Source organism: Ligilactobacillus ruminis ATCC 27782 (genome assembly GCF_000224985.1).
Lineage (GTDB): Bacteria > Bacillota > Bacilli > Lactobacillales > Lactobacillaceae > Ligilactobacillus > Ligilactobacillus ruminis.
Genome location: NC_015975.1, coordinates 403,533 through 461,203, shown reverse-complemented (window position 1 = coordinate 461,203; position 57,671 = coordinate 403,533). Strand labels below are relative to the sequence as shown.

46 protein-coding genes, 4 tRNA genes, 4 rRNA genes and 1 other annotated feature (1 of these 55 only partly in view) are annotated in these 57,671 nt (G+C 44.7%); of the genes, 7 read left to right on the top strand and 47 right to left on the bottom strand.

Annotated features, from left to right (window positions below; all coding sequences use genetic code 11):
- Positions 1–204 precede the first annotated feature (204 nt).
- The 32 genes from LRC_RS02275 to LRC_RS02115 form a co-directional block, all read right to left on the bottom strand.
- The gene (locus tag LRC_RS02275; RefSeq protein ID WP_014072979.1) at positions 205–1,638 is read right to left on the bottom strand and encodes a glutamate synthase subunit beta; all 1,434 of its coding nucleotides are present in this window, start codon (positions 1,636–1,638) and stop codon (positions 205–207) included.
- Between the two features lie 17 nt (positions 1,639–1,655).
- Positions 1,656–6,110 carry a glutamate synthase large subunit gene (gene gltB / locus LRC_RS02270; protein ID WP_014072978.1) on the bottom strand — a complete coding sequence of 1,485 codons (4,455 nt, stop codon included), beginning with the start codon at positions 6,108–6,110 and terminating at the stop codon, positions 1,656–1,658.
- 839 nt (positions 6,111–6,949) lie between these two features.
- Positions 6,950–7,066 (bottom strand): 5S ribosomal RNA (rrf, locus tag LRC_RS02265).
- A 38-nt stretch (positions 7,067–7,104) separates the two neighbouring features.
- Positions 7,105–7,176: transfer RNA gene (locus LRC_RS02260), tRNA-Gly, on the bottom strand.
- Positions 7,177–7,181: 5 nt separating this feature from the next.
- Positions 7,182–7,298: ribosomal RNA gene (rrf, locus tag LRC_RS02255) — 5S ribosomal RNA — on the bottom strand.
- Between the two features lie 74 nt (positions 7,299–7,372).
- A 23S ribosomal RNA gene (locus tag LRC_RS02250) occupies positions 7,373–10,285 on the bottom strand.
- Between the two features lie 166 nt (positions 10,286–10,451).
- Positions 10,452–10,524: transfer RNA gene (locus LRC_RS02245), tRNA-Ala, on the bottom strand.
- Between the two features lie 75 nt (positions 10,525–10,599).
- Positions 10,600–12,162: ribosomal RNA gene (locus LRC_RS02240) — 16S ribosomal RNA — on the bottom strand.
- Together the 16S, 23S and 5S rRNA genes with 2 tRNA genes alongside form the textbook arrangement of a ribosomal RNA operon.
- Positions 12,163–12,668: 506 nt before the next feature.
- Complete coding sequence (tyrS, locus tag LRC_RS02235) at positions 12,669–13,925, bottom strand: tyrosine--tRNA ligase (protein WP_014072977.1); 1,257 nt, start codon at positions 13,923–13,925, stop codon at positions 12,669–12,671.
- A 302-nt stretch (positions 13,926–14,227) separates the two neighbouring features.
- A complete protein-coding gene (locus LRC_RS02230; protein WP_041819831.1) occupies positions 14,228–14,689 on the bottom strand; it encodes a Fur family transcriptional regulator in 462 nt (153 codons plus the stop codon).
- 87 nt (positions 14,690–14,776) lie between these two features.
- Positions 14,777–15,367 carry a metal-dependent hydrolase gene (locus LRC_RS02225; RefSeq protein ID WP_014072975.1) on the bottom strand — a complete coding sequence of 197 codons (591 nt, stop codon included), beginning with the start codon at positions 15,365–15,367 and terminating at the stop codon, positions 14,777–14,779.
- Positions 15,368–15,395: 28 nt separating this feature from the next.
- Positions 15,396–18,500 carry an AAA family ATPase gene (locus tag LRC_RS02220; protein ID WP_014072974.1) on the bottom strand — a complete coding sequence of 1,035 codons (3,105 nt, stop codon included), beginning with the start codon at positions 18,498–18,500 and terminating at the stop codon, positions 15,396–15,398.
- Positions 18,497–19,624 (bottom strand): exonuclease SbcCD subunit D, encoded by a 1,128-nt coding sequence (locus LRC_RS02215; RefSeq protein WP_014072973.1) that lies wholly within the window; start codon positions 19,622–19,624, stop codon positions 18,497–18,499. Before LRC_RS02215 ends, LRC_RS02220 begins: the two co-directional genes overlap by 4 nt.
- A 145-nt stretch (positions 19,625–19,769) precedes the next feature.
- Positions 19,770–20,942 carry an acetate/propionate family kinase gene (locus tag LRC_RS02210; protein WP_014072972.1) on the bottom strand — a complete coding sequence of 391 codons (1,173 nt, stop codon included), beginning with the start codon at positions 20,940–20,942 and terminating at the stop codon, positions 19,770–19,772.
- Between the two features lie 69 nt (positions 20,943–21,011).
- Positions 21,012–23,585 carry a bifunctional lysylphosphatidylglycerol flippase/synthetase MprF gene (gene mprF, locus LRC_RS02205; protein WP_014072971.1) on the bottom strand — a complete coding sequence of 858 codons (2,574 nt, stop codon included), beginning with the start codon at positions 23,583–23,585 and terminating at the stop codon, positions 21,012–21,014.
- Positions 23,586–23,947: 362 nt separating this feature from the next.
- Entirely contained in the window at positions 23,948–24,313 is a 366-nt protein-coding gene (rplL, locus tag LRC_RS02195) for a 50S ribosomal protein L7/L12 (protein ID WP_003693210.1), read from the bottom strand.
- Between the two features lie 61 nt (positions 24,314–24,374).
- Positions 24,375–24,878: a 50S ribosomal protein L10 gene (rplJ, locus tag LRC_RS02190; RefSeq protein ID WP_041819828.1), complete on the bottom strand. Its 504-nt coding sequence runs from the start codon at positions 24,876–24,878 to the stop codon at positions 24,375–24,377.
- A 31-nt stretch (positions 24,879–24,909) separates the two neighbouring features.
- Positions 24,910–25,026, bottom strand: a sequence feature (ribosomal protein L10 leader region).
- A 69-nt stretch (positions 25,027–25,095) separates the two neighbouring features.
- Positions 25,096–25,788, bottom strand: a complete 693-nt coding sequence (rplA, locus tag LRC_RS02185) for a 50S ribosomal protein L1 (RefSeq protein WP_014072969.1) — start codon at positions 25,786–25,788, stop codon at positions 25,096–25,098.
- 110 nt (positions 25,789–25,898) lie between these two features.
- Positions 25,899–26,324, bottom strand: a complete 426-nt coding sequence (rplK, locus tag LRC_RS02180) for a 50S ribosomal protein L11 (protein WP_003693203.1) — start codon at positions 26,322–26,324, stop codon at positions 25,899–25,901.
- Positions 26,325–26,499: 175 nt separating this feature from the next.
- Complete coding sequence (locus LRC_RS02175) at positions 26,500–27,582, bottom strand: iron-containing alcohol dehydrogenase family protein (RefSeq protein ID WP_014072968.1); 1,083 nt, start codon at positions 27,580–27,582, stop codon at positions 26,500–26,502.
- A gap of 484 nt (positions 27,583–28,066) precedes the next feature.
- On the bottom strand, positions 28,067–29,476 hold the full coding sequence (locus LRC_RS02170) for a C69 family dipeptidase (protein ID WP_014072967.1): 1,410 nt from the start codon (positions 29,474–29,476) through the stop codon (positions 28,067–28,069).
- 94 nt (positions 29,477–29,570) lie between these two features.
- Positions 29,571–30,119: a transcription termination/antitermination protein NusG gene (nusG, locus tag LRC_RS02165; protein WP_014072966.1), complete on the bottom strand. Its 549-nt coding sequence runs from the start codon at positions 30,117–30,119 to the stop codon at positions 29,571–29,573.
- Between the two features lie 115 nt (positions 30,120–30,234).
- Positions 30,235–30,402, bottom strand: a complete 168-nt coding sequence (gene secE / locus LRC_RS02160) for a preprotein translocase subunit SecE (RefSeq protein ID WP_003696888.1) — start codon at positions 30,400–30,402, stop codon at positions 30,235–30,237.
- A gap of 17 nt (positions 30,403–30,419) precedes the next feature.
- Positions 30,420–30,569 (bottom strand): 50S ribosomal protein L33, encoded by a 150-nt coding sequence (gene rpmG, locus LRC_RS02155; protein ID WP_014072965.1) that lies wholly within the window; start codon positions 30,567–30,569, stop codon positions 30,420–30,422.
- Positions 30,570–30,623: 54 nt separating this feature from the next.
- Positions 30,624–31,154, bottom strand: a complete 531-nt coding sequence (locus LRC_RS02150) for an NYN domain-containing protein (RefSeq protein WP_014072964.1) — start codon at positions 31,152–31,154, stop codon at positions 30,624–30,626.
- Between the two features lie 2 nt (positions 31,155–31,156).
- Positions 31,157–31,903: a 23S rRNA (guanosine(2251)-2'-O)-methyltransferase RlmB gene (rlmB, locus tag LRC_RS02145; protein WP_014072963.1), complete on the bottom strand. Its 747-nt coding sequence runs from the start codon at positions 31,901–31,903 to the stop codon at positions 31,157–31,159.
- Between the two features lie 2 nt (positions 31,904–31,905).
- Entirely contained in the window at positions 31,906–32,298 is a 393-nt protein-coding gene (locus tag LRC_RS02140; protein WP_014072962.1) for a Mini-ribonuclease 3, read from the bottom strand.
- 3 nt (positions 32,299–32,301) lie between these two features.
- Positions 32,302–33,714 (bottom strand): cysteine--tRNA ligase, encoded by a 1,413-nt coding sequence (gene cysS, locus LRC_RS02135; protein ID WP_014072961.1) that lies wholly within the window; start codon positions 33,712–33,714, stop codon positions 32,302–32,304.
- A 122-nt stretch (positions 33,715–33,836) separates the two neighbouring features.
- Positions 33,837–35,327: a glutamate--tRNA ligase gene (gene gltX, locus LRC_RS02130; RefSeq protein ID WP_014072960.1), complete on the bottom strand. Its 1,491-nt coding sequence runs from the start codon at positions 35,325–35,327 to the stop codon at positions 33,837–33,839.
- Positions 35,328–35,431: 104 nt separating this feature from the next.
- The gene (locus LRC_RS02125; RefSeq protein WP_041819827.1) at positions 35,432–36,541 is read right to left on the bottom strand and encodes a PIN/TRAM domain-containing protein; all 1,110 of its coding nucleotides are present in this window, start codon (positions 36,539–36,541) and stop codon (positions 35,432–35,434) included.
- Between the two features lie 21 nt (positions 36,542–36,562).
- Positions 36,563–37,936, bottom strand: coding sequence for a DNA repair protein RadA (gene radA, locus LRC_RS02120; RefSeq protein WP_014072958.1), 1,374 nt, complete (start codon positions 37,934–37,936; stop codon positions 36,563–36,565).
- Between the two features lie 77 nt (positions 37,937–38,013).
- Positions 38,014–38,550 (bottom strand): dCTP deaminase/dUTPase family protein, encoded by a 537-nt coding sequence (locus LRC_RS02115; protein WP_014072957.1) that lies wholly within the window; start codon positions 38,548–38,550, stop codon positions 38,014–38,016.
- 206 nt (positions 38,551–38,756) lie between these two features.
- Between LRC_RS02115 and LRC_RS02110 the strand changes: the two genes are divergently transcribed.
- The 3 genes from LRC_RS02110 (at position 38,757) to LRC_RS02100 (ending at position 41,156) form a co-directional block, all read left to right on the top strand.
- Positions 38,757–39,038: a GNAT family N-acetyltransferase gene (locus LRC_RS02110; protein WP_014072956.1), complete on the top strand. Its 282-nt coding sequence runs from the start codon at positions 38,757–38,759 to the stop codon at positions 39,036–39,038.
- Positions 39,039–39,053: 15 nt separating this feature from the next.
- Complete coding sequence (gene rpiA, locus LRC_RS02105) at positions 39,054–39,737, top strand: ribose-5-phosphate isomerase RpiA (RefSeq protein ID WP_014072955.1); 684 nt, start codon at positions 39,054–39,056, stop codon at positions 39,735–39,737.
- Positions 39,738–39,818: 81 nt separating this feature from the next.
- On the top strand, positions 39,819–41,156 hold the full coding sequence (locus LRC_RS02100; protein WP_041819823.1) for a C1 family peptidase: 1,338 nt from the start codon (positions 39,819–39,821) through the stop codon (positions 41,154–41,156).
- A 59-nt stretch (positions 41,157–41,215) separates the two neighbouring features.
- Here LRC_RS02100 and LRC_RS02095 read toward each other — a convergent pair whose 3' ends face one another.
- The 5 genes from LRC_RS02095 to LRC_RS02075 all read right to left on the bottom strand — a co-directional run bounded on the left by LRC_RS02095 (position 41,216) and on the right by LRC_RS02075 (position 46,702).
- Positions 41,216–41,887: a 2,3-bisphosphoglycerate-dependent phosphoglycerate mutase gene (locus LRC_RS02095; protein WP_014072953.1), complete on the bottom strand. Its 672-nt coding sequence runs from the start codon at positions 41,885–41,887 to the stop codon at positions 41,216–41,218.
- A 99-nt stretch (positions 41,888–41,986) separates the two neighbouring features.
- On the bottom strand, positions 41,987–42,964 hold the full coding sequence (locus LRC_RS02090; protein WP_014072952.1) for a methyl-accepting chemotaxis protein: 978 nt from the start codon (positions 42,962–42,964) through the stop codon (positions 41,987–41,989).
- Between the two features lie 19 nt (positions 42,965–42,983).
- Positions 42,984–44,012: an FIST signal transduction protein gene (locus LRC_RS02085; RefSeq protein ID WP_014072951.1), complete on the bottom strand. Its 1,029-nt coding sequence runs from the start codon at positions 44,010–44,012 to the stop codon at positions 42,984–42,986.
- Positions 44,013–44,222: 210 nt separating this feature from the next.
- A complete protein-coding gene (locus tag LRC_RS02080) occupies positions 44,223–45,341 on the bottom strand; it encodes a C40 family peptidase (RefSeq protein ID WP_014072950.1) in 1,119 nt (372 codons plus the stop codon).
- A gap of 416 nt (positions 45,342–45,757) precedes the next feature.
- Positions 45,758–46,702 (bottom strand): AEC family transporter, encoded by a 945-nt coding sequence (locus tag LRC_RS02075; protein ID WP_014072949.1) that lies wholly within the window; start codon positions 46,700–46,702, stop codon positions 45,758–45,760.
- A 215-nt stretch (positions 46,703–46,917) separates the two neighbouring features.
- Here LRC_RS02075 and LRC_RS02070 point away from each other — a divergent pair, with 215 nt between their 5' ends.
- Positions 46,918–47,958 (top strand): LCP family glycopolymer transferase, encoded by a 1,041-nt coding sequence (locus LRC_RS02070; protein WP_014072948.1) that lies wholly within the window; start codon positions 46,918–46,920, stop codon positions 47,956–47,958.
- Positions 47,959–47,987: 29 nt separating this feature from the next.
- The gene (locus LRC_RS11500; RefSeq protein WP_014072947.1) at positions 47,988–48,251 is read left to right on the top strand and encodes a hypothetical protein; all 264 of its coding nucleotides are present in this window, start codon (positions 47,988–47,990) and stop codon (positions 48,249–48,251) included.
- 39 nt (positions 48,252–48,290) lie between these two features.
- On the opposite strand, the gene LRC_RS02060 is transcribed toward LRC_RS11500, so the two are convergent.
- The 7 genes from LRC_RS02060 to nadE all read right to left on the bottom strand — a co-directional run bounded on the left by LRC_RS02060 (position 48,291) and on the right by nadE (position 53,737).
- Entirely contained in the window at positions 48,291–49,259 is a 969-nt protein-coding gene (locus tag LRC_RS02060) for a beta-ketoacyl-ACP synthase III (RefSeq protein ID WP_014072946.1), read from the bottom strand.
- A 138-nt stretch (positions 49,260–49,397) separates the two neighbouring features.
- Positions 49,398–49,482 (bottom strand) — tRNA-Leu (locus tag LRC_RS02055).
- A 119-nt stretch (positions 49,483–49,601) separates the two neighbouring features.
- A tRNA-Leu gene (locus LRC_RS02050) sits at positions 49,602–49,686 on the bottom strand.
- A gap of 59 nt (positions 49,687–49,745) precedes the next feature.
- A complete protein-coding gene (locus LRC_RS02045) occupies positions 49,746–50,213 on the bottom strand; it encodes a SprT family protein (RefSeq protein WP_014072945.1) in 468 nt (155 codons plus the stop codon).
- On the bottom strand, positions 50,206–52,383 hold the full coding sequence (locus LRC_RS02040; protein ID WP_014072944.1) for a Tex family protein: 2,178 nt from the start codon (positions 52,381–52,383) through the stop codon (positions 50,206–50,208). The genes LRC_RS02045 and LRC_RS02040 overlap by 8 nt, the downstream gene beginning before the upstream one ends.
- 90 nt (positions 52,384–52,473) lie before the next feature.
- Positions 52,474–52,848, bottom strand: coding sequence for a hypothetical protein (locus LRC_RS02035; RefSeq protein ID WP_420805674.1), 375 nt, complete (start codon positions 52,846–52,848; stop codon positions 52,474–52,476).
- 61 nt (positions 52,849–52,909) lie between these two features.
- Positions 52,910–53,737, bottom strand: a complete 828-nt coding sequence (nadE, locus tag LRC_RS02030; protein WP_014072942.1) for an ammonia-dependent NAD(+) synthetase — start codon at positions 53,735–53,737, stop codon at positions 52,910–52,912.
- Between the two features lie 151 nt (positions 53,738–53,888).
- Here nadE and LRC_RS02025 point away from each other — a divergent pair, with 151 nt between their 5' ends.
- Complete coding sequence (locus tag LRC_RS02025; RefSeq protein ID WP_014072941.1) at positions 53,889–54,623, top strand: WecB/TagA/CpsF family glycosyltransferase; 735 nt, start codon at positions 53,889–53,891, stop codon at positions 54,621–54,623.
- 91 nt (positions 54,624–54,714) lie between these two features.
- On the top strand, positions 54,715–55,065 hold the full coding sequence (locus tag LRC_RS11645; protein WP_041819819.1) for a hypothetical protein: 351 nt from the start codon (positions 54,715–54,717) through the stop codon (positions 55,063–55,065).
- Positions 55,066–55,378: 313 nt separating this feature from the next.
- On the opposite strand, the gene LRC_RS02015 is transcribed toward LRC_RS11645, so the two are convergent.
- The 3 genes from LRC_RS02015 to proC all read right to left on the bottom strand — a co-directional run.
- Complete coding sequence (locus LRC_RS02015; protein ID WP_014072940.1) at positions 55,379–56,077, bottom strand: GntR family transcriptional regulator; 699 nt, start codon at positions 56,075–56,077, stop codon at positions 55,379–55,381.
- A gap of 25 nt (positions 56,078–56,102) precedes the next feature.
- Complete coding sequence (gene nagA / locus LRC_RS02010; protein WP_014072939.1) at positions 56,103–57,239, bottom strand: N-acetylglucosamine-6-phosphate deacetylase; 1,137 nt, start codon at positions 57,237–57,239, stop codon at positions 56,103–56,105.
- A 76-nt stretch (positions 57,240–57,315) separates the two neighbouring features.
- Positions 57,316–57,671: the 3' end of a pyrroline-5-carboxylate reductase gene (gene proC / locus LRC_RS02005; protein ID WP_003696840.1), read on the bottom strand. 442 nt of this gene lie beyond the right edge of the window; the window shows 356 of its 798 coding nt (coding positions 443–798); its start codon lies beyond the right edge, outside the window; it ends in the stop codon at positions 57,316–57,318.

The following is a 57,671-nucleotide window of genomic DNA, read 5'->3' as shown; positions in this document are numbered from 1 at the left end:
CTGCATCGAATAATGCTAAAGGAGTCTTGAAGAAATTTAAGGCTCTTTTTGTTTGCTGAAAAATTCAGAGTTGATTGAGCCTTTTAATTTTTGATTTCACTTTGCATCACATCCCAAAATTTTCGTAACAAAAAAGCAATCAGGACCAAACCTCTTAAGTCCTGATTGCCAAATGATGTTAATGTCTTATGCCGAACATGTCGCTTATTCGGCATGGGCAGCCGCTTTGCAAGCCTCATTGACTTTTTCAGCTGCTATGCGCCCTTCGTGGATGCCCCAAATTACAAGGCTCGGTCCACGGCGAGCATCGCCTGCGACGTAAACTTTTTCGTCATTTGTCGTATAATCGTCGTTAACCTCAGTTACGCCGAATTCATCCAAGAATTGCTTTTGTGCTCCCGTAAAGCCCATTGCCAAAAGCACAAGATCAACCGGATGCTTTTCTTCAGTTCCCGGAACGGGCTTGAAGAGTTGCGCATGACATGTCGTCACGCTTGAAACGTGCCCATCGACACCTCCAAACCCAACTGCCGTGGTTTCATACTGAGTCAAGACGCCTTCAAATAATTCGTTGGCTTCTTCTTGACCGTATCCCGTCTTGGCAACGCGTGGCCATTGAGGCCACGGATTATCAGCCGGACGTTTTGAAGGCGGACGCCGAGTAATTTCAAGCTGCTTGACATCTGCCGCACCTTGTCTGATGGCCGTTGCAATGCAGTCGTTGCCCGTATCTCCACCGCCGATGACCATGACTTTTTTGCCTTCAAGTTCTTTGCTTGCCTTGGTCCCGTTTTTCAGAACGCTCTTTGTCGCATCGGTCAAATAGTCGACTGCAAGACGGACGCCTTCCAATTCGCGTCCAGGAACGTTCAAATCACGCGCTTGACGGGCACCAATCGCAAGAACGATTCGTTGATACTTGCGTTTCAATTCGTCTCCGGAAACGTCGATACCGACCTCGGTGTTCAAAACGAATTTTACTCCGACTTCTTCCATGATTTTGACACGACGAGCAACGATTTCTTTAGGCAATTTCATATTCGGGATGCCATACATCGTCAATCCTCCCGGATGATCGTCGCGCTCATAAACGGTCACGTCATAGCCAAGCTGATTCAATCGCCATGCGCAGGCCAATCCTGCCGGACCGCTTCCGACGACTGCAACCTTGATTCCGTTGCGATGCAAAGGAATCCCACTTTCCTTGACCCAACCGTTCGCATAAGCCGTTTCAATGATATAGCGTTCGTTGTTTCTGATTGTAATGCCCTTGCCGTTCAAAGCCTCATTGCAAGCAACTTCGCAAGGCGCAGGACAAACGAGTCCGGTAAATTCCGGGAGCGGATTTGTCAAAGTCAATCTTTCAAAAGCATGCTTGTCTTCTTCACGATAGATCAGATCGTTCCACTCAGGAATCAGATTATCATTCGGGCAGCCGCTGACTGCGCGCCCACCGGAATAAAATTGGCCAGCATGACAGTGAGGAACACCGCAATTCATACAACGTGCTGCTTGTTTTCTGCGTTCTTCGACTGAAAGAACGTTTTCCATTTCTTCAAAATCTTTGATACGTTCAGCAACCGGTCGAATCGGATTGTTGACACGCGGATATTTCATAAAACCAAATGGATCTGCCATAATTCAATTCTCCTTTTCTACCTGGATGCCGTAATAATATCGAAAGCCTTTTGTTCAAGTTGATCCTTAGGCGTGCCCTTCTTGGCGCATTCTGCCATGATCTCATTGATATGACGATATTCCTTAGGATAGACCTTGACAAAGTTTTCTTGTTCTTTCTTCCAGTTGTTCAACAGGCTCTTGGCCTTTTCGGAACCGGTAAACTTCACATGTTTTTCCAAAATTTCCTTTAAGACGGAATCATTGCCTTTTTCATTAAGCTTGAACAACTCAATCATATCCATGTTGCAGTTTTCCTCAAGCTTCTTTTCCGGATCGTAAACATAGGCAACCCCGCCGGACATTCCAGCACCAAAGTTGCAGCCGGTTGAGCCAAGAACGACTGCAATGCCACCGGTCATGTATTCGCAGCCATGGTCACCGATGCCTTCGGCAACAACCGTTGCACCGGAATTGCGAACGCAGAAACGTTCACCGGTTCGTCCGTTGAAGTATGCTTCACCACCAGTAGCTCCAAAGCAGGCAACGTTTCCGACAATCGGAGCGTTGCTGTAAATCTTCTTCGCCTTGGCGGGAGCCTGAACGATTAAACGTCCGCCGCTCAATCCCTTGCCGACATAGTCATTTGCTTCACCGATGAGTTTAAGCTCCAAGCCTTGCGGCATGAACGCACCGAAACTTTGACCGGCAACGCCTGTATATTCAAATTTAAGATGCCCGGCAGGAAGACCATTGTTACCGAAACGCTTGGCGATCCAGCCACCGATTCTCGTCCCGGCAGCACGATGAATATTGTTGATTGAAGACTTGAGAACAACCGCCTTCTTTTCTTGAATTGCGCTTTCCGCAAAGGCATTGAGGTCTGGCCACTCTGATTTTGGAGCAAACGGATCTTTTGATTTGCGTGAAATTCCGATCGACGTTCCGAGCAAGCGATCGAAATCAAGCGATTTTGCCTTGCCCTTGGCAACAAAACGCGGTTTCAAATGTTCCGTATGTCCAACAAGTTCATCGACCGTGCGATATCCAAGTTCAGCCATTTCTTCGCGAAGATCTTCGGCCAGGAAACGCATGCAATTTTTGATATCTTCCGGCTTGCCATTAAAGAATTTGCGCAAACGGGGATCTTGCGTAGCAACACCGGTAGGACAAGTATTTTTGCTGCAGACGCGCATCATGATGCAGCCGATTGAAACCAACACAAGCGAACCAAAACTGAATTCTTCGGCACCGAGCATGATTGCAACGGCAATGTCGCGACCCGTCATAAGCTTGCCATCAGTTTCAATCGTCGTACGCTGACGCAGATTGTTCAACGCAAGCGTCTGATGAGCTTCTGAAATTCCCATTTCCCATGGAAGTCCAGCATCGCGCACGGAAATTCGAGGAGCGGCACCCGTGCCGCCGTCGTACCCTGAAATAACGACTTTGTCCGCACCGCATTTGACAACGCCCGTCGCAATCGTACCAACGCCTGTGCTTGATACAAGCTTGACAGAAACGGCAGCACTAGGATTGATCTGTTTCAAATCATAAATAAGTTGCTTCAAATCTTCAATTGAATAAATATCATGATGAGGCGGAGGAGAAATCAACCGAACGCCGGGAACCGATCCACGAACCTCAGCAACCCAAGGGAAGTTTTTAGCACCAGGAAGCTGTCCGCCTTCACCAGGCTTGGCGCCTTGAGCAACTTTGATCTGTATTTCCTCAGCACTCATCAAATATTCAGCATTAACGCCAAAACGTGCTGATGCGACCTGCTTGATGCGACTGTTGATGTCGCGTCCGTCAGGCTGTTTCTTGAAACGATAACGATTTTCGCCGCCTTCACCGCAGTTGCTCTTTGCGCCGAGTTCGTTCATCGCTTGAGCGATGCATTCATGTGCTTCTTTCGAGAGCGCACCGAAACTCATGGCCCCAGCCTTGAAACGCTTGACGATTTGGCTGACTGGTTCAACTTCGCTCAAAGGAACGGGATCTCGATCTGATTCGATATTCCACATCGATCTGAGGGTGGAAGGATGCGCCAATTCCTCATCGTGCATCAATTTTGCGTATTCTTTGTAAAGCTTGTAGTCGCCCGTCTTGACCGCTTGTTGGAATTTATACATCGTCATCGGATTGAACATGTGATGTTCGCCTTCAAAACGATACTTGAAACTGCCATCAGTCGGAAGAGCATCATTTGCCTTTTCGCCAAATGCAGCTTTGTAGCGTTCAAGATACTCCTCTTCAATTTGATCAAGAGTCAACCCGCCGATACGTGAAACCGTACCGGTAAAGTATTCGTCAACGACTTCTTTTGAAATGCCGACAGCTTCGAACAATTGGGCACCCTGATAGCCAACAATCGTCGAAATACCCATACGGCTCATAATTTTAATGATTCCTTTTTCAGCAGCCGAACGATAAGCTTCTTTCTTGTCGGAGAGGTCATAATAATCAAGCGTTGCGTATACGCCGTAAGGATGAATCGCAGAAGCCCCATATCCCAACAACGTTGCATAATGATGCACTTCGCATGCTTCGCAAGTATCAGCAACAATTGACACCAAACCGCGTTTGCCTTTTCGAACAAGGTAATTATTCAAGCCTGAAACCGCTAGAAGAACCGGAATAACCAAATCATCACGCGTTGCACCGCGATCCGTGACAATCAAAACGTTGCATCCGGCATCAACTCTGCTTTCGGCATCACGAAACAAATCTTCAAGAGCCTGTTGCAGTCTGTGCGGGCGTTCGACATTGCTGTAGCATAATGAGACCTCTCCAGTCTTGAAGCCGCTCTTGCCGTTTAAATGACGCAATCTTTCAAATTCTCCGTTAACGAGCATCGGAGAATCAAGCTTGATTTTTTTGGCATTTTCCGGAACATCTTTGCAAATATCTCCGTCAGCACCCAAGTACATTTCAGTACCAATCATCTGTTTTTCACGAATTGCATCGATCGGTGGATTCGTGACTTGCGCAAATTGTTGCTTGAAGTAAGTAAACAATGACTGCGGCTTTTCACTCAAAACAGCCAACGGTGAGTCAAATCCCATTGAAATAACAGGAACTTCGCCATTTTGCGCCATCGGAATGATGGAATCACGAATAATGTCCTCCGTATATCCATGACGACGCCAAAGAGTCTTCAATGCATGCTTGGAAAGGTGTTCAACGATATCTGCTTCTGGCAATTCATTGAGTTTGACCTGCTCGTTTTCGAGCCATTCGCCATAAGGATGCTGAGTTGAATAGTATTCCTTGATTTCTTTGGTGTTGTAAAAACGTCCTTTGGAAGTATCGACCAAGATCATTTCTCCTGGACCCAAGATTCCTTTTTCAATAATATCTTCAGGTGCAACATCGTAAACGCCTGATTCAGAAGCAGTAATCAAAAAGTTCCCTTTTACCAGACTGTATCGAGAAGGACGCAACCCGTTTCGATCCAAAATGGCACCAACTTGCGTGCCATCGGTGAAACAAAGAGCTGCAGGACCGTCCCAAGGAGCAATGAATGACGAATTGTATTCATCGAAGTCTCTTTCTTCCTTTGGAAGATTCATCTTATCGCTCCAGGATTCAGGCATCATCATCAAAAGCGCTTGCGGAATATCACGACCATTGCGATACAAATATTCCATGCAGTTTTCCAATTTGGCAGAATCAGAGTCTTCTTCATTGTAGACTTCAATATTATGACTCTTCATCCAATTTTCGGCACGCTTCAAAGTGTTGATTTCACCGTTGTGCGCAATAAAACGGAAAGGTTGCGCACGACTCCAGCTAGGAAAAGTATTGGTTGAAAAACGAGAATGAGTCAGCGCAATCGCAGAACACATGTCAGGATCATGTAAATCAGGATAGAATTGACCGACTTGATAAGCATGAAGCATTCCCTTGTAGCAAAGAGTCTTGCTTGAAAGGCTGACAATTGCAAATTCATTTGAAGAATATGTCTTTTCAAGGTGACGTCTCAAATGATACAGACGATCTTCAAAAGGACGCCCTACTTCGGTATCGGCCGGACGCTGAATAATGACTTGTTCAAATCCAGGCATGGCCTTTTGCGCGGTAGGTCCGCAATTTTCATAAATGTACGGAACGTTTCGCGTCGCCAAGACTTTAAATCCTGATGCCGTAATTTCTGCCGTGACTGAGCCAAGCATGGCATGTTTTTCTTGTTCTTTTTGCGGCAAGAAAAACATGCCAACAGCATAATCTCCTAGGCTCGGAAGCGTAAACTCTTGTTCTTCAGCATATTTTTGAAAAAACTTGTCAGGCATAGCAAATAAAATACCAGCACCATCTCCAGTATCAGGTTCTGAGCCAGTACCGCCGCGATGATTCATTCGACTAAGCATGACAAGTGCTCGTTCAATGAGTTCATGGCTCGGCTTACCGTCAATCTGGGTAATAAAACCCATGCCGCAAGCATCATGTTCATAGCCATGACAGTACATTGTTTTGCTTTCTTCTGTCATTTCAATCCCCCACCTCGTACAAATTCAAAGAAAAATCTTCTCAAATTAAATCTTTCTAACTTATATCTAATTTAAGCGAATAAGCCCTAAAAATCAAGGCTTTTTCTTTAATCGTTCGCATATGGCCTAATATAAAGCCATTCAAAGTCAATGTAAACGCTTTTAAGCGAACTAAAAAAAGAATCTAATTGAGATTTTCTCTCAATTAGATCACGTTAACCAAACTCACCTTAAATTCTTTAAGTTTTAACAACTAATTTCTTTTATATAAAAAGAAATACGTGAAAATATCATCGGATAATTAAGCAAAATCAATATACAATATTCTTTTAAATGGAAAATATTCATGCTGTTTAACGCTACGCGCCAAGCTGGCAAATATTTATGAATAAGACATATTCAACTGATGTCGCCTGCATTTTGCGCAAAGCCTAAAAAAGTCCCGTTTCTTACTTTAATTAAATGAAATACCAAACGAAAAGGCGGTCTATTTTCGATTGAATTCGTAAAGCGTTGCTTTGATTTTTTGCATGCAAAAAACTATCTTATTTAAAATAACGTTGCACAACCATTTCAGCTAAAATTTTATTCGGATTTACGGCAAATGCTCTATTTTTTTCGATGTGTCCGTAAACGGCAGTAGTTTTGCCAAAAGCATCGCCCGATAAATCAGCGCGCCAAGCTCTCAGTCAAATTTACTGCCAAACTATTTTCGACTATTTCCATCATAGAAGACGACCGTCATATATAAGAAAAAAACCGGATTAGATTTGCAATTGATTACAAATCACCCGGCTTTTTCGATTTGAGGCCTCGTTTTTCCCAACCTCTTGCTTTTCGTATAGCAACGTCTTACCCTCGCAGGGGGCGATCCCCCAACTACTCTCAGCGTTACGAAGCTTGACTTCTGTGTTCGAAATGGGAACAGGTATATCCTTCGCACCATAATCACTATACTATAAATTCTTCATACCATATATCAAGGTACAAAAAAAGCGGAAGACGGGATTCGAACCCGCGACCCCCACCATGGCAAGGTGATGTTCTACCACTGAACTACTTCCGCATAATGCATGGCAACGTCCTACCCTCACAGGGGGCGATCCCCCAACTACTCTCGGCGCTATGGAGCTTGACTTCTGTGTTCGGAATGGGAACAGGTATATCCTCCATGCCATCATCACCACACTATTTTCCTTGAGAAAACCTTGTTCTCTCAAAACTAGACAATATTCACTTCTCTTTTCAAGAACCTGCGTTTTTTGGTTAAGTCCTCGACCGATTAGTAATGGTCCGCTCCATGCGTCGCCGCACTTCCACTTCCATCCTATCTACCTGATCATCTCTCAGGGGTCTTAACTCCATAAAGGAGTGGGAAATCTTATCTCGAGGTGAGTTTCGCACTTAGATGCTTTCAGCGTTTATCTCATCCATACATAGCTACCCAGCGATGCCCTTGGCAGAACAACTGGTACACCAGCGGTATGTCCATCCCGGTCCTCTCGTACTAAGGACAGATCCTCTCAAATTTCCTGCGCCCGCGACGGATAGGGACCGAACTGTCTCACGACGTTCTGAACCCAGCTCGCGTACCGCTTTAATGGGCGAACAGCCCAACCCTTGGGACCGACTACAGCCCCAGGATGCGATGAGCCGACATCGAGGTGCCAAACCTCCCCGTCGATGTGGACTCTTGGGGGAGATAAGCCTGTTATCCCCAGGGTAGCTTTTATCCGTTGAGCGATGGCCCTTCCATGCGGAACCACCGGATCACTAAGCCCGACTTTCATCCCTGCTCGACTTGTAAGTCTCGCAGTCAAGCTCCCTTATGCCTTTACACTCTGCGAATGATTTCCAACCATTCTGAGGGAACCTTTGGGCGCCTCCGTTACCTTTTACGAGGATACCGCCCCAGTCAAACTGCCCACCTGACACTGTCTCCCGCCGTGATTGCCGGCGTGTGTTAGAGTGTTCATACAACGAGGGTAGTATCCCACCGATGCCTCTGTCGAAACTAGCGTCCCGACTTCTACGGCTCCTACCTATCCTGTACAAGTTGTACAAACACCCAATATCAAGCTACAGTAAAGCTCCATGGGGTCTTTCCGTCCTGTCTCGGGTAACCCGCATCTTCACGGGTATTATAATTTCACCGAGTCTCTCGTTGAGACAGTGCCCAGATCCTTACTCCTTTCGTGTGGGTTGGAACTTACCCGACAAGGAATTTCGCTACCTTAAGACCGGTATAGTAACGACCGCCGTGAACTGGAGCGTCGATTCTGAGCTTCGCTTGCGCTAACCCATCCTCTTAACCTTCCAGCACCGGGCAGGCGTCAGCCCCTATACTTCATCTTACGATTTTGCAGAAACCTGTGTTTTTGATAAACAGTCGCCTGGGCCTATTCACTGCGGCTGATCTTGCGATCAGCACCCCTTCTCCCGAAGTTACGGGGTCATTTTGCCGAGTTCCTTACGAGAGTTCTCTCGCTCACCTTGGTCTTCTCGACCCGACTACCTGTGTCGGTTTGCGGTACGGGCGGCCTGATTCTAACTAGAAGCTTTTCTTGGCAGGGTGACGTCGCTCACTTAGAACGATAAATCGTTCATCCCCGTCACAGCTTGTCCTTGAGCCGGCAAGCATTTGACTCGCCGACAGACTTGCTGCTTGGACGCACATCCGATAGTGCGCATCGTTAGCCTCCTGCGTCCCTCCGTTGCTCAAACAAATCAGACCGGTACGGGAATATCAACCCGTTGACCATCGCCTACGCCTCTCGGCCTCAGCTTAGGTCCCGACTAACCCTGGGAGGACGAGCCTTCCCCAGGAAACCTTAGTCATTCGGCGGACAGGATTCTCACCTGTCTTTCGGTACTCATACCGGCATTCTCACTTCTAAGCGCTCCACCGGTCCTTACGGGCCGGCTTCACCGCCCTGAGAACGCTCTCCTACCATGCATCAAAGCTGCATCCGCGATTTCGGTAATGTGTTTAGCCCCGTTACATTTTCGGCGCAGGATCACTCGACTAGTGAGCTATTACGCACTCTTTAAATGGTGGCTGCTTCTGAGCCAACATCCTAGTTGTCTGTGCAATTCCACATCCTTTTCCACTTAACACATATTTAGGGACCTTAATCGGTGGTCTGGGCTGTTTCCCTTTCGACTACGGATCTTATCACTCGCAGTCTGACTCCCGGATATAAATCAGTGGCATTCGGAGTTTATCTGAATTCAGTAACCCAAGACGGGCCCCTAGTCCAAACAGTGCTCTACCTCCACGATTCTCAACTCCGAGGCTAGCCCTAAAGCTATTTCGGAGAGAACCAGCTATCTCCAAGTTCGATTGGAATTTCACCGCTACCCACACCTCATCCCAGCATTTTTCAACATACACGGGTTCGGTCCTCCAGTGCGTTTTACCGCACCTTCAACCTGGACATGGGTAGGTCACCTGGTTTCGGGTTTACACCAACGTACTCGTTCGCCCTGTTCAGACTCGCTTTCGCTACGGCTCCGGCCTTTCCGCCTTAACCTCGCACGTTAGCATAACTCGCCGGTTCATTCTACAAAAGGCACGCCATCACCCGTTAACGGGCTCTGACTACTTGTAGGCACATGGTTTCAGGTACTCTTTCACTCCCCTCCCGGGGTGCTTTTCACCTTTCCCTCACGGTACTGGTTCACTATCGGTCACTAGGGAGTATTTAGCCTTGGGAGATGGTCCTCCCGGATTCCGACGGAGTTTCACGTGTTCCGCCGTACTCAGGATCCTGGACTGAGGAAACAACGTTTCGTTTACAGGGCTGTTACCTTCTCTGGCTGATCTTCCCATATCATTCGACTACGTTATTTCTTGGTAACTCAGATGTCCAGTCCTACAACCCCAGAGAGCAAGCTCTCTAGTTTGGGCTGTTCCCCGTTCGCTCGCCGCTACTTAGGGAATCGAATTTTCTTTCTCTTCCTGCGGGTACTTAGATGTTTCAGTTCCCCGCGTCTACCTTCAGCTCAACTATGAATTCATTGAGCGATAGCAGGCAAAACCTGCTGGGTTTCCCCATTCGGAAATCTCCGGATCACAGTCTACTTACGACTCCCCGAAGCATATCGCAGTTAGTCACGTCCTTCATCGGCTCCTAGTGCCAAGGCATCCACCATGCGCCCTTAATAACTTAACCTATAAATATTTATCTTGCGATAAACGGTTATGAGTTTTGCGATTAAGAACTAATTTCTTGTTTTAAACTCTTAAAACGCGGTGTTCTCGGTTATAAAAATTACAAAGAAATAAAATATTATCTAGTTTTCAAAGAACAAGTTTTGTCGGTATCAAGTTGCCGACAATGGAGCTTAACGGGATCGAACCGTTGACCTCCTGCGTGCAAAGCAGGCGCTCTCCCAGCTGAGCTAAAGCCCCATAATAATGGATGTAAATCCCTCAAAACTAAACAAAGCTTCGAATCATGTGCAGATTCCGTAATTTATTCCTTAGAAAGGAGGTGATCCAGCCGCAGGTTCTCCTACGGCTACCTTGTTACGACTTCACCCCAATCATCTGTCCCACCTTAGGCGGCTGGCTCCAAAAGGTTACCCCACCGACTTTGGGTGTTACAAACTCTCATGGTGTGACGGGCGGTGTGTACAAGGCCCGGGAACGTATTCACCGCGACATGCTGATTCGCGATTACTAGCGATTCCGACTTCATGCAGGCGAGTCGCAGCCTGCAATCCGAACTGAGAACGGCTTTAAGAGATTAGCTTGCCCTCACGAGTTAGCGACTCGTTGTACCGTCCATTGTAGCACGTGTGTAGCCCAGGTCATAAGGGGCATGATGATTTGACGTCATCCCCACCTTCCTCCGGTTTGTCACCGGCAGTCTCGCCAGAGTGCCCAACTTAATGATGGCAACTGACAATAAGGGTAGCGCTCGTTGCGGGACTTAACCCAACATCTCACGACACGAGCTGACGACAACCATGCACCACCTGTCATTCTGTCCCCGAAGGGAACGTTCCATCTCTGGAATTGTCAGAAGATGTCAAGACCTGGTAAGGTTCTTCGCGTTGCTTCGAATTAAACCACATGCTCCACCGCTTGTGCGGGCCCCCGTCAATTCCTTTGAGTTTCAGTCTTGCGACCGTACTCCCCAGGCGGAGTGCTTAATGCGTTAGCTGCAGCACTGAAGGGCGGAAACCCTCCAACACTTAGCACTCATCGTTTACGGCGTGGACTACCAGGGTATCTAATCCTGTTTGCTACCCACGCTTTCGAACCTCAGCGTCAGTTACAGACCAGAGAGCCGCTTTCGCCACTGGTGTTCTTCCATATATCTACGCATTTCACCGCTACACATGGAGTTCCACTCTCCTCTTATGCACTCAAGTCTTCCAGTTTCCAATGCACTACTTCGGTTAAGCCGAAGGCTTTCACATCAGACTTAAAAGACCGCCTGCGTTCCCTTTACGCCCAATAAATCCGGACAACGCTTGCCACCTACGTATTACCGCGGCTGCTGGCACGTAGTTAGCCGTGGCTTTCTGGTCAGATACCGTCAATACGTGAACAGTTACTCTCACGCACGTTCTTCTCTGACAACAGAATTTTACGACCCGAAGGCCTTCTTCATTCACGCGGCGTTGCTCCATCAGACTTTCGTCCATTGTGGAAGATTCCCTACTGCTGCCTCCCGTAGGAGTTTGGGCCGTGTCTCAGTCCCAATGTGGCCGATCAACCTCTCAGTTCGGCTACGTATCATCACCTTGGTAGGCCATTACCCCACCAACAAGTTAATACGCCGCAGGCCCATCCAAAAGTGACAGCAAAAGCCGTCTTTTACATGAACATCATGCGGTGTTCATGGTTATGCGGTATTAGCACCTGTTTCCAAGTGTTATCCCCCTCTTTTGGGCAGGTTGCCTACGTGTTACTCACCCGTTCGCCACTAAGCTTCTTTCGGTGAATGCAAGCATTCGGTGAAAGAAAGCTTCGTTCGACTTGCATGTATTAGGCACGCCGCCAGCGTTCGTCCTGAGCCAGGATCAAACTCTCAATTTATAGTTTGTGACTCAAAATTTACTAGCAAATTGACTTCGCAAATATTGTTGCTCTCGTTTAAAACAAGAAGCCCTGCACATTTGCTTATCGAAACTTTGTTCAGTTTTCAAAGATCTACATTCATCACTTGCCCTCGCAAGCGACTTTATTATTTTATCAAAACTATTTGTTGATGTCAAGAATAATTTTGAAAAACTTTTTTATAACTTGTTAACGACTTGCGCCGTAACAACATAAATTACTATACTCTGATTATCATTAATCGTCAACACCCTTTTTATCTTTTTATTTGCATCCAAATTTTATTTTAAGCCAAAAAACGAATTTAATGTTTTATACATCGTCAATAGTTCGTTTTTGAGATGAGCAACCATTATTTTATGCTTTTACCATTGTTTAAAAATCATCATAATACGAAATAATTTTTTTTGAATTTTTCCCAATTTTTTTGCTGTTTCATTTTTTATTAAAAAAAGAGTCAGGTTAAATCCTGACTCTAAAAAATATTAATCAATTACGCGTCCCAAGAAATAGCGTTTCTTGCCGCGTCGCGCAATTACGAACTTGCCATCAAATTGCTTGCTTGGATCGATCATGAATTCGAGATCTTTGATTCGATCGCCGTTGATGTAAATGGCACCATTCGTCACGTCTTCACGCGCTTGACGCTTTGATTTTTCAATGCCGCTCTCAACAAGCCATTCGACAATGTTTTCCGGCTCCTTGTTAACTGTAACAGTCGGCATGTTTTTAAATCCCTGCTCAATTTCATCCGCAGTCAAATCTTTGACTTCACCGGAGAACAAAGCCTTGGAAATATGCTCAGCCTGATGAACTGCTTCTTTTCCATGAACGAATTCAGTAACTTCTTCAGCAAGACGACGCTGTGCTTCTCGCTTTTCTGGTTCCGTTTTAACTTTTTTGGCAAGTTCTTCGATTTCTTCTTTGCCAAGGAACGTGAAGTATTTGAGATACTTGACAACATCACGATCATCTTGATTGAGCCAGAACTGATAAAATTCATAGGGCGTCGTCTTTTCAGGATCAAGCCAAACCGCACCGCCGGCAGATTTTCCGAATTTGGTTCCGTCAGCTTTCAGCATCAGCGGAATCGTTAATGCGAATGCCTGCGTATCAGACCCTTCCATCTTGTGAATCAAATCGATCCCGGCTGTGATGTTGCCCCATTGATCGGCACCGCCGATTTGAAGCTGAACGTCATTTTCCAACAGCAAATGATGAAAATCAACAGCTTGAAGAATCTGATAGGTAAATTCAGTAAATGAAATTCCGACTTCAAGACGACTTGCAACGACTTCCTTGTTTAACATCGTATTAATATTGAACAACTTGCCATAATCGCGCAAGAAGTCAAGCAGACTGATTTTTGAAAGCCAGTCATAGTTGTTGACAATCGTGATATTGTCCTCGCCAAAAAGCTTTTTCATTTGTGAAGTCAAGGCTTCCTCATTGTGATGAACCTGTTCCATCGTCTGCAATGTCCGTTCCGTTGAACGTCCGGATGGATCGCCAATTGATCCTGTTCCCCCGCCAATCAAGATAAATGCACGGTGACCTGCCAACTGAAACCTTTTGAGCATCATGAAAGGAATCAAATGTCCAACGTGCAGACTATCGCCAGTCGGATCAGTTCCGCAATAAACTCCGACAGACTTTTCATCCAAAAGTTTGCTCAGGTTTTCTTCGTCAGAAACTTGATTAACGGCCCCGCGCCACTTCAATTCATCAATAATATTCGTCATCGAAATTCCTCCTAAAACAAAAATTCCCTGATGCCATCAGACATCAGGGACGAAATTTTTCCGCGTTACCACCCAGATTATCGCCAGATTTTACAAAAATCAGCAATCAACTCTAGTCATCGATATCGAGATGAACCGTTCAAACTCCACAATGTAATTCAACCATCAAGTTTGCCCTGATTTTCAGCACCACCATCAGTTCTCTTTGCCAGTGACTTGACAATCTACTTCGTTGCTTCAACGCCTGTATTTAATTGATTTAAACATCAATAGTCCAATTGTAGCATATCAGCTTTGATTCATCAATTGCGATTGCTTATTTTGTCTTCCTTGCGCTGACACGCAGGGCAAAGGCCCAAAACTTCATACTGACTGCCAAAAACCTTATAGCCGGTATCTAAGGCCGCCGTCTTCTCAAATTGACGATACGCATCATCAAAAACGTCTTCAATTTTGCCGCAATTCACGCAAATCATGTGATAGTGCGGATTGTCAAAATAGTCATATCTCATATGGCCCGTTTTGTCAACCGCAACCTCAATCACAAGTTTCTTTTGCTCAAATAATTGCAAAGTATTGTAGACGGTTGCCAAACTGACGTTAAAATCGTTCTTCTTGAGATACTTATAAATCGTCTCAATCGAAGGATGCACCTTTGATTTCATCAAATAAGCCAAAATAACCTGTCTTTGAGGCGTCGACTTGATTTCATAGTCTTTCAGTTTTTGTGCAGCAGCAACTAGCATCTCAGAATCTCTCACCATGGATTTTCCCCTCTCCAGCTTAGTAAAGTTAAGGCCTTTCTATGTTAATATTATTGCTCAAATGGTTCTAGAAGTCCATAAGAAACTTCATGTTTTAAGACATAAAACGCGTTTAAGAAATTCAATCGAATACTTTAAAAATTCACCCGTTCTGCCCGGAGTCAAACTTTTCAAATTACCGTCATATGCCAGCTTCAATTCCAATAAAACAACGCATCCTGCTGCCAGAAAAACCAAGACCTCGCTCAGCTTTCCAGTACTGTAGTATGCAAACTTGCCACCTGATTTTGCCTTGTGTTTCGTCAGTGGCCAAAGCCAGTTGACCCCGTCTTTTGAAAAGCTGTCCTCTGACAAATGCATCAAATACCCGCATAAAATCCAAAAAGGAACAAAATAGGCAGCTTGAGCGAAATAAAGATTTCTGATCCATACGAAAAATGCATAGACCAATACTGCAAAAAGAAGCGAATGCGTGCCGCCGCGATGTCCCAGCGTCTTATTGGCTACTTTGCTGATAAACTTGTTTCTCTTTCCCATATAGGAGCTGGGGTAATCTATATCCGGCAAAAGAGTCCCCGCGCAAAGGGCCATCGCATTCGGGAAATTTAAGTCTCCGGCACAAGACATCAAAGGAATTCCGACTGCCAATGATACCGCCAGATGCGTCTTATATTGCATTTTTCAAAAAAACCTGCCTTCGCTCTTTTTAGAATTCGGTCTGATATCCAATCGTGCTGATGCCTTCTTTTGAAGTTACCTGAATCTGAGCAGGAATTTGCTCTTTAAATTTGTCAACATGACTGATAATGCCGATCATTCGATTATTGTTTTCCAAAGACTGCAAGGCACTGAGAACTGATTGCAGCCTTTCATCGTCAAGCGTGCCGAACCCTTCGTCGATAAACATTGCTTCAATGCTGATGCCGCCGTTTCTTTCCTGAATGACTTCTCCCAATGCCATGGCAAGCGAAAGAGAGAAAATAAAACTTTCGCCGCCGGAAAGCGTGTGAACTGGACGGTTTACGCCGGCATTGTCGTCATAAACGTCAAGTTCCAGGCCCATATTTTTTAAGTTTGCCTTTGCTGTGTCATCCAAAACCAGATTATATCTGCCGCCCGTCAGCTTATCAAGGTGAACGTTTGCGACTTCAATTACGCTTCTGAAATAATTTGCCAGAACAAAGCGTGAAAAACCTGGAGCAATGCCCTTTTGACCACGGAGAACGTTATACAAAGACTGTTTGCGCTCGGCAAGTTCAAGTTTTTCCTTGCTGTTTTTCCAGACTTTTTCGGCCTTTCGGCGACATTCCTTGTTCTTGTTCAGCAAATTGTCTGATTGCTGCAAAAATTCTTTGGCACGTCTGTGGCGCTCCTGTTCATCTCGTTGAATCTGCTTCATTTCTTCGATGTTTGGCCGAATCTTCCCGTCGATTTTCTTTTGACTTGCAGCATATTCGCCCGAAACCGTTGCTTCTTTTTTCTGAAAGTCGCTGATTTCACGCTCAATCTCGGCAATCCGGTCTTTTTCTGCAAGCAATTCGTAAAGTCTCTCAGCGGAAATCCCCTTCTTCAGGCAAGCCGACTCGATTTCTTTTTCGGAAGCATGAAATAGATTTGACTCATTACCCAGGTTGATATTTTCCTTTTCGATCAGCGACTGCAACGAGGCACGCCTTTTATCAAGATCAGAAACTTCTTTATCGTTGTTTTCCTTGTCGGCATCATATTTTTTAATGAACTCATCCCACTGATTCAGTTGTTCTTGCAGCTCTTTTCTGGTTTTGAACTGTTTTGGCAACTGTTTTTCAAGTTCCGCCAGACCGGCCTTTTTACCTGAAATCGTCGCCTGACATTCGCTGAGTTCTTGTTTCAAGTCGGAAACAAGCTCTTCTCCTCGTTCAATTTCCGTCTGCAAAGTTTTAAGCTTCACTTCGGCTTCAGTTCTTTTTCGTGCCGTTTCTCTGGCTTGTGAGAGTTTTTCTTCGTTATCCGATCTCTTGTTGTCGAGTTTTTTTTCAAGCTCGCTGATTTCAATGGTATCATATCCGAGAGATTGACTGAACTCAGTTATCTTCTCCAAAAAGTCAGCTTGACGTTCGCTGAACTCTTTTGATTTGGCATCTGCCTTGGCTTTTTTCTCTGAAGCATCGGCAACGGCTTCGTCATGTTTTTCTTTTGCTTTTTTTACTTGATTTTCCGTCACGTAAACGGTCTTTTCATCGCCAAATGCAGGGCTCGGATGCTCCAAACTGCCGCAAACCGGGCAAGCATCTCCCGGTTTGAGCAGCTTGGCCAATTCGTTGATCTGCAGCTTGGCCCATTGACTCTGGATGTTCTCATACTCCTGCTCAGCCGTTTTTTGAAGTTCCGATGCTTCAGCAGATTCTTTTTCCAAAACAACCTGCTCATTCTTCAAAACTTGAGCTTTTTGTTGTTGGGCTTTGTAATCCTGAAGTTTTTTTTCATTTTCTTTCAGCTGCTGAATTTCCAGTTCAAGACAGTGCTTTTCGTCGTCCGCTCCGGAATTTTTCTCGATAAACTTGTCCAAAGCGTTCTTAGAGGCAATTTTGCGTTCAAGTTCCGCTTTTTTTTCGGCAAGCTTTTTGGATGATTTGTCTGCCTGAGCTTGCAGGTCAGCAAGTTCGGCATTTTTTTGCTCGGCCTCGTCATATATGCCGACCCTTCCTTGCCACAGATTAAAATCAGCTTGCGCCTTGTCTTTTTGGGGAGCTTTCCGCAAAAGAATTTGCTTGGTTTCCAATGCTTTGCTGAATTTTTCCTTCGTTTCAGAAAATTCGGCATTTTGTTTTTCAATGTCTGCTCGGAGTTCTTCCAAGCGTTTTTGAGACGTCTTTTTTCTGAAAACCATCGTTTCGCATCCAAAAGCCCAGTTCAATTCTGCCAAATAATTCGTCTGCTCGTTGATTTTTGCCTGTTCTCGTTCCAACAGTTCTTTTTTTCGAGAAACTTCCTCAAATTCTTGAAAATCTTGCTCGAGCCGTTCTGCCAACGCCGTCTTCTTCAATGCTTCATTGACTTTTTTTTGCATTTCTTCTTCAGCCTCTTTGGCTTTGGCGCAATTTTCCTCATCGCTTTTTATTTGCAGATCCAATGCATCGAACCAATCTTCAAACGGTTCTGCTTCCGGTTCCGCTTCCGAAAAGATTGCCTGTTTTTGTTCAAATAACAGCTCTTTTTTGGTTTCATCGCTGTCTGATCGGGATTCGTCTGCTTGTTTTTTGATTTCCGAAACCCAATCGTCATAAAAATCGGTTCCAAAAATTTGATTGAGAATCTTCTCTTTTTTATTGCTGTCCGACATCAGAAACTCTTTAAACTTTCCTTGAGGAAGCAGAATAATCTTGCTGAATTGTTCGGCGCTTAAATTGAGAAGGCTTGTTACTTTGACGCCTATTTCATTCGGTCCTTTTAATTCTACAAGATTTCCGTTTTCATCCTGATATCTGAGAATTGCTTTTTTGGTGATTTTGCCATTTTTTTCTTGGCCTGCCGTCTGATAAAATGAACGATTGACGGTATATTCTTTCCCTTGATGCGAAAACGTCAATTCGACTTCCGTTTTTTCCTTGCAATCCTCTACAAAATCGCTGCGCAACAAGAAGACGTTTCGATCCTTGTCGGTTGAACTCCGACCGTAAAGCGCAAAACACATCGCATCAAAAATGGTTGTTTTGCCGCTTCCGGTAGCACCAGTGATCAAGAAAAGCGGAGCTTCGCTGAACTTGGTAAAATCAACTTCCGCATCCTTATAAGGTCCAAAATTTTTCATTTTCAATTTCAAAGGTTTCATTGATTTTCCCCCTTGTTGCGCACGTCCTGAAGCGCCTGTTCCATCATTTTGCATTGTTCTTCGTCAGGATCTTCTCCGACGGTATCTTTGTAAAATGTTTTAAACAGGTCCATTTCAGATAATTTTTCCAAATTTTTAACACCGTTATTTTCGTGATTGACGCGTCCGTTGACACGCTTCAGTTCAATAATTCGCGGATAGTATTTTTTCAGGCGATTCATCACATCGATGATCGGAACGCGATCTTCCAGTTCAACCGCAACGTAATCATCATCAGGAATTTGCCGATAATTTTCTGGTTTGATCAGATTTTCGAAAAGTCCCTTGACGACTCGTACGTCATTCAAAGGTTCCAATGGTTTATAGGCAATTGTTTCAGAATCGGTATCGACAACGTAGACCCCTTTTTGATCTGATGTTTCAGAAACCGAGTATTTTAAAAGCGAACCGCTGTACTTGACCTTTTCTGATTTTGAAGCACGATGCTGATGGAGATGTCCCAACGCAACATAGTCAAAACATTCCAATTCATCTATGCCGACTGCTTCGAGTCCGCCGACTTCACTTGGGGTTTCCGAATCAGATTTCAAGGATCCAACGGCAAAAAAGTGTCCCACAAGCACATGCTTAAAGCCGGCTTTAAATCGTTCCTTCATCAAGGAAACTATCCTTCTGACGCATTGATCGGCAGTTTTAAGCGTTTCATCTCCTAAAAAATTTTTTGCTGCGCTGATTTCAAAATACGGCATCAAAAAAAACTGTACTCCTGACATTTCAATCGGTTCTGCTGCCCGTTCAAGCTTCGTATGCAGATAAAAGGACGTCGCTTCAAACCATTCTGAACCCGTTGAAAGGCGTTCGGCCGAATCATGATTTCCGCTGATGGCCAATAACGGAAAACCATCTTCCAAATTCAGTTTTTTAAGTGCCCCGTTGACCATCCGAACGGAATCTTCGCTTGGCATCCCGCGATCGTAGATATCGCCTGCAATCACGATTGCGTCAACTTTCTCGTCAATGGCTATTTTTTCCAGTTTTCTCAATGCATCGGCCTGTTCTGTGCTCAAGTCGTAGCCATGCAGCTTGCGACCAACGTGCCAGTCCGCAGTGTGTAAAAATTTCATGTCTGAAACGCCCCCTGATCATTCGTTTAATCGATTATAGCACAAGGAATGTACGTTCGCAAAACACTTGTGCGAAATTTTATCTGCATTTTTAAGAAACAAAAAAGCCCCCGCATCAAAAGCGAGGGCATTCTCTTAAATTTTCCTATAATTTTTCCTTGATTGCCTGAACCATCGCCAATTCTTCGTTCGTCGGAACGATCATGACTTTGGCTTTGGAATCTTTCGTCGAAATAAGCCCTTCAGTATTTTTTTCGTTCAAAGCTTCATCCAGACTGATTCCAAGGCAGGCAAGCTCTGAAACGACATCTCTTCTGAGCGAAGGATCGTTTTCTCCAATGCCGCCGGCAAAAACCAGCACGTCTGCTCCGCCCATTTCAACATAATAACTTCCGACGTACTTGACGATGCGGTTGATGAAAATTTCACGTGCCAAAGCACAGCGCGAATCGTCAATATTGGCACGAATGTCGCGCATGTCAGGGGACTTGCCTGAAATTCCGAGAAGACCTGATTCAGAATTGAAAAGCTGCAGGATCTCTTCTGCGGACTTGTCCAGTTTTTTCATTAGAAACGGAACGATTGACGGATCAACGTCGCCGCAGCGAGTTCCCATCGTCACGCCTGTCAACGGCGTAAAGCCCATGGAACTGTCATAGGCCTTGCCGTCTTTGACAGCAGAAATCGAAGATCCGCTGCCCAAGTGAAGCGTAATCAGTTTCAAATCTTCAAGCGGCTTTTCCAAAAGATCGGCACAACGATGCGAAATATAGCCGTGGCTGATGCCGTGTTCGCCATAGCGTCTGATTCCGTATTTTTGCGTAAGTTCATAGGGCAGACTGAAAATGGCATTCATCTCCGGCATGTCCGTGAAAAACGTGCTGTCAAAAACGGCATATTGCGGAGTGTCAGGCATCACCTTCTGCATCAGTTCGATATATTTTGCCTCCATCGGATTGTGCAACGGAGCATGATCGCTCATTTCAATGATTTCTTCAAGCTTTTCGGCATCGATTTTGGTTGCGCCTCTGAATTTCTCACCGCCGGCAACGACGCGATGGCCTACGCAAGCGATTTTTTCAAGGGACGTGATTCCCTTTTCCTGAATCTTTTCGATAATCAGCTCGCAAGCACGTTCATACGTTAAATTGTCATAAGTTTCCTGAAAATTTTGTTCTCCGTATTTGATTTCAAACTTTGAACCAGGCATCAGCATGCGTTCAACAAGCCCTTTGGCAACGACCTTTTCCGTTTCAAGTTCAAACAGTTTCCACTTGACCGAGGAACTGCCGGCATTCATAAGTAAAATATTTGACACGAGTGCACCTCCGTTTTTATTTCTCACTCTCAGTATACATTAAAATTAATCGACTTTCATTCCCAAAAATTAATTAAAGATTCTCGGCTTGACCAAACCCTTGTAATCATGTTTGATGGCCTTCGAGTTGATGACGCTCATCAGCTGAAACATCGTAAATGCAATCTGCGAACGCTTGCGGTAGGCAATAAAGCTCTTCTTCCATATGTCAACGTATTTGTTCTTATAAGCCTTAAGGCCTTGGAAACTGTAGAAATGGTAGCCGTATTCATAGATATAGCGCGCAATCTTTTCCGTAATAAATTCACGATTCAAGTCGGCACAGTCTCTTGTCGGCGCCATCCCAAGATCAACGTAAGCATAGCCCGCTTCTTTGGCATTTTCAAACAAAAACAACGATAAACGCGCCATGGTCTGTGCCGGAGCATCTTTGACATAACGCATCAGATCGCTTGAAACTACCCCGTGCTTGCGCGGCATGATGCTTGAAAAAGCCTTCAGCTTGCCGGAAGAATCCCTCAAAGTCATCAAACTGCCTTGCTCAAGGTAATATTCATCAAAAAAGCCTACGGAAAATCCTTTTTCGTTTCGATTGCTCAGCCACTCATCCGAAACTTTGCGCATTTCGCTTAATAACTCTTCGCTATATGGCGGCTTCAAAAAATCAAGCACATAGCCGTCGTTTGCGAAGCGGTTGATTAAAGCCCGCTGATTGTGATGCTTTTCACCATGCAAATTGAATTTCTCAAGATCGACCAGACCCTTTTCGCCAATCTGCAGGAAATCATAGCCGTATTCATGCAGCAAAAGCGTGAAATCCTGATCTATGTCGTAAAAAACAGGTTCAAAGCCGTACAGATCCGCCGTCTTCAAAAAATCTTCCAAAGCTTCCTTGAAATATTTCGGATTCCCGATCGGCTCCCCAATGCAAAATAGTTTTTCCTGCTTTCTGCGATACATGAAAAAGACCTGATCTTTTCCTTCTGATTTGAAGAAATAAAGCGATTTGTCGCGCAAGTAGACCAGGTGCCCTGCATTTCCGCAACCAAAGCGACTGATGATCTGCTTGATTCTCCGTTCATCAAAGACCTGAGGCACAAACGGCGTCAGGCCTTTCGATAAGTACGTCAGCATGAGCAAAAGAATCAGTGCCGCAATCATCAACCCGATGAACCCGGCAAGCCAGTCTTTTTGAGCAGGAAACAGCAAGTATTCCGGCACATGATGGCGATTGCTGAAGCTTGGCGTATTCAAAATTCCGACCAGCGTGTAAAGTAAGAAAGTCCCCGCAAAAATCGCGATGTCTGCAACCATCTTACCGATGGAATATTGCATCTGCTTGCGATAAAGCTCGTTTTTTGACAGGAAAACCAAAATCATTACGAATCCCAAAAAAATCGCCAGACTAAGCGAGTAACGATTCAAAAGGGTATTGATGACACCGATTGCAAGCACGATCAGCGTCGGCCAGTATGCGCGTTTGCCCTTGGCCGAAATTCCCCTGGCAAGTCCCAGCAGCATAAAGGCAAAGATAATGTCCGAAACCTGACTGATAAACAGGAAACTGTACGAATACAGCTTTCTCAACAGCTCATTGGAATTTGCAAAACGCGGAACGGCAGCTTCAAGCAGCATTAAAATTCCTGAAGCATACAAAAAAATAGTCAAGACGAAATGCGCGACTTTTTGAACTGCCATCTTTGGAATTCCGTTCAATTTTTCGTTAATGTTTGAACCTGTTTCATGAACAAAAAGAATAACCCCGATGACAAAAGGAATTATGTAGTAGAACAACCGGAAAAACATGATCCAGACAACGGCCGTTTCGTTTGAAACGCCAAGCGTTGCCATGCCGTACATCATAAAAACGTCAAACGAGCCCAAGCCGCCGGGAACCATTGACACGATTCCCAAAACCGAACCGGTAATATACATTGCAAGAATCGGCAAAAAATCCGTTTTGATTCCCATCATCAAGCCGATAAACAAGAAAAATCCGCCGGCAAACGTCCACTCGAAAAAAGAGCTGATAATCAGGGCCAGTTCGCGTTTCAACGTCAAGTCGGCAAAAAATTCGGTCTGTTTGAATTTTGTCGCGATGAACAGTACGGGAAAATACACTCCTCCGCCGACAAGCCAGATCCAGTAGCTGCCGAACAGTTTTCCCATGCCGCGACCATAAATCAATGCAAGAGAAATCCAACAATATATGGAAAGTCCTGCCAAAACAAACAGCGCAATTTTCGAAAGCGCGTAGACAATCTGCTTGGCGCTTGCGTTTTTCTTGTAAAAATTGGCGCGCAACGTTGCCCCGATGACGCCGCCGAATCCGGCAACGTTGGTCGTCGTATTGACGATCCAGCCGCTTTTGAAGATATACGGCACACTGTATTTTCCAGGAAGAAATTTCACGACCGTAAAATCATAGGCAATCATCGGAAGAACGGCAATCAAGCCGACAAAAAACATCACCGCAATCGTGAGCATTGACTGATTTTCGAGTCCTTCTTGAACTTTTCCCCAATCAATCTGTTTAAAAATTCGCCCGATTTCGTAAACGACAAATATCAGAACAGAAAAAACAAACAACAGCTTGATAAATTTCAAGCGCTTTTCAACAAAATTTTTGAAACGCTCAATCAATTATGACCCACCTTTCAATTTTCCGAACACATATCCAATTATATTATAATCAATCTTCAAAGAACTTTCTCATAACAAGGTTAAAATAAAGAAAAATTATAAATTTGAACGGAGACGTTTTTTATGGCAACATTTCTTGACATCTTGCTTTTGGCTTTGATCGTTGCGACAATCGGAAATCTGATTTCAAATTTCAAAGGAAAAAAAAACAGGACTTCCAGAGCATGAGCTGCTTCAGAAGCCCTGTTTGTTTTTTCGCATTTCATCCTGCGACTCTGCATTTTTATCGACATTAACGATTTTTGCCGTGCAAAAAAGGAGCCGGGACAAATCCCGACTCCTTTGAAATCAAACAAATTAGACTATTTAAGAGTAACTTGTGCGCCAACTTCTTCAAGTTTAGCTTTGATTTCTTCAGCTTCGTCCTTAGCAACGCCTTCCTTGATAACGGATGGTGCACCGTCAACCAAGCCCTTGGCATCCTTAAGGCCAAGACCCGTAACGTCCTTGACAACTTTGATAACCTTAACCTTGCCGGCACCAGCAGATGTCAATTCAACGTCAAATTCCGTCTTTTCTTCTGCAGCGCCTGCAGCAGCACCTGCAGCTGCAACTGGAGCAGCAGCAGAAACACCGAATTCATCTTCGATAGCTTTTACTAAGTCGTTTAATTCAAGAATGCTAGCTTCTTTCAAGTCAGCAATGATCTTTTCTGTATCTAAGGCCATTTTAAAATCCTCCAATTTAATTGATATGTTATGTTTAAAAACTTATGCGACTAAGCGCTGATTAAGCAGCACTTTCGTCTTTGCTGTCTGCGACTGCCTTGACAGCATATGCGAAGTTGCGAACAGGTGCTTGAAGCACGGAGCAAAGCATGGAAAGCATACCTTCGCGGTTTGGCAACTTGGCAAGAGCGTGGATTTCGTCGAGGGTAACAACTTCCCCGTCGATCATACCACCTTTGATTGTCAATGCTTCATGATCTTCAGCAAACTTGGAGAAGATGCGTGCAGGTGCAGTAGCATCTTCAGAACCGAATGCAACGGCCGTAGGACCTGTGAATGTTTCATCCAAGCCTTCGTAACCAGCCTTGTCTGCAGCACGACGCAAGAACGTATTCTTGATAACGCGCATTTCAACGCCTGCTTCACGCAATTCCTTACGTAATTCAGTTACTTCGTCAACCGTAAGACCACGGTAGTCAACAACAACTACAGAAGTTGCGTTGTTGAATTTTTCAAAGACTTCTTCAACAATCGCAGCCTTCTTTGCGATAATTTCTTTACTCAATTGATTCACCTCCTAGTCATTGTGCCAGGGTTTCCTAAATAAAAAAACCCTATGTCCACCAAGACACAGAGAGAGAACTTAACATTGCTCCTCGGCAGGATATTAAGGCAAAAGCCACCTGAGTCTTAGGTAGAATCATAATATAAAAAATTGACCTTTATCAATTTATCACATAAATCGATAAAGGTCAACTGTTTTTTCAAATTAATTTTAAAAATTAAAGCGAGTTCGTATCAACCGTAACGCTTGGGCCAAATGTTGATGCCAAGCTTACGTGCTTGATGTAAGTGCCTTTTACGGCAGCAGGACGAAGACGGGAAATCTTTTCGTAGATTGCGTCAAAGTTGCCCTTCAATGCTTCTTCCGTAAATGAAACCTTGCCGACAGGAACGTGCACGTTGCCGTCACGGTCCGTACGATATGTCACTTGGCCGCTCTTAGCATCGCTGACAGCCTTTTTGACATCCATCGTAACAGTGCCCGTCTTAGGGTTAGGCATCAAGCCTTTAGGTCCAAGAACGCGACCCAAACGACCTACTTGAGCCATCATGTCAGGCGTTGCGATTGCAACGTCGAAGTCAAGCCAACCGTCTTGAATACGTTGTACCAAGTCATCGTCGCCAACAACGTCTGCACCGGCATCCTTAGCTTCTTGTGCCTTAGGACCCTTTGCAAATACGACAACGGTTTGTTCCTTGCCCGTACCGTTAGGAAGAACCAAAGCACCGCGCAATTGTTGATCTGCTTGCTTTGTATCCAAGTTCAAGTTAAATGCAACTTCGATCGTTGCATCAAAATTAGCAAAGTCGATCTTCTTGACAAGTGCCAATGCTTCGCTTGCATCGTATGCCTTGCCAGCTTCAACTTGCTTTGCAGCTTCTAAATATTTCTTGCTTTTCTTTTTAGCCATTAGTGAATTTTCCTCCTTGCAATATGTGGTCTATCGGATAAACCTCCCACTTGACACATCCGTTTTCACGGAGTATCCGACTGAGAAGCGTGGCCGTAGAGAGATTATAATTAGTCTTCTACAACAAAGCCCATGCTTCGTGCAGTACCTTCAATCATGCGCATAGCAGCTTCAACGTCTGCCGCGTTTAGATCTTGCATCTTCGTTTCAGCGATTTCCTTAACTTGTGCTTTCGTAACTGTAGCAACTTTCTTCGTGTTAGGTTCGCCGGAGCCTTTTTGTACACCAGCAGCTTTCTTAAGCAAAACTGCAGCAGGCGGTGTCTTTGTAATGAAAGTAAATGAACGGTCTTCATAAACGGAAATAACAACCGGGATAATCATACCAGCTTGATCAGCCGTACGAGCGTTGAATTCCTTTGTGAAGCCCATGATGTTGATACCAGCCTGACCCAATGCAGGACCAACTGGTGGAGCTGGCGTTGCTTTACCAGCAGGGATTTGTAATTTAACAACGTTGATAACGTTCTTTGCCACGGTAACATTCCTCCTATTCCGTGTGTGGTTCGGATGGCCATCAGATTTGGCCTCCCACTAGTATGCAGATTGCATACTAACATAATATAGCACGCTGCATTTTATTTTGCAAGCAAAAAATGAACCGTTCAAGCTCCGAACGGTTCACCGGAATTACTGCATCGTCATAAATTAGTTACTTTTCTAAAAGCTGCTTGCCAAGCTCATCGGCGCGACGAATTGCTTCAGAGAATTTTTCAGGATCAAACGGACGGTTGCGATATTCGTTCGTTTCCATAGCCCCCTTTGTAATCTCTTCAACATCGTCTTGAGAAAGTCCAAGTTCGCCCAACGTAACAGGAAGACCAATACGCTTGTTGAATTCCTGATACTTCTTGAACTCCTCTTCTTCATGGAAGTATGCGAACAAGACGAGCACGCCGAACGAAACGATTTGACCATGGAGGTAAGTTCCTTCACGCTTGATGGCAGTCGTCGAATTATAAAATGCATGCGCATGCCATGAATTGTAATAGAAATCTTTTTGGTTCGTAAGGTTTGAAGCATATCCGGTCGAAACAAGAATATCCAAGGCAATTTCTTCAACAGCCTTTGAAGGAGTATCGTTTTTAACGTCATCCATGCCTTGTTCGCCATATTTGAACAGAGGTTCCGAAACTGTTTTGGCGATCGCAACACCTAACGCACCGGTATTGGTCAAGTCCTCTCCTTTAGAAACATGCGTTACTTCAGGCTGTTTGCTCAAAGCATCACCGATTCCTGCCCAGAAGTATTCAACCGGGGCCTTGGCAATGACGTCCGTATCAATGAAAAGATGCTTGGCTGCTTTTGGAAAGCCATAGCGATCAAACGATCCGTCATCGTGATAGATAACCGCGATCGCTGTGCCGGCAGCACAGTTTGAACAAATCGTCGGAAACGAGAAGATGACTTCGTCAAGTTCATCGGCAACCATCTTGGCGGTGTCAAGCGCCTTGCCGCCTCCAAAACCAAAGACTGCATCTGCTTCTTTGACTTCCGGAGTCGCAACCAAACGATCAATGTTCGTCTGCGTGCTGTCAACGCCGTAAACAAAGCTTCCCGTTACCTCAATCCCGGATCCTTCAAGTGCTTTTCTTGCCTTCGGTTCAGCTGCAGCCAAAGCACGCTTGCCTCCGATGAAGACAACTTTTTTGATTCCGTATGGCTTAGCCACTTCAGGAATTTCATCGTAGGCATTAGTTCCATAAGTATAGTTACTCATATAATTTGTTGTCATTTCCAAATTCCTCCATTTACCAAATGCAGTTTTTGAATCAAACGCAGAGCCCGAAATTGCCAAAAGATTCAAACCTGTTTTTTTTGCAGACAGTCAACATCCTTTCATGAGAATTAAGTTAGATATAATTTTTCTCGAACATTATGCTGTGTTCCACCTCGATAAACCCAGCATTCCAAATAATTATACCGTTTCCGCAACAAGATGTGCTGTATCTTGTTAAACATATTATCACTAACAATTAATCAATTCAAGGATTTTTTAATTTTCCGCTCACATTGATGCTTAAATCAAGGTGATGCGCAGCACTGCATTTGGGAAAAATTAAAAAAATGCCCTCCAAGCATACAGCAAATTTTCTTTTTTACCTGTATACTCCAAGGGCATTATAGCCGTCGACTTCAATTTTCTTTGCCCGGCATTTAATTTATTTCAAGAGGTAAACGCAACTTTTTTCCAAGCCTCTTAAAATCCAAATTTTCAATCAATCATGCAGATCGAACTTAAGCTTCATATGATTTCCGCCAACGTCAACCATGTCGCCAAGAAGCTTCGTTGCTTCATTCAAATCAATTTCAGCCATTTGATTATTGATTTCCGTCAAATATTTGACGGGATTTTTCTTTGTCACCGCAACCTGATCCGCTTTAAGCTGCAGATTGCGACAAGCTGAAACGACCTTCTCTTCGAAAGAAGCCTCCAGTTCGCTATAGCGATCATAGTCCGTATCTCCCAAAACGGCCAAGGTTCTCGTCAGCCAAAAGACCGTCTTCAAATCAAACTCGCCGGACACGTCACGATAGCACGCAGGCGTATCATTGACGTTTGCGTAAAACGGAACTGCCGCATTAAACGTATTAGGTCCGACAAATACCCAATGAATGCCGGCAATTTCTTTTGGAACGTCGTTTCTGATTTGGAGAATATGACCTTCTTGGTTGCGGTTGATGCCGATCGGACGATAACGTTTCTTTTGTGATTCAGTTCCTGATCCGTATGGATCAAAGTCAGTATTTTGGTAGTGCGAACTCAACAGCCACTTGACGTCTTCGATTGAAATCCTGCGCTTTGCATGACAAATGAAAGGAAGTTCCTGTTCTTCCGGACCGTATGGCAATTCGGCGTCGAAATACTTTTGGACGTACCAGGCCCGCGGATTATTATAACGCGTATCCTTGATCGTCGAACTGCCAAAGATGTGGCGGGAGTTGTATTTGTCATGATCAGGATTAAGGTGATGCTTTTCGATTAATTCCTTAAGACCAGGCGCAGACAACGTGTCATCAGAATCAAAATCAAATTCGTCAATGTTCGTTCTGTTTGGAGCAACGACGTACGCATCATCAGGAATTCTGACGGCTGCCCATTGATGACCGCCGTATGTTTCCAAATACCAGACTTCATCCTTATCGGAAAAAGCAATCCCGTTCATCTCATACGTTCCGTATTCTTCAAGAATCGAACCCAGACGCAAGACGCCTTCTTTTGCCGAATGAACGTAAGGCAAAACAAGCGTCAGCATGTCTTCTTCACCGATTCCGTCTTCAACCAGAGGATCGACGCCCAAAATCCGCGGATTGGACGTAATCGTTTCCGTTGCAGACATTGCAACGTTTTCGCTGTTGATTCCGGATTCGCCCCAAATACCCTTGTCGCCGATTGCATCCGGAGTGCACGTATAACGCAGCGCTTCACGCTTGGACGGAAGCGTAATCTTGACCTTGCTCAATTTGGCCTGATACGTGCGCGGCTGATTTTTTGGCTCAACGACAATGAATTTCTTCGGGCATGCCCCGAAACTGCTGTCTTCATTTCTTGAAACAATCGTCGAACCGTCAATCGTTGCTTTTTTCCCGACTAAAATCGTCGTACAGTCTGATCTGCTTTCTTTCATGTTATCATCCCTCAAAAAATATTTGCTGTTATGATTATATCACTTAAGAAAAAAGCCGTCCTTGAAAAATGCACTCAAGAAACAGCTTTTAAGTTTATACCAGTCTTTCAACCTGATCGAATGACAATTCTGCATCCGTTTCGCGACCGAAGACATCGATCATCGCATGAAGTTTCATCTTTTCGCTGTCGATTTCAGTAATTTTGCCGACATGACCAACAAATGCTCCTTCGGTAATGGTAATCGTATCGCCGACTTCTGCATCAAAGTCTGCATTTCTCGTCATGCCGACGCTGCGAAGAATCGTCTGGATTTCTTCGTCAAGAAGAGGCGCCGGTTTGCTTCCGGCACCATGCGAGCCGACAAATCCGGTAACGCCGGGCGTGTTTCGAACGACATACCATGATTGGTCTGTCATGACCATTTCGACCAACACGTATCCAGGGAACGTCTTGAGTTTTTCAACTTTTTCCTTGCCGGTCTTGGTCTTTTCGCATTTTTCTTCTTCAGGAACGACCACGCGGAAAATATAGTCTTCCATGCCCATTGATTCCGCACGAGATTCCAGATTGCTTTTGACTTTGTTTTCATAGCCGGAATACGTATGCAATACGTACCATTTCTTTTCACTGCTTTCAGCCATTTTTATTCTCCTTTGATATTTGTGTTTTTGAACAAAATAAAAAAACCCCGAAAAATCGAAGTTCACCAACAAGGTGATTATAACAAAAAAAGACTGGTTTGACCAGTCCTTTAAATCAGGCAACCAGTGAAAGCACTGCCTGAACGGCATAATCAACGACGCCAAAGAAAACAGCAAAGGCAATTGACATTGCGACAACAGTCGTTGTATCGCGTCTTGTTTCCTTGGCATTAAGCCATGTCGTATCTTTCATTGTTTGAACAACGCTCTTGAAAAACTTCATCTTGAATCCCCCATTTGTTATTTTGTTTCGCGATGAAGCGTATGTTTTCCGCAATATTTGCAGAATTTTTTGACCTCAAGGCGTTCGGTCCGATTTAAATTTTCAACAATCGTATAATTTCTCGAACCGCATACTGAGCATGCTAACGAAATTTTTTTCTTGGACATTCCAGTCCTCCTTAACGTATTCAAAGTTACTTTATCATGTTTAAACACCGCATGTCAATTATCTTCAGAACTGAGATGGTCGCGCAGGTCTGCTAATTTCTTCAACTGCTCGTCATCAAAAGGCGATCTTCTGACCAATGCCTGATCCTGATACATTCTTGTCGCTGCGTGAACTTCTTTTTTTGCATTTTTAATATCCTGATACAGTTCCCAAGCAGGTTTTCTCAAAGCTCCTTGAGAAAAGATCGTCCATTGTTCAGCTTGATCGCTCGTCGCAACGGTCACCTGAGTCAACCGCGACTGCAGTTTTCCGGCCAATGCTTCAATATAGCTGTCAGCCGTCTGACCTTCATCAGTCCAAACAACATCCAGGTTGTATTGTTTATAGCTTTTTGACAGCCCTGGCACGTACATTGCGTCAAAAACAACGATAATCTTGGAATCGCTTTGTTTATGATAGTCGGAAAGAATCAAAAGCAGCTGATCTCTTGCGTCTTCCAAGCGATCGGACTTTTTAAGCCGCGCAAGTTCGGGCCAATTGCCGATCATGTTATAGGCATCAACAATCAGAATCTTTTCTTTCATCCTTATTTACCTCTTGAAGTGAATCCCTGGTAAATCAAAAGACTTGCTGCCACGCTTGCATTCAGGCTTTGAACGTGTCCAATCATCGGAATCGTCAGCATTTCATCGCACTTTTTCTTGAGCAATGAAGAAATGCCTTTGCCTTCGTTTCCGATGACGAGAGCCGTCGGGCCTTTTGCATCCCAATTTCTGAAATCCTGGCCTTTCATATCCGTCCCGAAGATCCAGAGCCCGCGATGCTTTAATTCGTCAACTGCTTGGGCCAGGTTCGTTACGCGACAGACCGGGACGTATTCGACTGCTCCCGTTGAGGTTTTGGCAACCGTCGACGTCAGCTGAACCGCACGCCTTTTAGGAATAATGATGCCGTGGACGCCGGCTGCATCTGCGGTTCTTAAAATCGATCCCAAATTATGCGGATCTTCGATTCCGTCCAGAATCAAAAAGAACGGATCTTCGCCTTTTTTGGCTGCTGCTTCAAAAAGGTCTTCAAGTTCCGCATATTGAAATGCAGCAACGGCCAAAACGACGCCTTGATGATTTTGTCCGTCAGACAAAAGGTCAAGTTTTGTTTTCGGAACCTGCGAAACGACGATGCTGCGCTTTTTGGCAGCTGAAACGATTTCCTGAATCGCATCGGACTTCAATCCTGATTGGACAAAGACTTTGTTTATGTCCTGTCCGCTTTTTAAAGCGGCCATTGCCGGATGACGCCCGATTACGAAATCATCTGTCTTCTGTTCTTTCATGGCTAATATCCTTCCTCGACCGTTTTGATGCACCATGCGCTGAGTTCGTCCAGGCGGTCTTTTTTCCCGCTCAGATAAAGATATCCGAATAATGCTTCAAATCCGGTCGAAATTCGATAAGTGACAACCGAGGTGTTTTTGGCCGAAGTATAGCTTTTGGCATTTCTGCCGCGACGGAAATATTCTTTTTCTTCATCAGTCAGAAGATTCTGTTCTTCCATTTGCGAAATCAGTGCTGCCTGTGCCTTTGCGGAAACGTAGTGAGTCGCTCTTTTATGCAATTTGTTCGGTTTGGTCATTCCCTTGTCAAGCAAGTGTTTTCTGACATAGACTTCGTAAATCGCATCCCCGATGTAGGCCAAAGCAATTCCGTTCATCTGTTCATAATCAGCCATGTGTTACGCTCTCTTCCATCTTGTTCCTTGAGGAGTATCTTCCAAAATCACGCCCTTTTCCTTCAACATGTCGCGAATCTCATCGCTTCGCGCAAAATTTCTGGCTTTTCTGGCAGCGATTCTTTCTTCGATCAACGCCTCAATCTTTTCATCCAAAAGTTCCGTTTCTTCTTCAAATTTAATTCCGAAAACCTCTGCTGCCTTTGAGAAACCATCAAGCAGATACTCGATGGTTTCCAAAGAAACCGTTGCTTTTTCTGAATAAACGTTCAGCAGTTTGGCCATCTCATAAATGACCGCAATTCCGTTTTGGGTATTAAAATCATCATCCATCGCTTCAATGAACCGATTCTTCAAAGCACTGAATTTTTCACGAATCTCGGTTTCGACATCGCTCTTTTCAGCATCGTTTTTACGATAACGCAAATTGTCGACAGCCGTTTTCAATTTCTGAAGATTGGTCTTTGCCTCAGCAAGATTTGCCTGACTATAGCGAATCGGATGACGATACTGCGTCGTTGCCATGAAGAAACGGACGACTTGAGGATCGACCTTTTTCAGCAGATCATGAACCGTGACGAAATTTCCGAGCGATTTGCTCATTTTTTCGTCTTCTTCGCCAATCGTCACGAATCCATTATGCATCCAATAGTTGACGAACTTTTGCCCCGTCTCTGCTTCGCTTTGGGCAATCTCGTTTTCGTGGTGCGGAAATTCCAAATCCTGGCCACCGGCATGAATATCTATCGTTTTGCCCAAATACTTCGTTGCCATGACGGAGCATTCGATGTGCCAACCGGGCCTTCCGCTCCCAAAAGGCGCTTCCCAATGGATTTCACCTGGTTTTGCGGCTTTCCATAAAGCAAAATCAAGCGGATCTTCTTTTTTGCCCTGGTCAAAATCAGCCACTCGTTCGCTTGCCCCTTGTTCAAGATCGTCGACGGACTGGCCGGAAAGCTTACCATAGTCTTTAAACTTGCGCGCCCGATAATAAACGTCGCCTTCTGACTGATAAGCATATCCTTTATCGATCAAAACCTGGATAAACTTGATGATATCGTCCATCGTGTCCATTACTCGAGGATTCAGCGTGGCGCGCTTGATGTTTAACGCATCGATGTCTTCATAAAATGCAGCGATGAACTTGTCGGTAACTTCCTTGACGGTCATCTTCATTTCATGACCGGCTTTGATGATTTTGTCATCAACATCCGTAAAATTGGACACGTAGTCGACCTCATATCCTCGATATTCAAAATAGCGCCTGACGGTATCAAATGCCACTGCGCTTCTTGCATTGCCGATATGAATATAGTTATAAACCGTTGGTCCGCAGACATACATTTTAACCTTGCCTTCTTCAAGCGGTTTAAAAATTTCTTTTTTGCCTGACAATGTATTCAAAATCTGAATCATATCGTTACCTCCTTTTGAAATAATCTCATGTTTATATTATACGCAAAAACGCTGCATACCCAAAAGATATTTTGGTTTTTTCCAAAAAAGAGCCGGGAAACATCCCAGCTCTTCTGTTCAGCTTATTTGCCCATTTCTTCCAACGTTTTGTTTAAATGTTCAAGCACGCGCTTTTTGCCCAGCAATTCGATTGAAGGAGCAAGTTCCGGACCGTGCATTTCACGAGTCGTTGCAATGCGAATCGGCATGTAAAGCTTGCGGCCTTTGACTCCGGTATCCTTTTGAATGCCGCGAATCGTCTTTTGAATCTCAACGGCGTCAAAAAGCGGTAATTCCTTGATGCGCTTGGAGAATTCGTTCAAAACGACTGCAGCCGATTCATCTGAAAGCTCGTTCATGCAATCTTCATCAAGCTTTTGCGGTTCCGTGAAGAAAATCTCAGCCATGTCGGCCAATTGAGCCGTATAAGACATTTGACGCTTATAAAGATCAACCAAATGACGTGCCCATGCAATCGTCTTAAAATCGGGATTTTCAGGAATCTTGCCTGCTTTGATCAATTGCTTGATTGCAGAATCGGAAAGTTCATCGTTATCTGCAGCTTTGACGTACTGGTTGTTGACCCATTCAAGCTTTTTGCCGTCAAAAGCAGCCGGTGAGCGGCTCAAACGCTTTGGATCAAACATCTTGATGAAATCTTTTTGACTGAAGATTTCTGATTCGCCAACCGGTGACCAGCCAAGAAGAGTAATGAAGTTGAACATCGCTTCAGGCAGATATCCAAGCGAACGATACTGTTCAATAAACTGAAGCACGGATTCATCACGTTTTGAAAGTTTCTTGCCTGTTTCCGTATTGATGATAAGCGACATATGGCCAAATACAGGGGCTTCCCAGCCAAATGCCTGGTAAACCGCCAATTGCTTCGGCGTGTTGGCAACATGATCATCACCGCGCAAAACGTGCGTGATTTTCATCATGTGGTCATCGACGACAACGGCAAAATTATATGTTGGCATTCCGTCACGCTTTTGAATGACAAAGTCGCCGCCGATCGTATCAGAATTGAAACTGACGTGTCCTTTGACAATATCGTCCCATTCGTAAACGACGTTCTTCGGAACGCGGATTCTGACAACCGGCTTCAAGCCCTTGGCACGTGCCTCGTCTTGCTTGGCCTTGATTTCTTCTTTTGTCATGCCTTCATATTCATATTCGTAGCGAGGAGCCTCACCGCGCGCCTTTTGTGCTTCGCGCTGTTCGTTCAACTCATCTTCGGTCATGAATGATTCATAGGCAAGGTCTTTGTCCAAAAGTTCCTGAATCAAAGGCTGATAGATGCCCTTGCGTTCAGATTGACGATACGGGCCGTATTCGCCCGGCTTGTCCGGACCTTCATCCCAGTCGATGCCCAGCCAATGAAGGTTTTCCATCTGGCTGCGTTCACCGTCTGCAATATTGCGTTTCGTATCCGTGTCTTCGATGCGGAGTACAAAAGTCCCTTTATTATGTCTTGCAAATAAGTAGTTGAATAACGCTGTTCGTGCGTTGCCGATATGCAAGTGTCCCGTCGGACTTGGTGCATAACGCACACGAATCTTATCTTTTGCCAATTTAAGCGCCTCTTTCTGAAATTTGTCTATTACTGTTTTTAACAGTCATACATTATCGATTTTACAATGAATAGTCTGAAAAATAAACCTGCTGATTCAAAGTTTTAATTAGTTTTTTCGTTGATTCCGCGTTTTGAGTGGGAAGGCTTGGCGAAAATCATTCGTCCGGCATCGGTTTGCAATGCCGAAGTAACTTCGACTTCGATTGTCTTGTTCATATAATAGCGCCCGTCTTCAACGACGATCATCGTTCCGTCATCAAGATACGCAACGCCTTGCTGTCGTTCGGTTCCGTTTTTGATGACCATCACGTTCAGTTTCTCGCCGGGGATGACTCTTGGTTTGAGCGCTTTTGCCAATGCGTTGACGTTTAAGACCTGAACGTTTTGAAACTCGCTGACTTTATTCAAATTATAGTCGTTTGTCACGATGACGGCATCGATCATCCTGGCAAGTTTGATCAGTTTTGAATCAACTTCCTGAACGTCTTCAAAATCGCCCTCATACATTTCAACGGGCACGATCTTTTCAGACCGCAGCTTATTTAAGATGTCAAGTCCTCGCCTTCCTCTGACGCGCTTGATGCTGTCACCGGAATCTGCAATGTATTGCAGTTCATAAAGAACAAAATTCGGCACGACAAGCGTTCCTTCAATAAATCCTGTCTTTGCAAGATCATAAATACGCCCATCGATCAAAATATTCGTGTCAAGCAGCTTGTATTTATGGAAATTGTCTCCGACTTTTCGTTCCAAAACGTTGTCGGTTTCCTTTTTCCGATTGCTTCTTGATCCAAAGATGTTTTTAAGATCGTTCAGGCGCGTCTTGCCGATCACCCAGCCGAGATAAGCAAAGAGGATCATTACGATAATCGGAAGCACCGTATTAATAAAGAATAATTGCGAACGCCAAAAGATTGTCGAAATCAAAACTGCAATCAGCAATGAAATAACGACTGAAATGCTTTCCGCAAAAATGACCTCTGTTTTTTGCTGTGCCAACTTTTTTTCGAACTTTTTGATTATGTTTTCGATCGGGTCAACCAAAAAAACGGCTAAAATAAGCGTAACCAACAAGCCAATAAATGAGTTAATCACTGGACTTTGTAATAAATGGTTGCCAACCCTCAGGCTTTCCCATAATGGCGGCAAAAATGAATAGCCGATACTAATTCCAAGAATTGCAAAGACCAGCTGTATCATACGTTTTCGCATAATTTGCGGTCCCTCCATCCGTTAACTTTTAAATACTTGTTTGAGAGTTTCATTCAGGGTCTGAACCCCGACTACTTGAATATTGGACGGAAACTCCCAACCATCCAAATTGTTCTTAGGAACAAACGCACGCTTAAAGCCAAGCTTGGCCGCCTCCTTGACGCGCGCATCGATTCTTCCGACGCGTCTCACCTCGCCCGTCAGGCCCAATTCGCCGATGAAACAATCCGTCGCAAGCGTTTCTTCGTCGCGATAACTTGAAACGATGCTTACCGCAACCGCCAAATCGATTGCAGGTTCGTCAAGCTTGACGCCGCCAGCAGCCTTAAGATAGGCATCCTGATTTTGCAAAAGCAGCCCGGAACGCTTTTCCAAAACCGCCATGATCAACGAAACACGATTATGATCCAGACCGTTGGTCGTCCTTTTGGCATTGCCAAATGCAGTCGGTGTCACCAAAGCCTGCACTTCAGCTAAAATCGGGCGCGTTCCCTCCATTGAAACGACAACGGAAGAGCCGGTCGCACCCTGCAATCTTTCTTCCAAAAAGATTTCAGAAGGATTTTTGACTTCATTCAAACCGTCTTCTCTCATTTCAAAAACGCCGATTTCATTCGTTGAACCGAAACGATTCTTGACGGCACGCAAAATCCTGTATGTTCTGTGCATGTCGCCTTCAAAATAAAGCACCGTATCAACCATGTGCTCTAAAATCTTCGGACCGGCAATTGCGCCGCCTTTCGTCACGTGTCCGACAATGAAAACAGTAATGCCGTTGACCTTTGCGACCTGCATCAATGAAGCCGTCACGGAACGAATCTGAGCCACGCTCCCGACGGCAGAAGTCAATTCCGGATCCTGCATCGTTTGAACGGAGTCGATTACGACATAATCCGGCTTTAAATCTTCGACATTTTGCAAAATGCTTTGCATATCGGTTTCAGGATAGAGATAAAATTCGCTGCCGCCGACTCCAAGGCGATCTGCCCTCATTTTGATCTGATTGGCGCTTTCCTCGCCTGAAACATAAAGCACTTTACCGCCCATATCAGCCAATTCGCCGGAAAGCTGCAACAACATCGTCGACTTTCCGATTCCGGGATCGCCCCCGATCAGAACCATTGAGCTTGGAACGATTCCGCCACCGAGAACACGATTGAGCTCTGCATTTTTCGTGACGATTCGCGGCGTTTCTTTTGTCGAAATCGCATCAATCAGCTGCGGTTTGACCTTCGTGCCTGAAAAAGTCACTCGCGGAGCAGTCTGAACGTTTTTTGATTCTTCGATTTCCTCAACCAAAGTGTTCCACTCACCGCAATTCGGGCATCGTCCAAGATAGCGCGGAGAAACGTACCCGCATGTCTGGCAGACGAATCTGGTTTTTGCTTTTGCCACAAATAACGCCCCCTGTCTTCGCACTTATAATTATAAAACATTTATGCCTTCTTTATTCATAAATTTAATATAAGATATTATCTTCCAGATGAACCAAAGCCGCCTTTTCTTTCAGCCAACGGCTTATCTTCATCATCGATTTGAAGATAAGGCATAAAAATTCCCTGTCCGATTCGTTCGCCCTTTTTGATGACAACGTCTTTTAAACCGAAATTAAGCAATTGAAAGAAAATTTCTCCTTCGTTTCCGGAATTGTCATAATAATCGCTGTCAACGATTCCGACGCCGTTTGGCAGAACCAACCGGCGCTTGAGCGGATTGCTTGAACGATTGGCCAGCATCAAAAATTCGTCATCCTGCATGTAGGCCTTGATGCCGGTCGGAACCAAATATGGTTTCAGGCATGCGTCTGCTTTCACAAGATCTTCATTTGAATAATCTTTTTGTTTTCTGACCGCACGCAGAATTTTCAAGAAATCTTTTTTCCAAATACTCGGCAAAACAAAATCTTCTGCACATTCAAAATCGTACCCGGCAGCATTTCTGGTTGCTCTTTTCGGCAAATTCAGTCCTTTGTCCAAATATTTAGTTACAACTTTAAAACCACGTTTCATTTGCTCTTCGGACGGGGTGCGGCTGTTTCAGCCGCCCCGCCGCTCTCCTTTGTAATTTTTCTTCTCTTAACGACCGTCAATGCGGGGTTGCCGCAAAAACATCGTCTTAAGATCGTCTTGACTTTTAACTATACCTCCATTTTACCAAATTAATTCATTGTTTAATGTTATAATTTAACCAGAAATAATTTTCAGGAGGTATTTTCATGCGTTTCAAATGGAGCGAAAATGAGTTCGCATATCTTAACGATGATGATCAAACGCTTGCCAGCATCGGTTTTAAAATGATCAACGACAATAAAACCTACGTCGTTGAGCGCACTTGGGTTGATGAAAAGGCACGCGGTCAAGGACTTGCCAAAAAGATCACGGTCGAATTCCTGCAAAACGTCAAGCAGGAAAACAAAACCGTTCTTCCGCTCTGCTCTTATACTCAAAAATATTTCGCAAAGCACCCTGAGGTTGAGAACCTTTTATTTAAACGATAGTCCAGGAGGAGAAAAATGAATCAAAACGAACTTAAAAGCCTTGTCGGCAAAAAATCGGTCGAATGGATCAAAGACGGCATGACTGTAGGCCTTGGCACTGGTTCAACCGTCTACTACATGGTTGAAGAACTAGGACGACGCGTCAAAGACGAAAATCTTAAAATTACGGGAGTTACGACTTCGATCAGAACTGCCAATCAAGCCAAAAGTCTCGGAATTCCGCTCAAATCGGTCGACACCGTTGATCATATCGACGTTACGATTGACGGAGCCGATGAAATTTCCAGCGATTTTCAAGGAATCAAAGGCGGCGGTGCCGCTTTGCTTTACGAAAAAATCGTTGCCACAAATTCCGACAAGGTGATGTGGATCGTTGACGAAAGCAAGATGGTCGATAAATTGGGACGGTTCCCGCTTCCGGTCGAAGTTATTCCGTACGGCAGTCAAAAAATCTTTGAACGTTTCGAGAAAAAAGGTTTGAACCCTGCATTCCGAAAAGACGACAAGGGGGGACTGCTTTTGACGGACTCGGACAATTACATCATCGATCTTCATCTCGGACAAATCGACAATCCGCATGAGCTTGCAGAATATCTGATTCACCAGGTCGGCGTCGTTGAACATGGTCTTTTCCTTGACATGGTCGATACGGTAATCGTCGGTCGCCAAAACGGACTTGAAGTTCTCGAAGCAAAATAGCGTTTTGTCAAACTCGCTTATTTACTTAATTTAATAAATGCTATAAAATTATTAATAGTTTGTTAAAGGAAGGTGAACGTCTTGGCTAAAGACATTAGTGCAAACCAATTAAAGAAGTTCCAAGAAGAACTTGATGCAAAAGCAAATCACAACGTTGCGGAACGCGCCGTAACAAAGAACGGAATCTTGGCAACAAGTGCCGACTATCGTTCAGAAATCAACATGGATCCTGTTTTCTCAATTGATTTGGATACGGGAAAAGTTGCCAATCAAAAACAATCCGGACGCTGCTGGATGTTTGCCGCATTGAACACGATGCGTCATGACATGAAGGACAAATTCGGCGTTGCAGACGATTTTGAGCTTTCACAAAACTATACTTTCTTCTGGGACAAGCTTGAAAAATCAAATTATTTCTATGAAAACGTCATTAAGACGGCCGCATTGCCAACATCTGATCGCAAGGTTGCCTGGCTCATGCAGACTCCTCAACAAGACGGCGGCCAGTGGGACATGTTCATGGCCATCATTGACAAATATGGCGTCGTTCCAAAGTCAGTCATGCCAGAAACGTTCAATTCTTCTGCATCCCGTGAATTCAATTCAACATTGAATCTGAAACTTCGCAAGGATGCCGTCGAATTGCGCGAACTCGTCAATGCCAATGCTTCAGAAGATGAGCTTGAAGCAAGAAAACAAAAGATGCTCTCAGAAGTTTATCGCATGTGTGCCTACAGTTTCGGCGAACCGCCTGCAAAATTCGACTTCGAATATCGCGACAAGGACAAGAACTATCATCTTGATCGTGACCTGACTCCGCAGGAATTCTTCAAGAAATACGTTGGCTGGAATACGGAAGACTATGTTTCCGTCATCAATGCACCGACAGAAGACAAGCCTTACAACCACATGTACACGATTGAAATGCTCGGCAACGTCATCGGTGGACGCGAAGTTCGTCACTTGAACGTCGACATGGACACGTTCCGCAAAATTGCGATCAAACAGCTTGAAGCAGGTGAAAGCGTTTGGTTCGGCTCAGACGTTGGCCAATCATCCGATCGCAAAAAAGGAATCATGGATACTGAACTTTACCACAACGACGAATTGTTCGATGTTGATTTCTCAATGTCCAAAGCAGAACGCCTTGACTACTGCGAAAGCTTGATGACGCACGCAATGGTCTTGACAGGCGTCAACCTGGTTGATGGCAAGCCTGACAAGTGGAAAGTCGAAAACTCATGGGGCGACCAAGTCGGAACGGATGGCTTCTTCGTCATGAGCGACAGCTGGATGGAAGAATACTGCTACCAAGTCGTCGTTAACAAGAAGTTCCTGCCAAAAGAACTCCAGGAAATTTTGAAGGAAGAGCCAAAGGTTTTGGCTCCTTGGGATCCGATGGGTTCTTTGGCAAAATAAGCGTCATACTTATAAAGACTCAAAACAGGATTGGATTTTTGCATCCAATCCTGTTTTTGCTATAAAATTTTCTTTTCGACGATTTTCAATCGATGGTCGAGTTCATAAATTATCGGTGTTCCGTTTGCAACCTCGACGCCATCTATTCCCTGATCGCTGATGTGCTCAATGAACTTGATCATCGCGCGCAGAGTGCTCCCGTGAGCCACGACAAGCTGGTTTTCTCCGTTAAGCAATTTCGGTGCAATTCCATCCGTCCAGTAAGGCACGATTCTGTCATAAGCCATCTTCAAGCTTTCGCCGCGCGGCACGACGACATCAGGAAAACAATCGTATCGCCTGTCGTGATCAATTTTTTCCAATAGCGGCGGCACCGTATAAAATGAACGACGCCATAACGCAACCTGTTCTTCACCGTATATTTCGCGCGTTCTCTTTTTGTTTAAGCCGCGCAATGCCCCGTAATGTCGCTCGTTCAAGCGCCACGTTTTATGAATCGGCAAATAGCTTTGTCCGATTTCATCCAAAACGATGTTTGCGGTCTTGATTGCGCGCACCAAAACGGAAGTGTGCACGTCCGAAAAGTTGATTTTTTCATGAAACAGCAACTTGCCCGCATGTCGCGCTTGACTGATGCCTTTTCTTGTCAGCGGAGAGTCGGACCATCCCGTATAAACGTCTTCTTTATTGGCAATGCTTTGCCCGTGTCTGATTAAAACCAACTTTACCATGCCGTTACCTTCCAAATCTTTAGAATAACTATATGATAACACGAAAACCCAATCGCAAAAAGTCCTCGTCGACTTTTACATTGGCGGGGACTTTGTCAGTTAGTTGTTTTTGGCTTTTTCGGAAAGCAGGTTCAATTGTTCCAAGTCATTTGCAATTTTCTTGTAATTAATTGAACGATTATCGACGCTGTCGACCAAAATATGCAGTCGATTGCTGTCTTCTTCAGATTTGGCAACGACGTCTTCCATCGTTTCGCTCATCTTGTTGATGTATTCGGCGTTTTCGCCTTGAATGCTCAAGACGTCATCCATATAAACGCCCACGTTTGCGCCGGATTCTTTGATCGTTTCAAACCCTTCCGTAACATCGCTGACGGCTGCATTCGTTTTTTCAATCACCCTGGTTACGGACTCGACCTGTTTTTGCAGCTGAACGACGACGTTTCTGAGCTCATTCATCGAAGACAAAATTTCGCGCGAAAATCCTTTGGTGCTTTGAGCAAGATTGCTTGTTTCGCTCGCAACGACCGCAAAGCCTTTGCCGGCTTCTCCGGCTCGGTTGGCTTCGATTGAAGCGTTCAGCGCCAAAATAGTGGTACTTTCGGCAATATCGTCAATGCTTTGTGCTTTGGTTGAAATGTTGTTAAATTCAGTGCGCAAAGTGCCCACCTCGTTCGTAATGTTTTTGATGAACTTGTCAAGATTGTCGACAATATTGCCCATTGTCTCAAAGTCTTCCTTTGAACCTTCGATTGCATCGCCCGTAACCTTCATCTCGCCTAAAACGGCTGAAATTTTTTCTTCCAGTTTGTCATTCGTTTTGGCAAGTTCCTTTGATGTTTCCGAGGATTCACGAATGCTTTCGATCGTTTCCTGATTGACGTTCAGGAGCTGATCCAGACTTTGCGTCGAATCGCTATCCATTTTCATCAGATTTTGAAACTGTTTTTGCGTTTGCTTTGTCAAATCATAAACCGTTGAATAGTATTCCGTTGCCGTAATGTTTTCATGAAGATCTATTTCTGATTCCTTTTTTTCTTCCAAAACGACTTCATCTTTCTTTTTGAACCATTTCATTATTTGATTTCTTTCCTTTCTATTCGATTCCGAGCAGAACCATCGTTTGGTTGCAATGATCAAAGTTATATTGCTCGCCAGCACTGATGAATCCGGCTTCTTTTTCGTTCAACTCGTCCAATGACGCAAAAACTTCGCGCCATTTTCCGGGTTTTTTAAAATACAGATCTCTCAGGACGCAATTGATCGAAAGCAGCGTGCTGGGTTTCATGCCCATCTTTTCTCTTGTCTCTGCCATAATCTGCTTCATATCACCTAACCCGAGCACGTCGATGAACTTGTTCGGAATAATTTCCGAATAAAAAGTAATCGAATGGTCGTGATTGATCTTTTGAGGCGAATTGATGAACAATTCGCCATCAACTTTTTGTCCTAACGGATGCGAAATGAACGCATCATTCAAATCGCAAAGCGAAATGCCTAATATTCTGGCATACTCTTCATCGGCCGGCCGATTATTGAACGTATAGACGCAACGCTTGATCGGATCGGCATTCGTAACGAACATCTTCTTTCCGGTCGGCACATAAATATTTTCTTTGACGAGTTTCGTCCGTTTTTTGCAATCAACGAAAATGCACAGATGCTTGACACGATGGCTGCCATAATAGATCAGCGTTTCATCGTGTTTCATATCGCCTGCGGAACCACCGATCATCTTGAAATCAGTCCTCATGAAGTAAAGACTCGTCAAAATCATGTCTTCTTGACCGGACAATCCGTCAGCAATCAGATACATGAAAGCATTCGGATTGTCTTTGACCTTGTCGTAGGCTTTTTTCAGATCATAGCGCGACAATATCGGCGGGTCGGCAATCGGCACGATTTCGCATTCATTTTTATCAATGACAAACCCGGTAAATCCGCGTTCTTTGCGTTCACCTGCATAAGTTTGCGCAAATGACGACGCGACAATCACGTTTTCCGGAAGTCTTGCGTCAATCATTTCGATTTCGGCATATGTACTGAATAAAACAAGGATCTGGTCAGAATTCAAAGCTGCGTATTCCAAAACCTGCTTGCTGTTTTCAAAGGTCACCGTCTGCATGAAATCCCCTCCAAAATCAAATTTTTTTCTCCTCTTTTTTAACTTCAATAACCTTCTTTTCTATAGAAAATCGACAAAATATCAATGCTTTTTAAGCTTATTAATAAATGTTTTTGCTTTTTCTCGCAAAAAAAGAATCACAGAAAACTGTGATTCTTTTTTTTATTTATATATCGTAGAATTCTGGTTTTAGTTATATTCGGCAACGCCTTAGTTTACGCGTCCGTATGAATCAGGATGATAATAATTCATTGACGTAACTTTGACGTGATCCCCCGTTGTCGGTGCATGCACAAAGTTTCCGCCGCCGATATAGATACCAACATGTCCCGTACCCCAGAAGACCAAATCGCCTGGCTGCAATTGGCTTTCAGAAATCGGCGTACATACCGCTTTTTGAGCCCCAGCAGTTCTTGGGAGCTGCTTGCCGAAAGCTGCAAACACGTATTGAACCAAGCCGGAGCAGTCAAAGCCGGAAGGTGATGTGCCGCCGTAAACGTAAGGCACCCCTTGGAACGACAATGCGTAACCGACAACGCTGCCGTACTTGGCTGCCGGAGCAGCGCTCGTATTGCTTGTCTGTTGCGTGCTTGCTTGAGCAGCAACGTTGTTATTGTTGTTATTATTATTGTTGTTATCTGACTTCGTAACTGAAGCAACCGCATTGTTTGCATCGTTGAGAGCATTCTGCGCGTCGCGTTCGTTCTTGGCATTGGCAACTTTTTCAGCTGCTTCTCTTGCCTTCTTTTCTGCTTCCTGAGCAGCTTTCCTGGCAGCTTCGTCTTCCTTTGCTTTCTTGACTTCAAGCTGCGTCTTTTGAACGGCTAATTGTGCCAGATCATTGTTGAAATTCTTGTTTTCTTGTGCCTGATCGGCTGCAGCCTTGTCAACGACTGCCTTATCGGCAGCAACCTTTTCCTGATCGGCTTTTTGCTGAGCAACGGCCTCGTTGTTGGCATGAACCAGAGTTGCGACCGTAAATGTGCGGCCGATTGCTTCAGACAGGCTCCTTGACTTTGAAACAAAGTCGATCATCGAACCGGCATTGTTGACCTGAGCGGCACGCGCCTGACGGGCAAGCTGAGCTTTGCGAGCCTTGATGTTCTTCTTCAAACCGTCGATTTCCATTGTTTTTTGGTATTGAAGATCTTCAAGCTTGGAAAGTTTTTCCTGACCTTCCTTGATGCTTTTTTCCGTATCCTTGATCTTTTGCGTGATCGCATCGATATCTGCCTGCGTATCTGCTTTGGCGGATGATTCCGCAAAACCTGCGAACGTCAACGCTGCTGCAGCTGTCAATGTTATCTTGAACAACTTAGAATTTCTCATTAGCGACTACCTTCCTAAACAACTAAATTTAACCAGAATACCGAAATTTCTTTCGTTCGTTTTAAGTACAATAGCTATGTTACCATTTAACAATCCTCAACTCAATTACAGTAAATTTACAAAATCGTTCAAAAAAGCCTCTAATGTTACAAAAATGTTTCACGAAGATTCCCTTAGTTGCTGCGCACCCGGATAAATGCCATTTTATCGGCTTTCAAACTGTTTTCGTCTCGTTTTTGACATTACAGTCTGTAATATTTCTCTTTTGTTACAAATTATTTTTTCTAATTTAAAACGTTTCCAACCGCTTATCGAGATTCCGGATGCTTATTCTTTACTCAGAATCTCATTCTAAAAAAAATAAAAAGCAGAATATTTCAACGTTTTGAAATATTCCGCTCTGCATTTTTTCTAATCTAAAGCGACTGCATGATGACCATGAGAATCGGCACGACGATCAAAGACATCAGCGTCGTTTCCGTTACCATAACGGCCGCATAAGACGAATCGGCACCATACAGATTCGCAACGACGGGAGCATTCGTCATCACGGGCATCGCCGATTGCAGGATGAAGACGTGCTTCATCAAAGTCGGCATCGGCGCATGAATCACCAGAACCGTCATCAAAAGCGGTGCGCAAACGAAACGTCCGAACAAAATCAGCAGATTGTCCTTTTTCAAAGACATCTGTGCCAAGCCGGCATGAGATACCGAAATTCCGATGAACAGCATTGACAACGGAATCGTCAGGTTGCCGAGATACGCCAGATCACGATTGATGAACGTCGGCAGTCGCACGTCCAAAAGAACCAGCACGATTCCCAGCATAAATCCGAGCAAAGGCGGGGAAAAGACTTTGCCAAGCGTCTTTTTCAAATCAAACTTGGCACCTTTTTCACCGTCGCGCTGGATAAAAAACGTTCCGAGCGTCCAGAAAATCGTCGTATTGGCCATATAATAAATCAAAACGTAAGGAATGCTGCGATCACCAAACAACGCCTGGTTGATCGGAAGTCCGACAAAAATCGTGTTGGAGTTGAAAAACATCGACGTAAACAGCCCTTGACGACCTTTTTTGATGTTGAAAATTCTTACCAGCGCAAACGCGATCGCCATTAAAATCATCATTGAAAGCACCGGGAACCGAAGATCGGGCAGCATTTCCAAAAGCTCATGCGCCTTGAACTTTCCGGTGATCGTACTGAGCATGTAGCACGGCAGCGAGACTTGCGTGACCAGTTTGGCAATCAGCTTGTCGGCATCTCCTTTAAACCACCCGTGTTCAGTCAAACAATATCCGACGAGAATCATCCCCAAAATAACGAGAACGCCCGACAGACTTTCCATAAAGACTTGCATAATCTACCTTCTTTTTCATCATTTTTTAATCTTTTTCCAAAATTATAGCATTTAACGTCGGCAAATGCACTAGCCGTTTTCCGCTAAAACGCTTTTATTGCGAAAATATTTCAAGAGTTTTTAGAATCCGTTAAACTTCTCCTCTTCATCTATCATGAAACCGCTAAGATGTGTATAATGATACTATTCAATATTTCATTCAAAGGGGATTTGAAATGTCAGTTCATACTAAACGATCCGTTGACTCGCAAGACAAAACCAAAATCAGAAAATGGGTCTGCAGCTTTTTGCTGGTTGCCTTGCTTGGCGGGTTCTACGGTTGCGGTGCTTATCTCTACAGCATGCTACATACGGCTGAAAAGACGATCACTACAACATATAAAAAAGTCAAAATCAAAAAAGCGCGCAACGTTTCAAAAGTCTTGAAAGAAAAAAAACCGATTTCGATTCTGCTGCTAGGAACCGATACTGGCGACCTTGGCCGAAGCGATACGGGGAGAACCGATACGCTGATTGTCGCCAACGTCAATCCGACGACGCAGCGGACGACTTTGACGAGCATCCCGCGCGATACCTTGCTTAAAATTCCGAATTGCCGCGATCCGTATGACAAAATCAATTCCGCATATTCTGTCGGCGGCGTTCCGACGACCATCAAATCGATTCAAAAGCTGCTCGACGTTCCGATCGACTATTACGTGCTGCTCAACATGGGCGGATTAAGACAAGTCGTGGATTCAATCGGCGGAATCACCGTCACTCCGACGCTGACGTTCCAATATGAAGATGCGGACGTGGTTCAAGGCAAGAAAACGACTCTTGACGGCAAAGCAGCACTTTCTTATGCTCGCATGCGCCACGATGATCCGCTCGGAGATTACGGTCGTCAAAAACGTCAACGCCAGGTCATTCAGACCATTGCCAAGAAGGCTCTGAATTTTTCAAACGTCTCAAAATTTGACGACATTCTAAAGGCAGTCAAAGGCAACATGCAAACCGATCTCAGCTACGATGACATGTGGGCCATCGAAACAAATTACAAAAAGGCTGCCTCAAACATCAAATCCGATTGTCTGCAGGGAAAAAACGGATGGTATGATTCAACCTCATGGCAAGTTGCAACGTCAAAGGAACGAGCCCGCGTTTCAAAAAACATTCGTGAAGAACTCGGACTGGAAGAATCGACCGAAACGTTTACCGACGATACAGGCATTGCCGAACAGGCCATCGCAGGCGCCGAGGCAATTGGACAATAACAAGCACATGATAGAGGCTGTGAAAAATAATGCCTCAAATCGAAAAACCGGATGATTTGCAATTAATCGCAAATCTGATCCGTTTTTTTTCGTATGCAGGACGATTGCTTTCCACGATGGAAATAACCCAAAATAGTTTGGCGGTAATTTTGACTGTGATCCTGGCCGCTGATTTATCAGACCCGCATTTGGCAAAAGCTCTGCCGTTTACGGACACATCGATGAAAATGGGCTCTTTGTCCGTAGATTTGAGTGAGATCTTGGCTAAGACTGGTCGAGCAGCATCTTTTTAACGCAAAAAGTCCGCTTGTCAAAGGACAAGGGGACAAAAACTAAAATCTAAGCAACAAGCTGCCATAAGCCAACCCGGCACCGAAGCCCGTCAACAAGCAACGTTTCGGCCTCTTGCCTTGAGCAAGTGCTTCCGACAAGGCCAACGGGATTCCGACCGATGAAGTGTTTCCGGCCGTTTGAACGTTGATCTGAAATTTTTCAAGCGACAGATTCAAAGCCCTGGCAATATTTTCAATCAAACGCAGATTGGCCTGATGCGTGATCACCAAATCAAGGTCTTCAGGTTTCAGACCTTCCTTTTTCAAAAATTCGCACATATGAACGGTAATTTCGTCAGTCACAAAATTATAAACGGAACGGCCGTCTTGGTAAAAAGCATCCATCTTTGGGTAATTTTCAGCAGAAATTGCCTGAATCGGTTCGATGCGTCCACTGTGGATGACTTTCCCGTTTCCTTTTGCATGCAGTTCTTCTGCGATGAAGCTTTCATCTTCAGGGTTTTGGCTTGATTCCAACAAGACTCCAGCTGCTCCGTCGCCAAAAAAGACGGCAGACGTTCGGTCCTTGAAATCCATCATCTTGGAATTCGTTTCTGCGCTGATGACGATTGCTTTTTCGTACTGACCGCAGCGAATAAACTTTTCTGCAGTGGACAACGCAAAAACAAATCCGGCACAAGCGGCAGAAATATCATATGCAAATGCGTTGACGCAACCGGTCTTTCCTTGAACCAAAGCTGCAGTTGACGGCGTAATCGAATCCGGAGAAATCGTCGAAACGATAATCAGATCAATTTCTTCAGGACTGACTTCGGCTTTTTCCATCAAACTGACGGCTACTTTTGCAGCCATGTCGGACGTATTTTCTCCGATCGCAAAATGACGCGTTTTAATACCGGTATGACTTCTGATCCATTCATCGGAAGTTTCCATAATTGACGCCAGTTCGTCGTTCGTAACAATTCTTTTGGGCAGGTAGCCTGCGCTCGCACTGATTTTAACAGACATATGTTTCGTATCCTTTCGAATCTTTCCAAGGTATATCTTACCAGTTTTTTCATTAATGCGGAATACTTTGATCATTCAAAACAATCGAACGCATTAAAAAAGCTGCAGACCGATTTCTCAGCACTGCAGCTTGCGTTATGCGGGTAAATGGATTCGAACCATCACGGGCTCAACGCCCACCAGATCCTTAGTCTGACGCGTCTGCCAATTCCGCCATACCCGCGACAACATCATTAATTATATCAAGTTATTCACAGCTATGCAACCCTTAATTTCAAAAAAATTATCGTAAAACAAAAAAATCGCAGAACCGATTCTTCATCAGTCCTGCAATCTTAATCATGCGGGTAAATGGATTCGAACCATCACGGGCTCAACGCCCACCAGATCCTTAGTCTGACGCGTCTGCCAATTCCGCCATACCCGCAACAACGTTATTCATTATAACAGTCATTTTCAGCGGACGCAAGTCTTTTTCAAAAAAAATTATCGATACTCACGAATCTCGACCAATTTAATGTTTCCGCGGCACTTTGAACAGACAAAGCGCGCGGTATCGACGCGACGTTTGCGTTGATAAAGCATCCCGCATTTTTCGCATTCATAGATATAAAATCTTTCAACCCCTGGCTTTTCAGATTTTAATTCCGGTGCGTAACGCAAACCGTCGACTTTTTTCAATAATGCCTTGAATTCCGGATCCTTATGCTTGTATCCTTTTCCTTCCAAATGCAGATGATAATGACACAACTCATGTTTAATGATGCCGATCAGCACGTTCGAACCATGTTCCGTCAACATTTTGGGATTGATCTCAATATCGTGGTCTTTCAATCGATATCTTCCGCCCGTCGTTCTTAAGCGCCCGTTAAAGAAGGCACGGTGTTTGAATTTGCGTCCGAAATCTTCTGAAGAAATTTTTTCGACCAGTCCTTGAAGCGCTTGATCATTCATTCTTTGGATCCACCATCGTTAATTGAATGCGACCGCGTTTTTCATCCACGCTGTCAATCCACACGTCCACGATATCCCCCACGGACACGACATCGGAAGGATTTTTAACGAAACCTTTCTTGAGCTTGGAGACGTGAACAAGACCGTCCTGTTTGACCCCGATATCCACAAATGCCCCGAAATCCACGACGTTGCGCACCGTGCCTTGAAGCTTCATGCCTTCTTTTAAATCCTCAAGGTGCAAAACATCCGAGCGCAGCAGCGGTTTTTGCATCGAATCGCGCAGATCGCGCCCAGGTTTTTTCAGACTTTCCACAATGTCTTCAACGGTCTGAACGCCTGCGCCCGTTTTATTTGCAAAAGCCTGCGGATCAAAGCAGCTGAGCTTTTCCAAACCGGCTTTTGTCGACAGCTCTTCATTTTTTAGCCCCGTCTCCGTCAACAATCGGCGCGCCAGATCGTAGCTTTCGGGGTGGATGTCCGTATTATCAAGCGGTTCCCTGCCGTTTGGAATACGCAAAAAGCCGGCAGCCTGTTCAAATGCCTTGTCACCTAAGCGCTTGACCTTTTTTAACTGCGACCTTTTTTCAAATCGCCCGATTTCTGAACGATAATCCACGATATTTTGTGCGGTCGTCGCATTCAGCCCTGAAATGTGCTCCAACAGCTGCGGACTGGCAGTATTCAGATTTACTCCGACCTTGTTGACGCCCGTTTCGATTACGAACTTGAGCCTTTCATCCAAATCCTTTTCAGGCAGATCATGCTGATATTGTCCGACGCCGATTGCCTTCGGATCAATTTTAATCAGTTCTGCCAACGGATCCTGCAAACGGCGTGCGATGCTGACTGCGGAGCGCTCTTCGACGTTGAAGTCCGGGAATTCTCTTCTGGCAATTTCGCTTGCCGAATAGACCGAAGCACCGGCCTCGTTGACGATTACGTAGGAGACTTTTTCATCGATTTCCTTTAAAACGTTTGCGACAAAACTTTCTGATTCACGACTTGCCGTTCCGTTTCCGATGGCAATCGTCTTGACGCCATACTTTTGAATCAGGGTCTTGAGCGTCTTTTTCGCATCTGCGACTCGCCTTTGATCAACGCGTTCGCCTTTGTACTTTTCATGCGGGTAAATGACCGCTTTGGCCAAAAACTTGCCCGTTTCATCGACAACTGCCAGTTTGCATCCGGTCCGATAAGCCGGGTCAAGTCCTAGTACGACGCGACCTTTAAGCGGTGCCTGCATCAACAGATGGTAAAGATTGTCTCCAAAAACTTCGATTGCTTTTTTATCGGCCGTCTCCGTCAAATTGCTGCGTAATTCGCGTTCGATTGCCGGCTTGATAAAGCGTTTGTACGCATCGTTGCAAGCCTTTTTAACATATTCTGCCGAATCTTCTTCATGATTTTTGGCATAATGGCGGTACATCTGATTCAAGATTCGCTCATCGTCAAGTTCGAGCTTGACCCGCAAAACGCCCTGCTTTTCTCCGCGATCAAGCGCCAGCACTTGATATGATGTGAGTTTTTTTGCTAATGCCTCGAATTCGTAATAGTTTTTATAAACTTCCTGCGCATCTTCTGCATTCTTCTTCTTGGTGGCAACAATTTTACCGCGATTATCGGCCAGATCACGTACCATTTGTCTTGTTTGGGGATTTTCGCCAAAATTTTCGGCCAAAATTTCCATTGCTCCGTCAATAGCTGTCTTTTCTTCTTTAAGACCTAATTTCCGGGCAACTGCTTTTGATTTTGACTCAACCGTTTCTTTTTGAAACGTCAGCATCCACAGCGCAAACGGCTCCAAGCCTGCTTCCTTTGCAGCCTGGGCCTTTGTTCGTCTTTTTTGCTTGTATGGCAAATACAGATCTTCCAATTGCTGCATCGTTTCAGCTGCGTCGATTGATTTTTTCAGATTTTCGGTCAGCTTGCCGAGTTCTCCGATCCTTGCTTCAATATCGCTGCGTTTTTTTTCGATTTTTTCGACTCGTTGGTACTCATCGCTGATTTCTTTGATTTGAACTTCATCCAGACTCCCCGTTCTTTCTTTGCGATAGCGAGCAATAAACGGAACCGTATTGCCTTCTTCAAGCATCTTCAAAACAGCCTCTATCTGATGCTTTTTGCAAGGCATGGTTTGAGCAACGATTTCTAAATATCTTTTTTCCACATGCATCCCTCCGATTTCTTTTTTATTCTATACTGTCTGATCAAAAAATTACAATAAAAACCACGTCCGAAATCTCAGACGCGGTTCCTTTTATCTCATAATCTTCTTGACTAATCTGGCAATGTCGTCCATGGCATTTCCCTGCTCTTTTTCAGAAACGTCAAACTGCTCCGCATCAACCCATCTTCCAGCATAATCGATTGATGAATTCATATGAGCGCAGCCTTCACAAAAACGACGATACGCTCCGACAAGTTTCTTGTGCACCCCGATAATCGCAATCGGAGCTTCCAGTCCCTGCAATTTTCTGAGGTTATTCTCGTACAATTCAACGCCGTTTTCAAACTCTGCTTTTGTCTTGTCATAATCTTCAGGGGAAATGTCCTTTCCTTCGTCAAGAGCTTTCCTGAACGTTTCAAAAAACGGATTGAGCTTTGCGCCCATATTTTCGGTCGTTTCCATCACTTCGGCCAAAAACGCTGACGTAGTGCCCAAAATCTGCTCTGCGTTTCATTGACATCCTCCTTTACTTCCAAAACTCGTCATATACGTTAATCGGCATGTGACGCTTGTGCTGCGTCTTCAGATACCATCCTTCGATCGTTTCGGCAGCTTTTTCTTCGACTTCGCGTCCTTCCAAATAATCATCAATGTCTTTGTATGTTACGCCCAAAGCTGCTTCATCAGGCAATGCCGGTCGATCTTCCTCAAGATCAGCGGTCGGCGTTTTGAGATACAAATGTTCCGGAGCACCCAAAAGTTTAAGCATCTCACGACCTTGGCGCTTGTCAAGTCGCCAAAGAGGGCAGATGTCTGCACCGCCATCACCGTATTTCGTATAGAATCCGGTCACGGCTTCAGCAGCATGATCAGTCCCGGCAACGGCTCCGTTTTCGGAACCCGCAATCGCATATTGCGCAATCATGCGTTCGCGAGCCTTGATATTTCCCTTGTTGAAATCGCTGACCGTCAACCCGTTTGCCTCAACGGCCTCCATCATTGCATCACTTGACGGTTTGATGTTGACGCGCACGGTCTTGTCAGCTTTCATGAACTCAATTGCGTCCATTGCGTCCTGTTCATCGGCTTGATCGCCATACGGCAAACGAACGGCAATAAACTTGTAATCAGAGTTTCCCGTTTCTTCACGAAGCTCGCTGATTGCTTTTTGGCAAAGCGTTCCGCAAAGCGTCGAATCCTGGCCTCCGGAGATGCCAAGCACGATGGATTTGAAAAACGGATATTTCAAAAGATACGCTTTAATAAAATCGACTGAGCGACGAATCTCTTTTTCAGGATCAATTTCAGGCAAAACCTTAAGTTCATCAATAATTTGTTTCTGCAAAGGACGCATAACGTCTCCTCCCCTTCATGTCATAAAATGTATCATCATATTCATTGTACGCCTTTTAAACTAAAATTTCATTATAAATTTAATTGTACCACACAAAGCAAATCAACGTTATAATTGTCATTAGAGACAAAAAAAGAAAGCAGGTAAATACATGACCCAGCCATTTTCAACGGTCAACGTCTTGGGTTTTGACTTCATCAAAGCTACCCAACAGGAATTCGTCGAACAATTAAAAAAAGACAGCCTTTCTCACAAAAATCGTTTCGTGGTGACGGCCAATCCGGAAATCGTTTTGACCGCATTGAACGATCCTGAATATTCTTCAGTCATCAAAGGTGCAGATTATCTCACGGCAGATGGTATCGGCATCGTCAAAGGCGCCAAAATTCTCGGATCAAGTCTTCCGGGACGCGTCACCGGTTTCGACACGATGACTGCCATCCTAAAATGGTGCGATGAAGAACGTAAGAAAATCTACTTCCTCGGTGCAAAAAACGAAGTCATCATGACGATGATCGAAAAAATCAAAGCAACGTATCCCGGAATCGTCATCGCCGGTTTTCATGACGGATACTTCAAAGACGAGACAGGAATCGTTCGTGAAATTCAGTCTTCGGAACCCGATTTCGTTTTCTGTGCTTTGGGTTTTCCGAAGCAGGAATACTTTATTGAAAAAAACAGACGCGTCACCGATGCCATCTGGATGGGAATCGGCGGTTCTTTCGATGTTTTAGCCGGTTACGCCGAGCGCGCTCCGCAATGGTGGATCGATCACCACATCGAGTGGCTTTATCGTCTCTATAAGGAACCGACCAGATTCCTGCGCATGATGGCATTGCCGAAATATCTGCTCTTGGTTTACCGATACAAATTTTTCGGAAAATAAGCGCCAGCTCCTGAGCCTTTTATCGGGCTCAGGTTTTTTTATTTTTTCAAAAGAAGGGTCTGGAAAAAGTCCCGTTTCACCCTTGAAATAAATGAAGCATCGAACAAATGAAGGCGCAGGTCGACTGATTTCATCCGGCATTTTTTCAATTTTGAGACATGAAAACAGACTTTTTGTCAAATGCAGCACTGCGTATCGCCTGCTCAATCAATGCGTCAAACTGGCTTACGGGCAACGTTTTTTAAGATTTGCCCGTAATCTGAGACAACACTGCTTTGGCGAAAGCAACCGAGTAGAACATTTTTCCAATTTTTTGGATTTTTGTTCTACTTTTGGTTCCGCGCGGGTCGAATTTGGTGGCGGCGGTAGAACATTTTTTCAATTTTCGGGGATTTTGTTCTACTTTCGGAGCCGCACGCCTCAAATTTGGTGGCGGCGGTAGAACATTTTTTCAATTTTCGGGGATTTTGTTCTACTTTCGGAGCCGCACGCCTCGAATTTGGTGGCGGCGGTAGAACATTTTTTCAATTTTCGGAATTTTTGTTCTACTTTCGGAGCCGCACGCCTCAAATTTGGTGGCGGCGGTAGAACATTTTTTCAATTTTCGGGGATTTTGTTCTACTTTCGAGGCTGCGCGCCTTAGTTTCGAAGAGCCAGGTAGACAAAAACCAGGCATTTATCACGGTAAAACAAAAAACGACCGTGCTTTCGACACGATCGTTCGTTAAGATCCACTTTAAAAGAAATGCGATTCGTTACTTTTCCAGATAAAATTCGAATTTGTCGCCGGCATACTGTGTCCTGACATATTCAAACGGTGTCCCGTCGCCAAGTTCCGTAATCTGTCTCAGCCTGAGAATTGCCGAACCGCGCTTGATGTTCAAATACTCGGCAATCCTTTCTGATGCAACCTGAGCAGAGACGCTTTGTTGCGCGTGACCGATTTTCCGTCCGCTTTCTTCAAGCGTTCGATAAAGCGACGTGGTAATCTGATTACGCTCGTAATCTTTGACGAGACTATAGGGAAGCGTAGCGACCTCGAAACAGATAGGCACTTCGTCCGCATAACGGATACGCTCCATTCGAAGAACCTTTTCATCGTCTTTAAGCTTCAATCGTTCCATTTCGCTCAAAGAAGGAGTCGTCACCAAATAAGAAACCGTTCGACTGGAAGGTTTTTTGCCTTGTTCTTCCATCAACTCCGTAAAACTCGTCACGCCGGTCATTTTTTCCTGCACTTTTTTGCGTGCAACAAAGGTTCCGGCACCGACTTGGCGCTCCAAGATTCCTTCTTCGACCAAAGTCTGAACCGCCTGACGCAAAGTCATTCGACTAACGTTAAATTCCAAAGCAAGCTCACGTTCAGAGGGGATTCGATCACCAACAGCCCACACGCCAGCCTCAATATCTTTTTTTATCTGGTTATGAATTTGAATATAAACCGGTGAACTCATAAAAAATCACCCTCCATAATTTTGATTATTCTTTAAAAAGCCTCCCGAAGCTGTACGTTGCTTCAAGTTCCATCTTATCGTCGAAAATATTAAAATCTGCATCCTTGCCAGCTTCAATTGCGCCTTTGGACGTCAGGTTGAATTCACGCGCCTGGTTGACTGAACTCATCTTGACCGCATCTTCAATGCTGCAGCCGGTGAATTTCATAATATTGGCAAATGCATCCTTAAACATCAGGACTGATCCTGCCAATGTTCCGTCTTCAAGGCGAGCCTGTCTGTCCTTGACGATGACCTTTTGACCGCCAAGTTCAGAAACGCCTTCAGGCATGCCCTTGGCGCGCATTGAATCCGTGATGAGTTCAATCTTGTCTGCTCCTTTCAGCTCATAGGCAAGCTTGATCATGTCAGGGCAAACATGAAATCCGTCAGCAATCATTTCGCAGCGAATATTGTCTTCAAGCAAAGCGTGACCGGTTACGCCTGGTTCACGGTGCTTAAATTCGCGCTGAGCATTGTACAAGTGCGTGATATGCGTTGCGCGCGAATGCTTCATTTCTTCTCTTGTTGCGTTGCTGTGACCGCATGAAGGAACAATTCCGTGTTCCAGACAATACTGTTCAAATTCAGGCGAAGTCTTGTGCTCAGGAGCATACGTCACGAGCCTGATCATGTTTCCGGAAACCTTGTTCCAGTGATCGAACAGCTCGACGTCCGGAGCTTCGATATACTCTTCCGGCTGAGCTCCCTTGAAAACAGGCGATACGAACGGTCCTTCCAAATGAACGCCCTGAATGACGGGATTTTTTTCAGCAGCTTTCTTAACGGCCGCCAAGGCATTTTCAATATTTTGGTGAGATTGCGTCATCGTCGTCGCAAAATAGGTCGTCACGCCTTCGCAAACCATGTGATTTACCATTTCATCGATTTCGTCGGCATTGCCGTCCATCGTGTCAAAACCGTAGCCGCCATGGCTATGAACGTCAATAAAACCAGGCACGATCGTCTTGCCCAGCACGTCAACAATTTCATCATCAGAAGATTTGCAAACATATTCGCTCATTCTGCCGACGGCTTCGATCTGCTTGTCAAACCTGATGTAACCATCCTCAATCTTCTCTGAACCAGTATAAATTACTGCATGTTTGATAACCTTGCTCATAATTGAACCCGCTTTCTTAATTTTGATTACAGTTCAATCATAATTGGTATAGACCAAAAAGTCAAGCAAACGGCTATTATTTTTTGTCTTTGTCAACTGTCGCGTCTAAACCTTTAATGACAGAAGTCGTAAATCCGTATTCTTCCATAGCTAAAAGTCCGGCTACCGTCGTTCCCCCCGGAGAACAGACGTCATCAACAAGGTCCATCGGACTTTTGGATGCTTCCAAAACCTTCAGAGCACTTCCTAAAACGGCTTGAGCCGCAATTTCAGTTGCCTGTCTCTTGTTTAACCCGTACTTGACGCCCGACCGAGACATCGCGTCGATAAAGAGATACACGTAAGCAGGAGAACTGCCCGCAAGCGCGACGAACGTGCTGAAGTCCTTTTCTTCCATTTCAGTCGTCTTGCCGATAGAATCAAAAAGATCCG

Bases quoted from the DNA above. Each gene is read 5' to 3' on its own strand.
- LRC_RS02275 (WP_014072979.1), bottom strand. From the start codon at position 1,638: ATGGCAGATCCATTTGGTTTTATGAAATATCCGCGTGTCAACAATCCG.
- gltB (WP_014072978.1), bottom strand. From the start codon at position 6,110: ATGACAGAAGAAAGCAAAACAATGTACTGTCATGGCTATGAACATGAT.
- tyrS (WP_014072977.1), bottom strand. From the start codon at position 13,925: ATGACGAATATTATTGATGAATTGAAGTGGCGCGGGGCCGTTAATCAA.
- LRC_RS02230 (WP_041819831.1), bottom strand. From the start codon at position 14,689: ATGGTGAGAGATTCTGAGATGCTAGTTGCTGCTGCACAAAAACTGAAA.
- LRC_RS02225 (WP_014072975.1), bottom strand. From the start codon at position 15,367: ATGCAATATAAGACGCATCTGGCGGTATCATTGGCAGTCGGAATTCCT.
- LRC_RS02220 (WP_014072974.1), bottom strand. From the start codon at position 18,500: ATGAAACCTTTGAAATTGAAAATGAAAAATTTTGGACCTTATAAGGAT.
- LRC_RS02215 (WP_014072973.1), bottom strand. From the start codon at position 19,624: ATGAAATTTTTACACACTGCGGACTGGCACGTTGGTCGCAAGCTGCAT.
- rplL (WP_003693210.1), bottom strand. From the start codon at position 24,313: ATGGCCTTAGATACAGAAAAGATCATTGCTGACTTGAAAGAAGCTAGC.
- rplA (WP_014072969.1), bottom strand. From the start codon at position 25,788: ATGGCTAAAAAGAAAAGCAAGAAATATTTAGAAGCTGCAAAGCAAGTT.
- LRC_RS02175 (WP_014072968.1), bottom strand. From the start codon at position 27,582: ATGACAACAAATTATATGAGTAACTATACTTATGGAACTAATGCCTAC.
- LRC_RS02170 (WP_014072967.1), bottom strand. From the start codon at position 29,476: ATGAAAGAAAGCAGATCAGACTGTACGACGATTTTAGTCGGGAAAAAA.
- nusG (WP_014072966.1), bottom strand. From the start codon at position 30,119: ATGGCTGAAAGCAGTGAAAAGAAATGGTACGTATTGCATACGTATTCC.
- secE (WP_003696888.1), bottom strand. From the start codon at position 30,402: ATGAAGTTTTTCAAGAGCGTTGTTCAAACAATGAAAGATACGACATGG.
- rpmG (WP_014072965.1), bottom strand. From the start codon at position 30,569: ATGTCCAAGAAAAAAATTTCGTTAGCATGCTCAGTATGCGGTTCGAGA.
- LRC_RS02150 (WP_014072964.1), bottom strand. From the start codon at position 31,154: ATGAAAGAAAAGATTCTGATTGTTGATGCCTATAACATGATCGGCAAT.
- rlmB (WP_014072963.1), bottom strand. From the start codon at position 31,903: ATGAAAGAACAGAAGACAGATGATTTCGTAATCGGGCGTCATCCGGCA.
- LRC_RS02140 (WP_014072962.1), bottom strand. From the start codon at position 32,298: ATGGCTGATTATGAACAGATGAACGGAATTGCTTTGGCCTACATCGGG.
- cysS (WP_014072961.1), bottom strand. From the start codon at position 33,714: ATGATTCAGATTTTGAATACATTGTCAGGCAAAAAAGAAATTTTTAAA.
- LRC_RS02125 (WP_041819827.1), bottom strand. From the start codon at position 36,541: ATGCGAAAACGTATGATACAGCTGGTCTTTGCAATTCTTGGAATTAGT.
- LRC_RS02115 (WP_014072957.1), bottom strand. From the start codon at position 38,550: ATGAAACGTGGTTTTAAAGTTGTAACTAAATATTTGGACAAAGGACTG.
- LRC_RS02110 (WP_014072956.1), top strand. From the start codon at position 38,757: ATGCGTTTCAAATGGAGCGAAAATGAGTTCGCATATCTTAACGATGAT.
- rpiA (WP_014072955.1), top strand. From the start codon at position 39,054: ATGAATCAAAACGAACTTAAAAGCCTTGTCGGCAAAAAATCGGTCGAA.
- LRC_RS02095 (WP_014072953.1), bottom strand. From the start codon at position 41,887: ATGGTAAAGTTGGTTTTAATCAGACACGGGCAAAGCATTGCCAATAAA.
- LRC_RS02090 (WP_014072952.1), bottom strand. From the start codon at position 42,964: ATGAAATGGTTCAAAAAGAAAGATGAAGTCGTTTTGGAAGAAAAAAAG.
- LRC_RS02085 (WP_014072951.1), bottom strand. From the start codon at position 44,012: ATGCAGACGGTGACCTTTGAAAACAGCAAGCAGGTTTTGGAATACGCA.
- LRC_RS02080 (WP_014072950.1), bottom strand. From the start codon at position 45,341: ATGAGAAATTCTAAGTTGTTCAAGATAACATTGACAGCTGCAGCAGCG.
- LRC_RS02075 (WP_014072949.1), bottom strand. From the start codon at position 46,702: ATGCAAGTCTTTATGGAAAGTCTGTCGGGCGTTCTCGTTATTTTGGGG.
- LRC_RS02070 (WP_014072948.1), top strand. From the start codon at position 46,918: ATGTCAGTTCATACTAAACGATCCGTTGACTCGCAAGACAAAACCAAA.
- LRC_RS11500 (WP_014072947.1), top strand. From the start codon at position 47,988: ATGCCTCAAATCGAAAAACCGGATGATTTGCAATTAATCGCAAATCTG.
- LRC_RS02060 (WP_014072946.1), bottom strand. From the start codon at position 49,259: ATGTCTGTTAAAATCAGTGCGAGCGCAGGCTACCTGCCCAAAAGAATT.
- LRC_RS02045 (WP_014072945.1), bottom strand. From the start codon at position 50,213: ATGAATGATCAAGCGCTTCAAGGACTGGTCGAAAAAATTTCTTCAGAA.
- nadE (WP_014072942.1), bottom strand. From the start codon at position 53,737: ATGCGTCCTTTGCAGAAACAAATTATTGATGAACTTAAGGTTTTGCCT.
- LRC_RS02025 (WP_014072941.1), top strand. From the start codon at position 53,889: ATGACCCAGCCATTTTCAACGGTCAACGTCTTGGGTTTTGACTTCATC.
- LRC_RS11645 (WP_041819819.1), top strand. From the start codon at position 54,715: ATGAAGCATCGAACAAATGAAGGCGCAGGTCGACTGATTTCATCCGGC.
- LRC_RS02015 (WP_014072940.1), bottom strand. From the start codon at position 56,077: ATGAGTTCACCGGTTTATATTCAAATTCATAACCAGATAAAAAAAGAT.
- nagA (WP_014072939.1), bottom strand. From the start codon at position 57,239: ATGAGCAAGGTTATCAAACATGCAGTAATTTATACTGGTTCAGAGAAG.